The sequence below is a fragment of the Sneathiella aquimaris genome, from assembly GCF_026409565.1.
GTDB classification, from domain to species: Bacteria; Pseudomonadota; Alphaproteobacteria; order Sneathiellales; family Sneathiellaceae; genus Sneathiella; species Sneathiella aquimaris.
Genome location: NZ_CP112881.1, coordinates 171,104 through 228,634 on the forward strand (window position 1 = coordinate 171,104; position 57,531 = coordinate 228,634).

General features: G+C 48.0%; 54 protein-coding genes and 2 tRNA genes (1 of these 56 running past the window's edge). 28 read left to right on the forward strand and 28 right to left on the reverse strand.

Annotated elements, in window-relative coordinates; genetic code table 11:
- The 3 genes in view from OIR97_RS00870 to OIR97_RS00880 are tightly spaced (each overlapping or abutting the next) and all read left to right on the forward strand, a layout consistent with a single transcriptional unit that may run on beyond the window.
- Positions 1–268 carry the final stretch of a hypothetical protein gene (locus OIR97_RS00870; protein ID WP_169543860.1) on the forward strand. The gene continues 269 nt to the left of window position 1, outside the view, so 268 of the gene's 537 nt are visible here — the last part of the coding sequence; the start codon falls outside the window, past its left edge; its stop codon occupies positions 266–268.
- Positions 261–2,987, forward strand: a complete 2,727-nt coding sequence (locus OIR97_RS00875) for a hypothetical protein (RefSeq protein ID WP_169543861.1) — start codon at positions 261–263, stop codon at positions 2,985–2,987. Before OIR97_RS00870 ends, OIR97_RS00875 begins: the two co-directional genes overlap by 8 nt.
- Positions 2,987–6,067: a tyrosine-type recombinase/integrase gene (locus tag OIR97_RS00880; RefSeq protein ID WP_169543862.1), complete on the forward strand. Its 3,081-nt coding sequence runs from the start codon at positions 2,987–2,989 to the stop codon at positions 6,065–6,067. The genes OIR97_RS00875 and OIR97_RS00880 overlap by 1 nt, the downstream gene beginning before the upstream one ends.
- 145 nt (positions 6,068–6,212) lie before the next feature.
- On the opposite strand, the gene OIR97_RS00885 is transcribed toward OIR97_RS00880, so the two are convergent.
- Genes OIR97_RS00885 through OIR97_RS00895 form a run of 3 tightly spaced genes read right to left on the reverse strand, consistent with a single transcriptional unit; the run spans position 6,213 to position 8,001 of the window.
- Complete coding sequence (locus OIR97_RS00885) at positions 6,213–6,611, reverse strand: hypothetical protein (protein WP_169543863.1); 399 nt, start codon at positions 6,609–6,611, stop codon at positions 6,213–6,215.
- Between the two features lie 12 nt (positions 6,612–6,623).
- Entirely contained in the window at positions 6,624–7,781 is a 1,158-nt protein-coding gene (locus OIR97_RS00890; protein WP_169544365.1) for an Arm DNA-binding domain-containing protein, read from the reverse strand.
- A 10-nt stretch (positions 7,782–7,791) separates the two neighbouring features.
- The gene (locus OIR97_RS00895) at positions 7,792–8,001 is read right to left on the reverse strand and encodes a hypothetical protein (RefSeq protein WP_169543864.1); all 210 of its coding nucleotides are present in this window, start codon (positions 7,999–8,001) and stop codon (positions 7,792–7,794) included.
- Between the two features lie 166 nt (positions 8,002–8,167).
- Here OIR97_RS00895 and OIR97_RS00900 point away from each other — a divergent pair, with 166 nt between their 5' ends.
- Positions 8,168–8,401 carry a helix-turn-helix domain-containing protein gene (locus OIR97_RS00900; RefSeq protein WP_169543865.1) on the forward strand — a complete coding sequence of 78 codons (234 nt, stop codon included), beginning with the start codon at positions 8,168–8,170 and terminating at the stop codon, positions 8,399–8,401.
- Positions 8,402–8,604: 203 nt separating this feature from the next.
- On the opposite strand, the gene OIR97_RS00905 is transcribed toward OIR97_RS00900, so the two are convergent.
- A tRNA-Leu gene (locus tag OIR97_RS00905) sits at positions 8,605–8,691 on the reverse strand.
- Between the two features lie 175 nt (positions 8,692–8,866).
- Between OIR97_RS00905 and OIR97_RS00910 the strand changes: the two genes are divergently transcribed.
- The 9 genes from OIR97_RS00910 (at position 8,867) to OIR97_RS00950 (ending at position 21,046) form a co-directional block, all read left to right on the forward strand.
- On the forward strand, positions 8,867–9,817 hold the full coding sequence (locus OIR97_RS00910) for a complex I NDUFA9 subunit family protein (protein ID WP_169544366.1): 951 nt from the start codon (positions 8,867–8,869) through the stop codon (positions 9,815–9,817).
- Between the two features lie 417 nt (positions 9,818–10,234).
- A complete protein-coding gene (locus OIR97_RS00915; protein ID WP_169543866.1) occupies positions 10,235–11,668 on the forward strand; it encodes an NAD(P)-dependent oxidoreductase in 1,434 nt (477 codons plus the stop codon).
- 14 nt (positions 11,669–11,682) lie between these two features.
- Complete coding sequence (gene gltB, locus OIR97_RS00920) at positions 11,683–16,230, forward strand: glutamate synthase large subunit (protein WP_169543867.1); 4,548 nt, start codon at positions 11,683–11,685, stop codon at positions 16,228–16,230.
- Between the two features lie 205 nt (positions 16,231–16,435).
- Positions 16,436–16,705 (forward strand): hypothetical protein, encoded by a 270-nt coding sequence (locus OIR97_RS00925; RefSeq protein ID WP_169543868.1) that lies wholly within the window; start codon positions 16,436–16,438, stop codon positions 16,703–16,705.
- 76 nt (positions 16,706–16,781) lie between these two features.
- A complete protein-coding gene (fzlA, locus tag OIR97_RS00930) occupies positions 16,782–17,450 on the forward strand; it encodes an FtsZ-binding protein FzlA (protein WP_169543869.1) in 669 nt (222 codons plus the stop codon).
- Positions 17,451–17,482: 32 nt separating this feature from the next.
- Entirely contained in the window at positions 17,483–18,631 is a 1,149-nt protein-coding gene (queG, locus tag OIR97_RS00935) for a tRNA epoxyqueuosine(34) reductase QueG (RefSeq protein ID WP_169543870.1), read from the forward strand.
- On the forward strand, positions 18,615–19,103 hold the full coding sequence (locus OIR97_RS00940) for a class I SAM-dependent methyltransferase (protein ID WP_169543871.1): 489 nt from the start codon (positions 18,615–18,617) through the stop codon (positions 19,101–19,103). Before queG ends, OIR97_RS00940 begins: the two co-directional genes overlap by 17 nt.
- 123 nt (positions 19,104–19,226) lie before the next feature.
- Positions 19,227–19,853, forward strand: coding sequence for a hypothetical protein (locus OIR97_RS00945; protein WP_169543872.1), 627 nt, complete (start codon positions 19,227–19,229; stop codon positions 19,851–19,853).
- Positions 19,854–19,933: 80 nt separating this feature from the next.
- Positions 19,934–21,046 (forward strand): GGDEF domain-containing protein, encoded by a 1,113-nt coding sequence (locus tag OIR97_RS00950; protein WP_169543873.1) that lies wholly within the window; start codon positions 19,934–19,936, stop codon positions 21,044–21,046.
- Between the two features lie 11 nt (positions 21,047–21,057).
- Here OIR97_RS00950 and OIR97_RS00955 read toward each other — a convergent pair whose 3' ends face one another.
- Positions 21,058–21,912 carry a sterol desaturase family protein gene (locus OIR97_RS00955; protein ID WP_169543874.1) on the reverse strand — a complete coding sequence of 285 codons (855 nt, stop codon included), beginning with the start codon at positions 21,910–21,912 and terminating at the stop codon, positions 21,058–21,060.
- A 13-nt stretch (positions 21,913–21,925) separates the two neighbouring features.
- The gene (locus OIR97_RS00960) at positions 21,926–22,084 is read right to left on the reverse strand and encodes a hypothetical protein (RefSeq protein WP_169543875.1); all 159 of its coding nucleotides are present in this window, start codon (positions 22,082–22,084) and stop codon (positions 21,926–21,928) included.
- Between the two features lie 67 nt (positions 22,085–22,151).
- Here OIR97_RS00960 and OIR97_RS00965 point away from each other — a divergent pair, with 67 nt between their 5' ends.
- On the forward strand, positions 22,152–22,763 hold the full coding sequence (locus OIR97_RS00965; protein WP_169543876.1) for a TetR/AcrR family transcriptional regulator: 612 nt from the start codon (positions 22,152–22,154) through the stop codon (positions 22,761–22,763).
- 12 nt (positions 22,764–22,775) lie between these two features.
- Here OIR97_RS00965 and xth read toward each other — a convergent pair whose 3' ends face one another.
- The 9 genes from xth to OIR97_RS01010 form a co-directional block, all read right to left on the reverse strand.
- On the reverse strand, positions 22,776–23,573 hold the full coding sequence (xth, locus tag OIR97_RS00970; protein WP_169543877.1) for an exodeoxyribonuclease III: 798 nt from the start codon (positions 23,571–23,573) through the stop codon (positions 22,776–22,778).
- A gap of 26 nt (positions 23,574–23,599) precedes the next feature.
- Complete coding sequence (locus tag OIR97_RS00975) at positions 23,600–24,193, reverse strand: hypothetical protein (RefSeq protein WP_169543878.1); 594 nt, start codon at positions 24,191–24,193, stop codon at positions 23,600–23,602.
- A 77-nt stretch (positions 24,194–24,270) separates the two neighbouring features.
- Positions 24,271–24,888: a LolA family protein gene (locus OIR97_RS00980; RefSeq protein WP_169543879.1), complete on the reverse strand. Its 618-nt coding sequence runs from the start codon at positions 24,886–24,888 to the stop codon at positions 24,271–24,273.
- 85 nt (positions 24,889–24,973) lie between these two features.
- The gene (locus OIR97_RS00985; protein WP_169543880.1) at positions 24,974–27,373 is read right to left on the reverse strand and encodes a DNA translocase FtsK; all 2,400 of its coding nucleotides are present in this window, start codon (positions 27,371–27,373) and stop codon (positions 24,974–24,976) included.
- Positions 27,374–27,383: 10 nt separating this feature from the next.
- The gene (locus tag OIR97_RS00990; RefSeq protein WP_169543881.1) at positions 27,384–28,574 is read right to left on the reverse strand and encodes an aminotransferase class I/II-fold pyridoxal phosphate-dependent enzyme; all 1,191 of its coding nucleotides are present in this window, start codon (positions 28,572–28,574) and stop codon (positions 27,384–27,386) included.
- Between the two features lie 318 nt (positions 28,575–28,892).
- Positions 28,893–30,125: an ammonium transporter gene (locus tag OIR97_RS00995; RefSeq protein WP_169543882.1), complete on the reverse strand. Its 1,233-nt coding sequence runs from the start codon at positions 30,123–30,125 to the stop codon at positions 28,893–28,895.
- Positions 30,126–30,351: 226 nt separating this feature from the next.
- Positions 30,352–31,668 carry an ammonium transporter gene (locus tag OIR97_RS01000; RefSeq protein WP_219821622.1) on the reverse strand — a complete coding sequence of 439 codons (1,317 nt, stop codon included), beginning with the start codon at positions 31,666–31,668 and terminating at the stop codon, positions 30,352–30,354.
- Positions 31,669–31,678: 10 nt separating this feature from the next.
- A complete protein-coding gene (locus tag OIR97_RS01005) occupies positions 31,679–32,017 on the reverse strand; it encodes a P-II family nitrogen regulator (RefSeq protein WP_169543883.1) in 339 nt (112 codons plus the stop codon).
- 197 nt (positions 32,018–32,214) lie between these two features.
- Positions 32,215–33,582, reverse strand: coding sequence for an amidase (locus tag OIR97_RS01010; RefSeq protein WP_169543884.1), 1,368 nt, complete (start codon positions 33,580–33,582; stop codon positions 32,215–32,217).
- Between the two features lie 79 nt (positions 33,583–33,661).
- Between OIR97_RS01010 and OIR97_RS01015 the strand changes: the two genes are divergently transcribed.
- Complete coding sequence (locus OIR97_RS01015) at positions 33,662–34,882, forward strand: FAD-dependent monooxygenase (protein ID WP_169543885.1); 1,221 nt, start codon at positions 33,662–33,664, stop codon at positions 34,880–34,882.
- 3 nt (positions 34,883–34,885) lie between these two features.
- Here OIR97_RS01015 and OIR97_RS01020 read toward each other — a convergent pair whose 3' ends face one another.
- The 5 genes from OIR97_RS01020 to OIR97_RS01040 all read right to left on the reverse strand — a co-directional run bounded on the left by OIR97_RS01020 (position 34,886) and on the right by OIR97_RS01040 (position 37,637).
- Positions 34,886–35,269 carry a gamma-butyrobetaine hydroxylase-like domain-containing protein gene (locus OIR97_RS01020; protein WP_169543886.1) on the reverse strand — a complete coding sequence of 128 codons (384 nt, stop codon included), beginning with the start codon at positions 35,267–35,269 and terminating at the stop codon, positions 34,886–34,888.
- Between the two features lies 1 nt (position 35,270).
- Complete coding sequence (locus tag OIR97_RS01025; RefSeq protein ID WP_267177754.1) at positions 35,271–35,480, reverse strand: Trm112 family protein; 210 nt, start codon at positions 35,478–35,480, stop codon at positions 35,271–35,273.
- Positions 35,481–35,489: 9 nt separating this feature from the next.
- On the reverse strand, positions 35,490–36,149 hold the full coding sequence (locus OIR97_RS01030) for an LON peptidase substrate-binding domain-containing protein (protein ID WP_169543887.1): 660 nt from the start codon (positions 36,147–36,149) through the stop codon (positions 35,490–35,492).
- Entirely contained in the window at positions 36,146–37,054 is a 909-nt protein-coding gene (gene trxA / locus OIR97_RS01035; protein WP_169543888.1) for a thioredoxin, read from the reverse strand. The genes OIR97_RS01030 and trxA overlap by 4 nt, the downstream gene beginning before the upstream one ends.
- A gap of 76 nt (positions 37,055–37,130) precedes the next feature.
- The gene (locus OIR97_RS01040) at positions 37,131–37,637 is read right to left on the reverse strand and encodes a prolyl-tRNA synthetase associated domain-containing protein (RefSeq protein WP_169543889.1); all 507 of its coding nucleotides are present in this window, start codon (positions 37,635–37,637) and stop codon (positions 37,131–37,133) included.
- 157 nt (positions 37,638–37,794) lie between these two features.
- Between OIR97_RS01040 and OIR97_RS01045 the strand changes: the two genes are divergently transcribed.
- A tRNA-Gly gene (locus tag OIR97_RS01045) sits at positions 37,795–37,869 on the forward strand.
- Between the two features lie 126 nt (positions 37,870–37,995).
- On the opposite strand, the gene OIR97_RS01050 is transcribed toward OIR97_RS01045, so the two are convergent.
- The gene (locus OIR97_RS01050) at positions 37,996–38,859 is read right to left on the reverse strand and encodes a LysR family transcriptional regulator (RefSeq protein ID WP_169543890.1); all 864 of its coding nucleotides are present in this window, start codon (positions 38,857–38,859) and stop codon (positions 37,996–37,998) included.
- A gap of 105 nt (positions 38,860–38,964) precedes the next feature.
- On the opposite strand from OIR97_RS01050, the gene OIR97_RS01055 reads away from it, so the two are divergent.
- Both OIR97_RS01055 and OIR97_RS01060 read left to right on the forward strand, forming a co-directional pair.
- Entirely contained in the window at positions 38,965–39,330 is a 366-nt protein-coding gene (locus tag OIR97_RS01055) for a cupin domain-containing protein (RefSeq protein ID WP_169543891.1), read from the forward strand.
- A 147-nt stretch (positions 39,331–39,477) separates the two neighbouring features.
- Positions 39,478–39,906: a c-type cytochrome gene (locus OIR97_RS01060; RefSeq protein WP_267177755.1), complete on the forward strand. Its 429-nt coding sequence runs from the start codon at positions 39,478–39,480 to the stop codon at positions 39,904–39,906.
- Positions 39,907–39,952: 46 nt separating this feature from the next.
- Here OIR97_RS01060 and OIR97_RS01065 read toward each other — a convergent pair whose 3' ends face one another.
- A complete protein-coding gene (locus OIR97_RS01065) occupies positions 39,953–41,305 on the reverse strand; it encodes an HD-GYP domain-containing protein (protein WP_169544370.1) in 1,353 nt (450 codons plus the stop codon).
- A gap of 237 nt (positions 41,306–41,542) precedes the next feature.
- Here OIR97_RS01065 and OIR97_RS01070 point away from each other — a divergent pair, with 237 nt between their 5' ends.
- Positions 41,543–42,310: a TSUP family transporter gene (locus OIR97_RS01070; protein WP_169543892.1), complete on the forward strand. Its 768-nt coding sequence runs from the start codon at positions 41,543–41,545 to the stop codon at positions 42,308–42,310.
- Positions 42,311–42,432: 122 nt separating this feature from the next.
- Here the strand turns inward: OIR97_RS01070 and OIR97_RS01075 are convergent, their stop codons facing one another.
- Both OIR97_RS01075 and OIR97_RS01080 read right to left on the reverse strand, forming a co-directional pair.
- Positions 42,433–42,972 carry a hypothetical protein gene (locus OIR97_RS01075; RefSeq protein WP_169543893.1) on the reverse strand — a complete coding sequence of 180 codons (540 nt, stop codon included), beginning with the start codon at positions 42,970–42,972 and terminating at the stop codon, positions 42,433–42,435.
- A gap of 129 nt (positions 42,973–43,101) precedes the next feature.
- Positions 43,102–43,860 carry a hypothetical protein gene (locus OIR97_RS01080; RefSeq protein ID WP_169543894.1) on the reverse strand — a complete coding sequence of 253 codons (759 nt, stop codon included), beginning with the start codon at positions 43,858–43,860 and terminating at the stop codon, positions 43,102–43,104.
- Positions 43,861–44,059: 199 nt separating this feature from the next.
- Here OIR97_RS01080 and OIR97_RS01085 point away from each other — a divergent pair, with 199 nt between their 5' ends.
- The 3 genes from OIR97_RS01085 (at position 44,060) to OIR97_RS01095 (ending at position 45,927) form a co-directional block, all read left to right on the forward strand.
- Positions 44,060–44,668 carry a carboxymuconolactone decarboxylase family protein gene (locus OIR97_RS01085; RefSeq protein ID WP_169543895.1) on the forward strand — a complete coding sequence of 203 codons (609 nt, stop codon included), beginning with the start codon at positions 44,060–44,062 and terminating at the stop codon, positions 44,666–44,668.
- A 14-nt stretch (positions 44,669–44,682) separates the two neighbouring features.
- A complete protein-coding gene (locus OIR97_RS01090) occupies positions 44,683–45,618 on the forward strand; it encodes a LysR family transcriptional regulator (protein WP_169543896.1) in 936 nt (311 codons plus the stop codon).
- A gap of 102 nt (positions 45,619–45,720) precedes the next feature.
- Positions 45,721–45,927 carry a hypothetical protein gene (locus OIR97_RS01095; protein ID WP_169543897.1) on the forward strand — a complete coding sequence of 69 codons (207 nt, stop codon included), beginning with the start codon at positions 45,721–45,723 and terminating at the stop codon, positions 45,925–45,927.
- A 60-nt stretch (positions 45,928–45,987) separates the two neighbouring features.
- On the opposite strand, the gene OIR97_RS01100 is transcribed toward OIR97_RS01095, so the two are convergent.
- From OIR97_RS01100 to OIR97_RS01110, 3 genes are all read right to left on the reverse strand, one after another.
- Positions 45,988–46,635 (reverse strand): OmpW/AlkL family protein, encoded by a 648-nt coding sequence (locus OIR97_RS01100; RefSeq protein ID WP_219821623.1) that lies wholly within the window; start codon positions 46,633–46,635, stop codon positions 45,988–45,990.
- A gap of 109 nt (positions 46,636–46,744) precedes the next feature.
- Entirely contained in the window at positions 46,745–47,845 is a 1,101-nt protein-coding gene (locus OIR97_RS01105; RefSeq protein WP_169543898.1) for a DNA alkylation repair protein, read from the reverse strand.
- A gap of 14 nt (positions 47,846–47,859) precedes the next feature.
- Positions 47,860–49,032, reverse strand: a complete 1,173-nt coding sequence (locus OIR97_RS01110; RefSeq protein ID WP_169543899.1) for a M20 aminoacylase family protein — start codon at positions 49,030–49,032, stop codon at positions 47,860–47,862.
- Positions 49,033–49,259: 227 nt separating this feature from the next.
- On the opposite strand from OIR97_RS01110, the gene OIR97_RS01115 reads away from it, so the two are divergent.
- From OIR97_RS01115 to OIR97_RS01140, 6 genes are read left to right on the forward strand one after another with little or no spacing between them, the layout of a single operon-like run.
- Positions 49,260–49,430, forward strand: a complete 171-nt coding sequence (locus OIR97_RS01115) for a nitrate reductase (protein ID WP_169543900.1) — start codon at positions 49,260–49,262, stop codon at positions 49,428–49,430.
- 3 nt (positions 49,431–49,433) lie between these two features.
- Positions 49,434–49,994 (forward strand): ferredoxin-type protein NapF, encoded by a 561-nt coding sequence (napF, locus tag OIR97_RS01120; protein ID WP_169543901.1) that lies wholly within the window; start codon positions 49,434–49,436, stop codon positions 49,992–49,994.
- 2 nt (positions 49,995–49,996) lie between these two features.
- Positions 49,997–50,311, forward strand: coding sequence for a chaperone NapD (locus tag OIR97_RS01125; RefSeq protein ID WP_267177756.1), 315 nt, complete (start codon positions 49,997–49,999; stop codon positions 50,309–50,311).
- The gene (napA, locus tag OIR97_RS01130) at positions 50,308–52,812 is read left to right on the forward strand and encodes a nitrate reductase catalytic subunit NapA (RefSeq protein ID WP_267177757.1); all 2,505 of its coding nucleotides are present in this window, start codon (positions 50,308–50,310) and stop codon (positions 52,810–52,812) included. The genes OIR97_RS01125 and napA overlap by 4 nt, the downstream gene beginning before the upstream one ends.
- A gap of 2 nt (positions 52,813–52,814) precedes the next feature.
- Complete coding sequence (locus tag OIR97_RS01135) at positions 52,815–53,276, forward strand: nitrate reductase cytochrome c-type subunit (RefSeq protein ID WP_267177758.1); 462 nt, start codon at positions 52,815–52,817, stop codon at positions 53,274–53,276.
- A complete protein-coding gene (locus tag OIR97_RS01140) occupies positions 53,273–53,884 on the forward strand; it encodes a NapC/NirT family cytochrome c (RefSeq protein ID WP_267177759.1) in 612 nt (203 codons plus the stop codon). Before OIR97_RS01135 ends, OIR97_RS01140 begins: the two co-directional genes overlap by 4 nt.
- Positions 53,885–53,935: 51 nt before the next feature.
- Here the strand turns inward: OIR97_RS01140 and OIR97_RS01145 are convergent, their stop codons facing one another.
- Positions 53,936–57,184, reverse strand: a complete 3,249-nt coding sequence (locus OIR97_RS01145; protein ID WP_169543903.1) for a PAS domain-containing hybrid sensor histidine kinase/response regulator — start codon at positions 57,182–57,184, stop codon at positions 53,936–53,938.
- Positions 57,185–57,531 lie beyond the last annotated feature (347 nt).

The following is a 57,531-nucleotide window of genomic DNA, read 5'->3' on the forward strand; positions in this document are numbered from 1 at the left end:
TCCTGTTCTTATTCAAGAAAAAAAGGGAAAGCTTGCTGAAATCCGAAAACGGTTTGTCGTTGAATCAATTCAGCTTCCAACTTTCTTTCAAATTGCCCGCGAAATTACAACAGTGCCAAAATCTATAGAGCAATCGTTAGCGAGAAATGCTGAACAGTCCTCACACGGAGAATTGCCAATTGAGGAACTTGAAAAGCTAGGTTTGAAAACAGCCGAACAAAGAGCAATTTGGGCCAATATGGCGCGGGAGACGCTATACCGTGGATGAAACTAGAGCTCCAGGAGACAGCGCTTCAGAATTCCAAAAACTCTATCGGTTTGTTGCTACTCATCCCGAGGGAGGCAATGATAATGCAGATAAAGTTGCCCGTCTGATGTGGCAACTTAACGTACCCGCTGAGTTGAACGGATTTGGGTGGATCACTATGCAGCTTGCAGCCTGGATCGGATGTAAAACTGGTTATTTTGCTGGAGGTAAATTTTCTAGACAGATTGAACTTACAGAGAATAGACAACATAAGTGCAGCTTATTGCAGTTGGATGACGAAGGCATGGCATTTTTTAATGATCTTCGTTGGTGGATTAAATGGTACGCCTCTCATTTTGATCAAATTAATCACTACATGGGTTTGGCTTTTGCCGATGGACCAGGTGAGGCAAAAGATCCAACTTCGCTTATCAAGAATAGTAGTCGACATCCGCTGTATGTACTGTTGTTTTGTAAGTTGCACGACGAAAATTGGATAGATCTTTGTCTTCGATTGCTTGTTATGCACGCATATGCTTTACGGGAATGGGGATATTCCAAATTTCTTGAATATAACGGTGAGAACGAGTCTTCCGACATCCGCATTACAGTTGGCCTGCGCGCAAGAGAACTACGGACACTACATGACGAGGCTGCTGTGGCCTTTATAAATGATCTCACCACAGAAGAAATTTGGGGTAAAGATCTATCTTTACGTCGAAAAAATGCAAACAATTTTACAAACTGGCAGTTAGCAAAAGAGCCTATCCGGGTTGGTAATGATCTGGTAATTGAAGGGAATGCTGATAGTAAATCTCAGGTAATTGTAGGTTTGCTATCAAAATTGTTACGTTTTTTCGATTCTGTCGGAAAAGGAAAATCAGGCAAGTTTCGCAAAAAAGGAAAAATTAGAAGTAAATCAAAAAGCCGTTCTAAGGTTTTTCCTTGGGGACGAGGAGAAGTTGAAATCGACTCTCACCGGTTTATACGGGATCCGGGGCATGACGCAGATGATGCTACTCCACATGAAGATGGACGACTAATTATTGAAGAATTCTTGGTTGGTGCTGATGACGAAGAAATTGTAGATTCCGATTTGCCAATTGATGAGTTCCTTGGCCCAAATTCCTTAATTTTGGAAGGGACGAAGAGAGACAAGAAATCTCAATTTAAAATTATCAATCCCATTTCTGCGAAACAACGTCAAAAACATATAAGTATGAGTGCCCAGCATTTTGCTTGGCAGACCGAAATGTTGACTTTTACGCAAATAAAGTCTCTTCACACATATTGTAATGAATGCATCCAAAAACACTTGGATAAAGCTAGCTATCTACTCTCTAAGGTCGAGAAGTGGGAGCTCGAATGTGCCTTGCTCATTCAAGTCATACTTTGGACAGGTTCAAATTTGGAGAGAGCTTTAGGATTGAGGGTGACGTCGATTTCTGGGATTGAGATGGCACCGGATAGTTTCCGGCTTTTAATTAGGAACGACAATATTGATGATGAAATAATAGGGGAGTTTTTGTTATTCCCAATTACACCTGAATATAAATCTACACCCACTTATGATTCTGAAAACTGTAGGGAACGAGTTGCTCGACTTCATTTACCGGATATCGTTAGTCAGGCGAAATCTCTAAAAAAATTCCATCAAAAATTTGTGAAGAATAAAAAGAGTAATCTGATTTTCCAACCGGTGAATAAATCGGCTGAAAAATCCACAGAATTATATAGAAAAGAATTAAAGAAGTTTATTATAGAATTTCAGAAAATTGATTATTTCGCTGAAGGTATTACGCTCAATAGAATTGAAAATTTTATGTTTCGATACCTTGAGAGTGAAACAAAAGACGCAGCCTTAGCGTCCATAATTACTGCAAATCACTACAAATCTGCTTATGTACGCCTTTTTTATTCCACATATTCTATGGAATATATCCAAAAAACTTACGGCAAAGCGACGGGACCTATAAGAGAAGAATTGAAAATCAATTTCGATGCTGGGTATAACAGCGAGGTGACTGGGCAACATATAGGTGCTCGGTTTTGTTTGGAAAGGCAGCCAATTTGTTCAGCGATCATGCGCCTTAAAAATGATTTAGAAGAAGCGTCGCATTATAGGACTTTGGAAGAGTTTATTCATTTTCACAATTTGTACACGTTGTACACTGTTTTAATGTATGGGTTTTCTACAGGTGCGCGAGCTGTTAAGTCACCGGTTTTGCTTTTTCAAGAGTTTGATAGTAATGGCTTTTCTTCATATGCGGATAAAGATTCAGATCCGCCTTATCATGCACGATTGATCTGGGTTCCTGCTGTTGTTCTGGAACATTTGGAAAGTTATTCAAAGTACTTTCACCGAGTCAAAAGCTGGATGTTTCTGCAGGATCAAAAGATACCGGATGAGGTTTCGAGTTTTTTTCTAAAAAAGACGAGAAACAAAATTAAAGTAGATGAGGCAAAACCTAGTGTAATTGAGCGACATTTCTCTACATACCTGAGTGCTCCGGCTAACGCGCATCGACGTTTTCTGAGAACTAGTTTGATTGAAGTAGGCGTATTACCTGAATTGGTAGATGCCGTGATGGGGCACTGGGGAACTGGTGAAGAACCTTGGTCAAGATGGTCTTCTTTTTCTTATAAGAACTACGTGGCTACAATCGAGCCAGAAATTAACAAAATTCTCCAAGAATTTGGTTTCACAGCATTTAGTTTTTCAGACGGAAAGAAAATTTAGTGTCGCCAGTTGCCCAAAAAATAAAGGATCATCTAAAGCAAAGACTGGGTGATAATTCTTTCGATTTTTCAGTTTTAGAGAAATTGCACCTCATTTTGTTGGAGAGCAACACCAAGTTGACAAAGGTTCTGCTCCTCGAACAACGCCCTAAAAGTTCAAAAGCGTACGATTATACAAGTTTAATTTCAAAACTGTTGAAGTGTGGCGCAAACAAGTCAGAGCAATATGGACTACTGCGTGCCTTTTATTATTGGGTCGCATGTCTCAATGAAATTGAGGAGGATTGGTCCCTAAAGCTTCCGCCTGTTCCGTTCTTCGCTCCAGCCCAAAAGAGCCCATTTACCATGGAGAGTAGAAGTTATAACTCGTTTGTTGCGGGTATTCAATCTTCTCTAAATGACTCGATATTAGAAAATTCAACAGCCAATTCTGAATTAGATATTAGGGCGGAACTAGGACGGATAGTCTTATGCTCAATAATATCCGGACATCTTCACTCTATAGATGCAGTAAAAGCCTTTCTTAAATCTATTAGGTTGATGGAATCCTTTCAAAATGCGGTTTGGTTGGATTTAGAAGTTGAAACTAAGAGGCATGCCGAACCGGAACTAAGGCGGTTTTTTATTGATCCGCAAACAATGGCTTTGATTTTAGGGAGCAGGGCAGAGACACTAGATTTGGCCGAGGAGATGGGTGCTCTTAAAACTTCTTTTCCTAAACAGGTATTTGGGGTCGTGCAAAATTTCTTGAAAACGGCGGGAAATCCAGAGCTTAACAAAATACCTAATCTTTCGTATTTACTCAAAACCGTGAATCATCATTTGGCGTTAAGCACCTTTCATGGGTTTGCAGCATATGCTGCCAGAAATAGCAGTTGCCATTCTCTGAAGCGCTCTTGTTGGGCAAGGATAATGGGTTTTAGTTATGACTTTCCAAAAGAGAAGGTGGTCAAAAGCATTAGAATAGACTCAGACCCGGTTCTGCAAAATGTGCATGACATATTTTCTATTCAGATGTCTGCTGATCATTTAAAAATACGTCAATTAATTTTACACAAAAATATATCGAAAAAAGAAGCCAAAGAAACTCTGAATGCAATAAATATTGAATGTGAGGCGGCGCAAAATAAGGGGAATGCATATAAATTATTGTCGCAATGGGCATATGATCGTCGTTGGATGCATTCCAAACTAGAGCTTGCGACGTTGAGAGGATACGTCTCAAGTATGGGCAGTCGACTGATCGATTTCGCGTCAGAAGTTGATTTGTTGGGCCTTGATAAAGATGGTTTCGATATGCTCTACCGAGAAATATTGCAGGACGTTGATACAGCGAGCGCAAAGCAAAAAATTAGTCGGGGGTTACACAATTTTCACAATTTTTTAGTGGATGAATATGCGGCGGTCCCACTCCAAGGAAAAGGAACTTTTCAAGGCGGGTTAGCACTTGCTGCTGTAGACGCAAATATTCTTACTTTCGATGAATATCAAAAATGCCTGGCGGCTTTTGATAGTGATAGAGAGTTAATGTTGGAAGATCCTAAGTTAGTTTTAATTGTCAAATTGATTTTTATTATAGGGTTTCGTTGTGGTTTGCGGCGTAGTGAAGTTTTTAAACTCAGATTAGCTGATGTCCATTTAAGCACGAGAACGGAAATTTTGGTCAGGCCATGGTGGGGCAGGCAATTAAAGACGGTAGCATCAAATCGCAAAATCCCCGTTTATAAACTATTGGAACCGAATGAACTTGATCTTTTGGAGCGGTTTACGGCACAGCAAACAAGTGAGTGGGGGGCCGTATATAGCTTGATCCACGACAGCTCAGACCTTTTTCGGAACGGGGACTCTCCATTATTTGGTTACGTTTCAACTACAGGGTTGGTTTTATCGAGAGAAGTGCTGTTTGGTCATATCCATCGAGTAATGCGGTCCGTTACTGGCGATGAAAGTGTCAGATATCACCATTTACGACACAGCTTTGCAACATGGGGCATGTTGAGATTATCTTTAGCAGAACAGAATGAAATACCTGTTTTGTTTCCTAAGCAACCAATCACACAAAATGTACTCGAGAGGTCAAAAGAATTTCGATCAAATGTGCTTGGAACAGAGCAAACGTCTCGCAAGAGTTTCTATGCAATCGCCTCTATCCTGGGACATAGCGGGCCAGATATGTCACTACATCATTACATACATTGTATGGACATCTTGCAAAAGTTGGAAAAGCCACAGATTGATGTGTTGCTTGTTTGTAAGGCCGCCAAAGTATCAAAGTCTAGCATGTATAGAATGCGAGAAGCTCCTGAGAAAAACGACCTGATCGATAATGTGTTGATTAAAAGAGCAAAAAAGGAAGAGTTGATCACGTTACACAAAGAGCACAAAGGCAAAAGCCGGTCGGTGGATGTTTTAGGCGATAGGGACAGAGTACTCATTAGGTTAGCGGATTTTCTGCAAATATGGTCAAAGAACACAATGAGTTTTTCTGATTTATGTAACCGATTTGAGTATCCAGAGGTGCAAGCGATACGCTATCTAGAAAACGGGAAGCATTTACAAAAATATGGGACGAGATCTGTTTCGTATAAGGAAAATGAGGGTCGAAGCCTATCACCCATTGTTCGTCTGACAGGACAACAAAAACGACAATTAGACACAGGGTTTGATCGGATTTTTGAGTATGCCTCTAAAGATCAAGGTCGTTTCTTTGAATTATGCCGCAACTATTCTAAGTTGCGGTGGAAAACACAAAATGGATTTCATTTCGATATCGAAACAAATTTAGAGCTCGCTAAAACATTTGTCAGGTTTTGTGAATTTGTCTACGGACACGAGTGTAAATTGCAATATCAGGCATACAAAGGTTCTGATTTTGAAAAAATAAAGAAATGGCAAAAAATTATTGGTTTTACCGATGAAAGTTGGGGTATTTCGCTAGCGCGGCCTAACAAAGCTTCAAAGGCCATCAGCAAAACAGTAAATATACGACCAATAGATTGTTCGTATACGGCCTTATCAGAAGGCAGCGAAAATCCGGTAGCACGGATTTTGTTGCATTTAATGGCTATTTACTTGATTTAGAAGATAGTTGTTTGGCGGTAAAGGGGATGACGATTTTAAGGCCACCCCCTTATGTGTATAAGTAAAACTCAGCTAATGGATTTACTTCTTAATTGTCATATCTGATTAAATAACTCATCTATATGAACTCAGGATCCTCTACAGTTTAAGCAGTCCGCAAAATCGAAAGCCGCAAAACAAGTTTTTTGGATACGTTGTCAATGGTGTTGTTGTCACCTGCCAGCATGTATTCTAGGGGCGTCAATCCCTGAAACGTATCTGGACCTGTCTTGAGCCATGTAAGGCGTTGCGATGAGTTTGAAAAGCATTGTTTCAATAAAAAATTGATCGCAACAATGACCACGAGCCGCTTGTTAGCGTCGTCCTCAAGAATAGGAAATATTCCATGTTTCCAGAGTTGAAATGTATCAAATGATCTTAAGTTTGAAATATCGAAAGTTTCGTCATCACTCAGCTGCCAAATATAGGCCACTTCCAAAAATGACTCGATAAGATGTTGCTGTTCGAACTCTTTGTGTGTTTTGTTTAATGTTTGTTTTGTCATGGTAGTGCCTTTCTAGTTTTTAGCTTGGAGATATGTTTCAAATGCTGAACCATCTTGACGGGTCAGGTTTGGAACAAAACGGGAGTAGACGCGAAATAACATTTCGGTGGTGGAATGACCCATTTGACGGGCGATCCACTCTGGACTTTCACCTGCTGCTAACCATAAAGTGGCTGCGGTATGACGCGTTTGATATGGCCTCCTTTTCTTAAGGCTGAGGAGGCTGAGGAGGGGATACCAAACCTTTTTCGTCACATCATTATGGCGCAAAGGCTTTCCCGCTAGATTACAAAAAACATATTCCATCTTGCCAGTTGCGGAATACTGCCTTTTAAAGGCCTCAAATACGGGAGCAGACATGTCTACCTCCCGCCAGGAACCGTCAGTTTTGACGGGCCCCATTAAGCCGTCGACGATGGCCTCTCTAATGAGAATTTGACGTTTGTCAAAATCCACATACTTCCATTTAAGGCCATCGATTTCACCAGTTCGCAGGGCTGTAAAAAACCGAACGAGGTAATAGTTTTTGTAATCCTCTCGGACCGTATAGACAATTTGCCAAACTTCATCGAGTGTGAAGGGCTCAACATCCGTTCGAGGTACCTTTAAGGGTTTGATGTTCTTAAACGGAGTGTTGAATTCATATCGTTCAGCCGCTTCTGCAAGGATCATTCGAAGAGGCGTCATGATGTGGTTGATACGAGAAGGGGATAATTTATTCCCCTTCAGTCCTTTCTCCAAAGTGAGGTCCGCTCGAAACGTCAAAATGCTGGATTTTGTGATCTGATCAACGGAACAACTTCCAAAACTTGGAATTAAATATTTTTGAAGGGTGAGCTGCTGGCTTTTTCGATATGACTGCCGCCAGCTCGGTTCCATTTCTGCAAACCAAGTCTTTGCAAAGTCTGAGAAGAGGGGGAAAGTGCCCTCAGTTTCAACAAAGGACGTTGATCTGACGTCAGTAAGCTGCTCTGCTCTTCTTGAATTCGGAAAATAGCTTTTATAGTCAAATTGATCTAACAGGATCTCTGCATCAATACGGTCGGCAATAATTTGCAGTCGTTTTCGATGAGCGGGTGTATCTATTAATTTCGTGAACTCGCGGCATCGTTTTCCTCGGTATCTGAAATCGAGAAAAAGCTTTCCTGCTTTGGAATTTACACTACCCATAAGTAACTCCTTATTGAATGCCGGAAAGCAAAGCATGAATTGATGGTGCTTCTGCCATGTCTTTTTCGATCTTCTCCCAGATGTAGAGAATTTTTCGTCCTCCAAATGGCCGGATATAATGGACACCTTCCAAAAGAACGCTGTCTTTCAATCGTTCTCGAATAGTCCGGGGGTCGTATTTGATGAGTTCGGAGAGTTCGTCAGTTGTTAAGTAGGTCATTTTCTACTTCCTAATATCCATACTCATGGGGCTATTTACTTCTCCATGATATTTTATCACCACTAACGGTGTCATGAAATAATCACCGTTAGTGGTGATAAAATATCAATGGAGATGAATTTATGCTGTGCTAAGGTGATCGCCTCAACAAAGTTGGAATCAAGAAATGATTAGAATTCTTCTTAAAGAGCTGGTTGCTAGAAAAGAGTTTGCTGATAAACGGAAAATCCGATTGGATGATTTATCTTCTGCGACAGGGATCAGCAAAAACACGCTCTCGCGAATGCAAAGCCCGCAAGGATACAACACGAAGACAGAAAATCTTGATAAGCTATGTACTTACTTTGATTGTCGGATCGAAGATCTGCTTGAGTATATTCCAGAGAAGAAGCAAAAATAGTCAGGTGGCTGATTTGCAATCACAGCTTGAATAGAAGCAATGGCTGAGAAATGTGTTTGGCGGCGAAAGTTATAGCTGTGGTCAACTTTTGGTCAACTTTTGGTCAACATTTACATTTTGGAGCGAAAAAAGAGAGCAAAAAAATATGAAATCATTACCCTTAAAATGGATAATTTAGTATATATTTCAATATTTTAGGGGGGTGGTGCCCAGGAGAAGACTCGAACTTCCACTTCCATACAGAAACTAGCACCTGAAGCTAGCGCGTCTACCAATTCCGCCACCTGGGCAACTCTTAGAGGCCCTCTGATATAAAGTGCGGGGGCTTCTGTCAACACTCTTTTAAAAACTTTGATCATTTATGGACGTTTTATCTTGGCCTTGGCTATGGATAAGGGTAAAAACGGCACCAGAAATGAAAGCTATGCTATGGCGGGGGCCATAATCGTTGAGAGGATTAGCATCATGTCATCGCGTTTGATTACCATTTTTGGCGGTTCCGGTTTTATTGGACGACATTTGGTTGGGCGTTTGGCCGCAAAGGGATATCGGATTCGGCTGGCCGTGCGGGATACTGAAAAGGCCGCGCAGTTGATGACCCAGGGAAATGTTGGGCAGATCGTTGGTATGCAAACCAATATTCGCAACAAGGCATCCGTTGAACGGGCTGTGGCCGGTGCAGATATCGTGATCAATCTGGTGGGTTTGTTATACCAGTCCGGTGCACAGAATTTTAATGCAGTGCATTTGGATGGGGCCACATCCGTTGCGATCGCGGCCAAAGCGGCCGGCGCAAAACAGCTGATTCACATGTCCGCCTTAGGGGCCTCGCTGGAAAGCCCGTCCGCCTATGCGCGGACCAAAGCCGGAGCGGAGCGGGCAGTACAGCGCGAATATGAGGGCGCGACGATCCTGCGGCCATCTGTTGTCTTTGGCTCGGATGATGATTTTACTAACAAATTTGGACAATTGACGTCCCTGTTGCCGGTTTTGCCTCTGCTGGATGGCGGGGCCGCCAATATGCAGCCCTTATGGATTGAAGATCTGGCAGAAGCCATTGTTCGCATCGTTGAAACACCGGATGCGCAAGGCCGGGTTTATGAATTCGGCGGACCGGATGTAATGTCTTTGAAAGAGATTATCGATGCTATTCTTGCAGTAACGGGCCGGACCTGTTTTATCGCCCCGGTGCCTGAAGGCCTGATGGCGTTTAAGGCCTTTTTCCTTCAGATGATGCCCGGAAAGCCGTTCCTCACAGTGGATCAGGTGCGGTTGTTGAAAGCGGATAATGTGGTTTCAGGCAACTATCCTGGATTTGCAGAGTTGGGGATTGAGCCGGTTTCGCTGACATCAGTCTTGCCGGAATATATGACCCGCTATCAAAAGGGCGGCGGATATAGCGGGCTACACGCCTGATCCATAGGACCACGTGACAAGTTATAGGCCGCTCCTGAAAGGGAGGGGCCTTTTTTGTGTTTGTGCTGATTCTCTGATCAGGCTCGTCCTTTTCTTATTTAGGTCCGATATGGTACTATAATATTTTTGATTTGACGGTAAAAATCGCAGAAGATCACTTTTTGAGGTGATTGCAAATCAATAAAGGTCATATATGCTGACCTATATACTGTTTTTTGCTGGCCAACCCTGATCATTTAGAGTAAAAGAAACCTCCCATTTGGGTCAGGTCGCCCTTGATCTGATCTTGATGGCCGGTTTGAAGCCTCTCAAACATGAAGATGAGCGCTGTCACCTATCGGCCCGAACGGGATTAGGAACAAAATGTTAAATGTCAAAAGGTCCGGATATTACCGGGCTTGAGCTGGGGACGCCTAAATGTCTAAAAAAATGCTGAAATTTGTGTCTGTCGACAAACAGATGCCTGAAAAGCGCGGTGCGGATCTTCGTAAAGAGGACTTTCAGGAAATCTATGAAGAATTTGAGACGGACAAAGCAGTTGAGCAGGCCAGTCGGTGTTCTCAGTGTGGTATTCCTTTCTGTCAGGTCCATTGCCCGGTCCAAAACAACATCCCTGACTGGTTGAACCTGACGGCCAACGGCCGGTTGGAAGAAGCATACGAAATCAGCCAGGCGACCAACAACCTGCCTGAAATCTGCGGTCGAATCTGCCCGCAGGACCGGTTGTGTGAAGGCTCCTGCGTTATCGAAAAAGGATTTGAATCTGTCACGATTGGCGCTGTCGAAAAATACATTACCGACACAGCCTGGGAAAAGGGCTGGGTCAAGCCAAACGCCCCGGTTCGTGAATTAAGCCAGTCTGTGGGCGTAATTGGTGCAGGTCCCGGCGGTCTGGCAGCGGCCGATCAGCTTCGCAAGCGAGGATATCAGGTTCATGTCTATGACCGGTATGACCGGGTCGGCGGCTTGCTGGTTTATGGTATTCCAAGTTTCAAGCTTGAAAAAGATGTTGTTGAACGGCGCGCGCGGCTGCTTGCGGATGGCGGCGTGACCTTCCATCTGAATTTCAATATTGGAAAAGACGCGACTTTTGCAGAATTGCGTGACAGGCACGATGCGATCGTGATCGCAACCGGTGTTTATAAAGCACGGGATATTGCTCTTCCGGGAAGTGGTCTGAACGGAATTGTGCCGGCCCTTGACTATTTGACAGCGTCCAACCGAAAAGGGTTAGGCGATGAAGTTGCCGAGTTTGAAAATGGAACCCTGAATGCGGACGGCAAAAATGTTGTGGTCATCGGCGGCGGAGATACGGCCATGGACTGTGTACGCACAGCCATCCGCCAAGGGGCCAAATCTGTGAAATGCCTGTATCGCCGGGATCGCAAAAATATGCCGGGCTCCTTGCGGGAAACGACCAACGCGGAAGAAGAGGGCGTTGAGTTTGTCTGGTTGTCGGCGCCAAAGGCGTTTCTGGGCGATGATAACGTTACTGGCGTGAAAGCAATTGATATGCATTTGGGCATTGCAGATAGCACAGGCCGTCAGGTGCCTGTTGAAATCGAAGGCTCAGAACGGGATATTCCGTGCGATCTGGCCATTAAGGCACTGGGATTTGATCCTGAAGATATTCCGGCGTTGTTTGATGAACCTGCCTTGCAGGTCTCTCGCTGGGGAACAATTGATGCTGACCCAATTACAAAAATGACCAGCATGGAGGGTGTCTTTGCTGTGGGCGATATTGTACGCGGCGCGTCCTTGGTGGTTTGGGCCATTCGCGATGGACGCGATGCCGCCCTTTCCGTTGAAATGTATTTGAAAAAAGCAAATCAAACTGCGCTGGCTTCCTGAGTTAGGATACGAACATGACACATGAACAAAACATCACATCCGGCGAAGAATTTGTAAAATCCTGGACCGAAAACGCAGAACATCTTTCTAAAAATGGTTTGTATCTGCCAGCCGAAGAACATGACAACTGCGGCGTTGGGTTGGTTGCGGCGATTGACGGCAAGCCGACGCGTGCGGTTGTTGAAGCCGGTATCGATGCATTGAAAGCAGTTTGGCACCGCGGCGCGGTTGATGCGGACGGCAAAACCGGCGATGGCTGTGGTATCCATGTTCAGATCCCGCAGGACTTCTTTAAAGAGCATATTGCCAGAACCGGACATGAACCTTTGGACGGTAAGCTGGCCGTCGGCATGGTATTCTTGCCTCGCACGGATTTTGAGGCGCAGGAAACATGCCGGACAATCGTTGAAAGTGAAATCCTGAAATTTGGATATCATATCTATGGATGGCGTCAGGTCCCTGTAGATGCTTCGATTATTGGTGAAAAAGCGAACGCTACCCGCCCCGAAATCGAACAGATTATGATCGCCAATAACCGGGATCTGGATGATGACGTGTTTGAACGGGAATTATACATCATTCGGCGCCGGATCGAAAAAGCCGTTCTGAACGCGCATATCAGCGGGTTCTATATCTGCACGCTGTCTTGCCGTTCGATCATTTATAAAGGCATGTTCCTCGCCGAACAGCTGTCCAGTTTCTATCCGGATCTTCTGGACACCCGCTTTGTGTCCAATTTTGCGATTTATCATCAGCGGTATTCAACAAACACATTCCCGACCTGGCACCTGGCCCAGCCGTTCCGTGTTTTGGCCCATAACGGTGAGATCAATACCATTCGCGGTAACGTAAACTGGATGAAAAGCCATGAAATCCGCATGGCCCACAGCACGTTTGGTGATCATTCCAATGATGTAAAGCCGATTATTCAGGCTGGCAGTTCTGATAGTGCTGCACTGGATGCGGTGTTTGAAGTTCTGGTCCGCGCAGGTCGAAGCGCGCCGATGTCAAAAACCCTGCTTATTCCGGAAAGCTGGTCCAATAACAAAGCCATGCCAGAAAAGCACAAAGCGCTATATGCTTATTGCAACTCTGTGATGGAGCCCTGGGATGGACCGGCGGCGATTTGTGCGACGGATGGTCGTTGGGTTGTAGCGGGACTGGACAGAAATGGGCTTCGCCCCTTACGTTTTACCCTGACAACTGACAATCTGCTGATCGTCGGATCAGAAACAGGCATGGTTCCGGTCAACGAAATGAAGGTTATTCGCAAAGGCCGTGTTGGCCCCGGTGAAATGATCGGCGTTGATCTGAAAAAAGGAAAATTCTATTTCTCTCCTGAACTGAAAGACAAAATGGCGGCAGCGCAGCCATTTGATAAATGGATTGAGAATGTTGTCCATTTGGAAGAAACCCTGAAGGATGTGGAAGAGACCCGCAAGTTTGATCGCAAAGAATTGCGTCAGCGCCAGATGTGCGCCGGTTGGAGCCTAGAAGATCTGGAACTTATCCTGCAGCCAATGGCCGAAGACGGCAAAGAGGCAATTGGTTCCATGGGCGATGACACACCGCTTGCTGTCTTATCGAACCATTATCGTGGGCTGCACCATTATTTCCGTCAGCGGTTCAGTCAGGTCACGAACCCACCGATAGACAGCTTGCGTGAACGGGGTGTTATGACCCTGAAAACACGGCTTGGTAATCTGAACAATATTCTGGACGAAGATCGAAGTCAGGCTGAAATCATCTCTTTGGAATCGCCGATCCTGACAAACGGCGAATTTGAAGCCATGCAGAAATATATGGGGGACAGCTGTCATGTGATTGATAGCACGTTCGATCCTTCTGCGGGCGCTGATGCGTTATCATCGGCCATTCATCGGATCCGGGAGGAGGCGGAGAATGCCGTGCGCGGCGGTTGTGCCCATCTGATTCTCAGCGATTTGAATGTGGACAATGGCCATGCCCCTATTCCAAGCATTCTGGCAGCAGGTGGCGTTCACACCCATTTGGTAAATGAAGGCCTGCGGACCTTTACATCGATCAACATCAGAACAGCGGAATGTCTGGACGTGCAGTATTTTGCCGTGCTGGTTGGTGTCGGTGCCACGACCATCAATCCTTATCTGTTGCAGGACAGCATTATCGACCGTCATGAACGGGGATTGCTGGACGGGCTGGATGTGAAAACCTGTCTTGCCAATGCCAAGCAGGCGGTGGATCAGGGCTTGCTTAAAACCATGTCGAAAATGGGAATTTCCGTTCTCAGTTCTTATCGGGGTGGCTATAATTTTGAAGCTGTAGGCCTGTCACGGGCGCTGGTTGCCGAGTTTTTCCCCGGCATGCCATCGCGGATTTCCGGTATTGGCCTGCCCGGTATTCAGCACAAGGTTCTGGAACAGCATCAAAAAGCGTATCAGGAAGATGTCATTGCCCTGCCTGTTGGTGGGTTGTACCGGTATCGGGCAAAAGGCGAAGTTCATTCATTTGACGGTGAGTTGATCCATATCCTTCAGACTGCCGTGGAAAAAGACAGTTATTCCCTTTACAAAAAATATGTAGAGGGCATGAGCCGAATGGCCCCTGTTAATTTGCGCGATCTGTTGGATTTCAAGTCAGACCGGGCGCCGATTTCGATTGATGAAGTGGAAAGCATTACCGAAATCCGCAAACGTTTTGTTACCGGTGCGATGAGCCTTGGCGCGCTGTCCAAGGAAGCGCACGAGACGTTGGCGATTGCCATGAACCGAATTGGTGGTAAATCGGACAGCGGGGAAGGCGGCGAAGATGTCAGCCGGTTTACACCGCGTCCAAATGGCGACAATGCCAATTCTGCGATTAAGCAGATTGCTTCGGGCCGGTTTGGTGTGACTGCCGAATATCTGAACAATTGTGAAGAGATCGAAATTAAAGTTGCGCAAGGCGCGAAACCGGGGGAAGGCGGGCAGCTTCCAGGTTTTAAAGTGTCTGAAATGATCGCCAAGTTGCGGAACTCAACACCGGGCGTGACCTTGATTTCACCGCCACCGCATCACGACATCTATTCGATCGAGGATCTGGCTCAGCTGATCTATGATTTGAAACAGATCAACCCTGAAGCCCGTGTGTGTGTGAAACTGGTGGCGGAAGCCGGTATCGGAACGGTTGCGGCGGGTGTTGCCAAAGCGAAAGCAGACGTGATCATGATTTCTGGTAATTCCGGTGGTACCGGTGCCAGCCCGCAAACATCTGTCAAATATGCGGGTGTGCCGTGGGAAATGGGCCTGCCGGAAGTTAATCAGGTTTTGACGTTGAACAAGTTGCGCCATTCCGTCCTGCTGCGGGTTGATGGTGGTATGAAAACCGGCCGTGATATTGTGATCAGTGCCCTGATGGGCGGTGAAGAATATGGTCTGGGAACCGGTGCCCTTGTCGCGCTGGGTTGTATTCTTGTGCGTCAATGTCACTCAAACACCTGTCCTGTCGGGATTTGTACGCAGGATGAAGAACTGATCAAGAAATATGAAGGTACGGCTGACAAAGTGGTCAACCTTTTCAGTTTTCTGGCAGAAGAGGTTCGTGAGATTCTGGCTTCATTGGGATATCGCTCACTGGAAGAAATTGTTGGACGCAGTAACATGCTGACGCAGGTCAGTCGTGGGTCTGCGCATCTGGATGATCTTGATTTGAACCCGCTTCTGGCCGAAGCCGATGCGGGTAATAATCCTCGTGTCTGCACCAATACGGGTCCTGTTCCAGTGCCGGAAACACTGGATGCCCGGATGATCATGGATGCCGCCAGCGTGTTCAATAAAGGCGGTGAGAAACGCCAGCTTGCCTACAGCATTCGCAATACTCACCGGGCTATCGGTACAAAACTGTCGTCTCATATTGTTCGTACATTTGGTATGACAGGGTTGGAAGCGGGCCATATTACTGTTCGGCTTCGTGGCTCTGCCGGTCAGTCACTGGGTGCCTTTGCGGTTCAGGGGCTGAAACTGGAAGTTCTGGGAGATGCTAACGACTATTGCGGTAAGGGTTTGTCCGGTGGCACGATTATTGTGCGCCCGATGACATCAAGCCCCATCGTCTGGAACGAAAATACCATCGTTGGAAATACCGTTCTATATGGCGCGACATCCGGTTATCTGTTTGCAGCGGGTCAGGCCGGCGAGCGGTTTGCCGTTCGAAATTCAGGCGCGATTTCTGTGGTTGAAGGCTGTGGCACCAATGGCTGTGAATATATGACCGGCGGTAAAATTGTCATTCTGGGCAGTGTCGGCGGAAACTTCGGTGCTGGTATGACCGGCGGGATGGCGTATATTTATGATCCCAAGAAAACGCTGCCTCAGAATATCAACAACGAATCCGTTGTATATCAAAAGGTTGCCTCTTCCCATTGGGAAGGAGAATTGAAAACCTTGATCGAGCAGCATCATGAACAAACCAATTCACCTTTGGCCGAGAAATTATTGGCGCATTGGGAAATGGAACTGGATCATTTCTGGCAGATTTGCCCAAAAGAAATGATCAATAAGATCCCGTATCCGTTGAGTGATGCGGAAGAACAACAGACAGCCTGATCCAGACTGTTTTGATAAAAGCCGGTGATTTTTTCACCGGCTTTTTTTCTGGGTAATTTCTGCCTCTGCGGAAAAAGGCACCCTCCGCCCGTCAATTTTTTCCGGCCATCCGATCTCTGAAATCAGAAAAATGGCGGTTTACAAGGGTTCTGCTCTTGGCCCGGTCCTTGCTTGGGAGGGGTCATGTAAATATGGAGAGAGAAGCATGACTATTCCTGAAACCGTTTCCTTGGAAGCCAATACCGATACGACACATCAAGCCGATCCCATTATTGATCGTGAAGAAGTGATGTGGGCTGCGCGTAAACTGATTTTGGTTTATGGCGATCAGGCTCCTTTGGCCGCGGATAATGAAGTCCGCAAATTTGATGCTGTCGGAAAATTTCATGTGGCCACCATGTTTGAACGGGTCCGCGATGAATGTTCAGTGCTTTTGCAAAAAAGTGCCAAATTGCGGGCACGACGTCTGCACTGATCAAAAAATGACAAAAATTAGGATCTGGGGATAGGAAACGGTTCGTAATTTGTAAGGGGTAAGGTATGGTACAGCCATGCGTATACTCTATCATTTTTGGATTTCACCAGCTTGTCGAAAAGTCCGCCTTGCCCTCAATGAAAAAGGGCTGGCTTACGAGTTGATTGTTGAAAAAGACTGGGAGCGCCGGGATGAATTCCTCGCGCTTAACCCAGCCAGCGAAGTGCCCGTTTTGGAAGATGAGAATGGGGCCGTACTGGCGGATAGCCAGGCAATCCTCGAATATCTTGAGGAAACCTATCAGGATCGCCCCTTATTGCCCGAAGACAAAACGGAACGGGCTGAAGTGCGGCGCCTTGTTGGCTGGTTTGATCGCAAGTTTCAGCTGGAAGTCACGGATAATCTGGTGGAAGAGAAAATCCTGAAACGCCTTATGCGGACGGGAACCCCGAATACTGCTGCGATACGCGCCGGCCATCATAATATACACTACCATCTGGATTATATTTCATATCTGACGGAGCGGCGCAGCTGGCTTGCTGGTGAAGATTTCAGCCTTGCCGATATTGCAGCGGCGGCGCAGATCTCGGCGGTTGACTATCTTGGAGATGTCCCGTGGGAGCAGCATCCCAGTGCTAAAATCTGGTATTCACGGATAAAATCGCGACCGACATTCAGGCCTCTTTTGGCGGATAACCTCCCCGGAATGCCCGCCCCAAAACATTATGCTGACCTTGATTTCTAAATCGCATTTCTGGTGTTGTTTGGAGAGCCGTCATGATTGACGGAGCAGATAAAGCCCGCCTGATCGCTTATTCATTGGAACAGGGGTTTGATGAAGCACGGGTCTCTTCTGCTGATTTCGGCAAAAAACCGGGAGAATATCTTGATGCGTTTTTGCAGGCCGGCTATCACGGGGACATGGATTGGCTGGTCGCGAAACAAAAGTGGCGGCGTCATCCGCAATCCCTTTGGCCAGAGGCAAAATCGGCGTTGGTGCTTGGGTTAAATTATGCGCCGGCTTCTGATCCGCGGGCGCTGGCCGATCATCCGGACCGGGGGATCATATCTGTATATGCCCAAGGCAAAGATTATCATGACTTGATCAAAAAACGCCTTAAACGGATTGCCCGCTGGATCGTTCAGGAATTTGGGGCGGATGTAAAAGTGTTTGTTGATACCGCACCGGTCATGGAAAAACCCTTGGCAGCGTCAGCAGGACTTGGTTGGCAAGGCAAACATACCAACCTGCTCAGTCGTAATTTCGGATCCTGGCTGTTTCTGGGATGCATTCTCACCACGTTGGAAATAGCGCCGGATGACCCGACAACAGGCGATTGTGGTAGTTGTACGGCTTGTCTGGATGTCTGTCCAACGCAGGCTTTTGTCGGACCTTACAAGTTGGATGCGAGCAAATGCATTTCGTATCTGACAATTGAAACCCGGGCGCACATACCGCGCGACATCCGATCTGCCATGGGCAATCGCATCTATGGCTGTGATGACTGCCTGTCTGTTTGTCCATGGAACAAGTTTGCCAAACGATCCCGTGAAATGGCCTTTATGCCGCGTGCAGAATTAACCGCGCCCCGATTATCCGATCTGGCAGGCCTGGATGACACGGCGTTTCGCGAGATTTTTTCAGGCTCTCCTGTTAAACGGCTGGGGCGAAACCGGTTTATAAGAAATGTTCTGATTGCCCTTGGAAACCAGAAGGATCGATCCCAAGTGACACATGTGACGCCGTTGCTTGAGGATCCATCCCCGATCATTCGTGTGGCCGCCGTCTGGGCGCTTCACCAATTGGGGTCGGTTTCTGATTTTAATAAATTATACGATGCCTGCATGATCCGTGAAAGCGATCCGGATGTGATTGAGGAATGGCAAATTGCCAAGAAGGAACGATTAGATGAGCAGACTGGATAGCTTTATTCGTCGGGTAACTGCACAACGAGACTGTTTGAATAAAGCGGCCGATATGTTGGACGGCGTTGACGGACCGGTGCTCGAACTGGGATTGGGAAATGGCCGGACCTTTGATCATTTGCGGTCATTGTTTGATGAACAGGATATTTTTGTGTTCGACCGACATGTGAAAGCCCATCCAGATTGTATTCCCGATGAGGCCCATATGCTTTTGGGTGATTTTACGGAAACCTTGCCTTCCGCCTTGTCTCGATTGCCGGGAAAAGCAAAGCTTGCCCATTGTGATATCGGGTCTGGTGACAAATCTGCCAGCGTTTCACTGGCTGAAAAATTGGGTGCTGTCTTGCCGGATTTATTGGCAAAAGGGGCCTTGATTGTCAGTGATCAGCCTTTTGATGTCGCCTGCTGGTCAGCGATCGATCTTCCGGACACGGTGTCGCCGGGCCGTTACCATATTTACCGGCAGGATTAACCGGATCTGGCGTTTTTTGCCGGGCTAAACTATCAGATAATACACTTTTATGGCGCAAATCCGCCGTTTGTTACTGGCACTTAATTTGCATGAGTTTTCCCAAGAAACAAAAAGGAAAGCGTCATGATTAATCCCCTTAATTCCGCTCAGTCCGTTCACAATCGTTATCCAGAAGCGTCTACTTCGCCGAACAGTCTTGTAAAGACCGATCCTGCCAAAGGCAGTGATCCATCCGATCAGGTCACGCTGTCTGAACCTGCTCAAAAGGCGCAGAAGTTATTATCGGAATTTCCCCCTCTGATCCTGGATCCGGATGTTCATCTTAAAAATGCAGAGGGCGCCCTGAAAGACCTGTTGGCGAAATATAACATTCCGCCAAATACCAAGGTCTCAATTTCTTCTGATTCAAAGGGCCAGTTTACGGTTAGTGGAGACCACCCGCTGTTGGCCGAGGTCGAAACAGAGATCAATGAGGGAACGGCAAAAGAGCTAAGAAATTCACTGGTCGGAGCCCATAATGGCAGCATCATTCAGCGGATCGGGGCGGCCGTTGAAATGGCGATGCGGGGTGCGGATCAAAATCCGGGTATGACTGACACCTATTACAGCTGGGTGCGATCGGTCGCCAGCGAAGCTCAAGGGTTTGGATACGCGGTAAATTTTGATGAAGGCGTCATCACTGGATCGCTTGTCAATTCGCTGGGCGAAAGAATAGCCGGGGATGAGAGGCTGTCCCTTCCGATCGGGTAGAAATTGAAACAGGGCCTGTCGATTTTTAAGAAAATGTTTAGGGCTGGCGAGGATGATACAGGAAACTAATTGGTGGGTGTGTGACAGTGAGTGAAGGTATGAAGGCGGCGGAACAAACTCTGATCGATCAGATGGGCTTTTCTGAACGGGAGATTGCCAGAAGACTCCATTTGTTGAATTTTACGGAATTTGACGCCGAACGACTCAAGCTTGTGAAAGAGACTATGAGAAACGTCACCGATGATTTGGTGGAAGCGTTTTATTCTTTCCAGTTATCGGATCCGGAGATTGCTCAGGCAATCGGTGATATTGATACGCTGACACGCCTTAAAGGCTATATGAAGTCCTATATTCAAAGCTTGTTCACTGGCTGTTATGACGAAAAATATGTGAACACGCGGTTGCGGATTGGAAAGGTTCACAAACGACTGGACGTCCGACCCAAACTGTATATGAAGGCTCATGCCAAGTTACAAAGCCTGTTGGATCAGGAGATAGAAGAATCCTGCTTTGTTGAGGATGCAGTTCTCATCAAGCAGGCACTGCACAAGATCCTGTTATTCGACGCAGAACTCGTTTTTGATGCTTATGTTGAAGCTTATATGACCGAGATGCAGTCTGCGACCCGGGAAGTGGAAAAGTACGCGTCTCAGGTTGGAATCCGTGTCGACAGTATGTTTAACCGTCTGCACGAACGGTCTCAACGGGATCAGTTGACCGGACTTCATAACCGGAGATCCCTTTTTGATCTGTTAAGTTATGAATGCCGAGTTGCAGAGCGGCATAATCTAAGCTTTGTCCTGATTTACCTGGATTTGAACGGCTTTAAATCCGTCAATGACCTGCATGGACATCATGCGGGCGATGAAGTGTTGGTTCAGGTTGGGCAATCCCTGTTGGCAACGACGCGATCGGTGGATATTCCGTCGCGGTATGGTGGGGATGAGTTCTGTATTGTGTTCCCCAGAATTTCGCTAACAGAAATCGAAGCGATTATTAGCCGCCTGACCGAAGATTTTGATGAGAAATGCAAATATCCTGTCACTTTCAGCATGGGTATCGTACAGGTCGGCCCCAAAACCTTTGAGACCCCGGAAGAGCTTATTAAGATCGCTGATGGTTTGATGTATAAGGCAAAAGAGCGGGCTCACCGGGACGGTAAACATCATTGGGAGTTCGAAGGCAAGAGATGACGATTGCTCGCTTATGGTCCAGTGTCCATGCCTGGCGGGCCTGTTAGCGTCCGGATCTTTTTGAGCGCCGTTTTTGCCTTTCTCAGGTCTTTGAATAGTGCGATGAATTCATGCCCGTTAATGACAAAAGGATTGGCGCTCTTCAAAGGATCTGTAATCCCATAGATTACCTTATCATCTTCGCGCTGGTAGGTGCCAAAAAGCCGGTCCCAAATCATCAAAATGCCGCCATAATTTCTGTCGATATAGCGAGGGTTGGACCCATGATGTACCCGATGGTTCGACGGTGTGTTCAGCCAGCTATCCAAAAAGGGAAGTCGGCCAATTTTTTCGGTGTGGATCCAGTTCTGGTAGGTCACCACCGTGAAAAACGCAACCAGCGTTTCTGCAATCCCAAATCCGTAAATAATCATGGGCACAAGAAAAACCCATTCAAACAGCGCTTCGAACCATGAAAGGCGCAACGCCGTCGAAAAATTGAATTCAGGGGATGAATGATGGACCACATGAACCGCCCACAGGACCCGAACCCTGTGCTCTGCCCGGTGCATCCAGTAATAAAGAAAATCAGCGAACAGTATTGCAAGTGGCCAAAACCAGATCCCTTCCGGCATGCTTGCGATTGTAAATGGAGAAACAAGAGACAGACCGATCAGAAAAATAAGGCCCAGCCCTGCATATTCCAGCCCCACACCGATCAGATATATGGACCAGTTGGCAAAAGTTTCTTTCCAGCTTTGGCGCGCTTTGCGGGCGAAGTCGAAAAGCATTTCCAACAAAATTAGTCCAAGGAAACCAAATCCAATATAGACAAGCCAGTCAAAGGCGGTCTCATAGGCGGCAAAATTCTCTTCAATGGATTGCATTAGTGAACTCCAGTCAGAATTTTGGGATGAAATTTAAAAACCAAAGAAACCAGCCTGCATACAAGGCATCGGTCCAAGGACCAAAACCGGTGACCGCGACAAATATCAGGGGAAGTTTCCAGACACCGATCATGCCTAGAAATCCTAAATACCAATATTTTTTTAAAGCCATAATTGAACTCTTCTATTGAATGAACGTACGTTCAGTATATATACTAAACATAGGAAGGAACAAGATCATGGACAAAAAAAAGGCAGCGGCCCAAAGCCGGGCTGGAAAAGTAGAGAAGACCCGCTTGAAAATTGTTGAGGCGGCGGCGGCCTGCTTCATCGCGAAAGGATTTCACCAAAGCAGTATGCGGGACATTGCCACTCTGGCCGGGGTAAGTCTGGGCAATCTGTATAATCACTTTGAGAATAAAGCAGAATTGATCAATGGGCTTGCTGAACTGGAAGCGCAGGAAAATGCCGTGCTTTTACGCCTGTTGGAAGACACAGGATCACCAACGAGTACATTTCACACCTTTATTGAGCGGTATTTCACGATGGTCAGAGCGCCAGACAATGCAGCGCTCACCGCAGAGATTTTCTCGGAAGCCATGCGAAACGATGCCATTTACCAGATTTTTGATGAAAACAGGCAGTCCTTAATTCAGGCCCTGAACGGGTTGCTGATAGCTGGACAAAAAGCTGGGGACTTCAAGTCTGACCCATTGATACCGTCCCTGACTCCACTGATTCTGGACTTGATAGAAGCCAGTGCCTTGCGGATTGCCCTTGCAGGCGGAGAAGGGGCCAAGGCAGAAGGAAAACTGTTGCAGTCAGTGATTGACCTTTGGGTGAAAGCCTAGCAAGGCGGATCCTCAAAGAGGCAGCGCAAAATCAACAATGACCGGCGCGTGGTCAGATGGTTTTTCCCGATCGCGGGCTTCCAGATCAATCAACATATGTTGCAGCGTCTCTTTCAAGGCCGGTGTTACCCATACATGGTCGAGGCGTCGCCCTTTGTTGGTTTTTTTCCAATCTTTGGAGCGATAGCTCCACCAGCTGTATAAACGTTCCGATTCCGGAATAAAATGCCGCATGGCGTCAATCCAGTCATGGCTTTTCATGACTTCGTTCAGATGATCCACCTCAATTGGAGTGTGGCTAACGATTTTCAGGAGTTGCTTATGGCTCCATACATCGTTTTCGAGCGGGGCCACATTGAGGTCACCCACCAGAATGAGTTTGTTGCTTTCTGCTTTTTTGTCAGAAAACCAGGCCGTCATCTGTTTCATGAACGCTAGTTTATGGGCAAATTTGTCATTTAATTCCGGGTCCGGAACATCACCCCCTGCTGGAACATAAAAATTGTGTAATTCCGTACCATCCTTGAACTGGACCGCTACATGGCGTTTGTCATCCTTGTCACACCAGATGGGGCTTTCAAGTGTCTCAAACGGTAGTTTTGAGAAGATCGCGACACCATTGTAACTTTTTTGACCAGCAATTGCATAATGTTCAAACCCCTGTTTTGTAAACGCTTTCAGGGGGAACTCATTATCCGTCACCTTTGTTTCCTGAAGGCATATCACATCGGGATCGTGGGTTTGAATGAAATGGTCCACATGAGCAAGGCGGGCTCTTACTGAGTTGATATTCCAGGTAACAAGGCGCATATTATTTATTCCGGATACAAAACAAATTAAAAAAGATTAAAACTGCCGCCCGTTATGCCGATTGGCCAGCGTCCCAGTTCGAAAAGTTGGTATTTCAAGGCGAAGGGGTGGGTGTCTTCTTCACCGGCGGCCAGCACAAGTGCAGACTGGTGACAGGCCTGCAAGGCTGCGCCAATGGCTGCCCGGATCAGTTCTTCATCCTCAATGCCTGCTTCCTCCGCAAGATTTTCAACAGCGTGCTGAACTACAGGGGAGGCGGTTGCCGCGATATGGGACAGGGCCATCCCCAGATCTTCCTCCGTCATCAACTCCAGTGCCTGCGCCGTAAGTGAGGCCATCAGCTGTTCTTCGGCTTCCCACCATTCTGTATTCCAATCCGGGTTCGCCGCCGCATAGGCCGCTTCTTCCCAGTTTTCTACAGGAGCCACATAGGCATCTGGAAATCCAAGATTTTGAGTATAGTCTTCTGCTACTTTTCGGGTGTTTGATCCCAATTCCAGACCGACAGAGCGGAACCAGTTCACAGAGACAAGCAGCTTGGTAAATCGGGCAACGGATCGCAGGGTCGGATATTCTTCAATATCCAGTTCTTCTTCCTCAAATTCGTCGTCTTCATACATACGTTTATTTCACCTGACCAAAATTAGAGGACCGTTCTATCATGCTTCTTTGATGTCGCCCAGTAGGCAGTTCAGGGTTAATCATAGTCATAGTCAGAAAAGTTGAAGAGTTCAGGTTTGAGGGGAATACCCCATTCCATATTACTCAGTGAAACGCTGGTTGTGTTCCCTTGCGCGTCCGTCACCAGCCATTTTCTAAGCTTTAGTGGTCGGTCTTCGAACACAAGGGTTATGCCCCCTTCGTCTGGCTCGTTTGTATCAATGATATTCAGCCTGAGGGTTCCTCCGTCCTTCTCGACAGAGACAACCGTAACATTTCCGGAGAGCTTGGCGCCTTCATTTAGCAGGACACTTACCGGTGTCGACGATAAAGGAAGGCGGTTGGTTTCTTTAAGTTCTTTGTCATGCAGAATGAGCCAGGTTCCATCCGCGACGACAAGAATTTGCGCGGGCGGTTCATATTCAAAACGCATGCGTCCGGGGCGACGCATGTAAACGTCCCCTTCTGCAATCTGCCCGGCGGAGTTGACTTGTAAAAACCGCGCCTTCAATGTTGAAATGCCGTTCAGATAGTCCTCGACGCGGGCAACATCTTCTTTTTCACTGGTGGTCAGCGTAGCGGCCATGGCGGGCGTAACAACGAACGAAATTGTCGTAATCGCCATCAGGATAAAAAGATGTATCATTTTCTGCATTGGTCAGCCGCCTTTAATAATCGCGCGAGCCTTACACGTAATGTGCAGGTCCTGTATTTTCCAGAGATACCGCTGAAAGATCCTGTTAATTGATCCGGTCTTCGATGTCCCGTGCGAGAACATCCCTTTTTCCAACATGGTTGGCGGAACTGATCACACCCTCTTTTTCCATCTCGTCGATAATCCGTGCGGCCCGGTTATAGCCGATCTGCAAGTGACGCTGGACAAAACTTGTGGAGGCTTTTCTCTCCCGGCAGACCAGTTCAACGGCTTTGTCATAAAGCGCGTCAACTTCGGATCCACCGCCGCCGCCGCCGCTCATACCGTCAAATTCTGTTTCCTGCTCTTCGGTAACTTCTTCCATATAATTGGGCGAGCCCTGAGATTTGAGGAATTTGACAACTTCTTCGACTTCTTCATCAGAAACGAAGGGGCCGTGTACCCTTTGAACCCTGCCAGCGCCGGGCATATAAAGCATATCACCCTGTCCCAAGAGCTGTTCTGCACCCTGTTCACCCAAAACGGTCCGACTGTCGATTTTCGAGGTAACCTGAAAACTGATCCGGGTTGGGAAGTTGGCCTTGATGGTACCAGTAATAACGTCTACGGACGGGCGCTGGGTTGCCATAATCACATGAAGGCCTGCCGCCCGCGCCATTTGGGCTAGTCGCTGAACGGCGGCTTCAATATCTTTACCGGCCACCAGCATCAAATCGGCCATTTCGTCAACGATGATGACAATCATGGGCAGGGGTTCTGTATCCAGAACACGCTCTTCAAAAACAGGCTCGCCCGAGGTGGCGTCGAACCCGGTTTGTACGGTGCGTTTCAGCTCTTCCCCGCGTTTCTTGGCTTCGCGAATACGCTGATTATAACCATCCACATTCCGAACGCCGAGTTCCGCCATTTTCCGGTAACGGTTCTCCATCTCCTTGACAGCCCATTTTAGGGCCACCACGGCTTTGCCAGGTTCCGTGACAACCGGTGCCAGCAAATGCGGAATTCCGTCATACACGGATAACTCAAGCATTTTGGGGTCAATCATGATGAACCGGCATTCTTCAGGCGGGAGCCGGTATAGTAGGCTGAGAATCATAGTATTCACGGCCACCGATTTACCAGATCCTGTTGTACCTGCAATCAACAGATGGGGCATACGGGCCAAATCGGCGACCACTGGGTCACCGCCAATATCCTTACCAAGTGCCAACGTTAGTTTGGAGTTTGTGCTTTCATAAGTGGCGGTTGACAGAAGTTCCCGTAACAGAACAGTTTCCCGCCGCTGATTGGGAAGTTCGATCCCGATGGCATTGCGTCCCGGAATTACGGCGATACGGGTAGAGATGGCACTCATGGAACGGGCGATGTCATCGGCAAGACCAATCACCCGCGAACTTTTCAGACCGGGGGCCGGTTCCAGTTCATACAAGGTAACAACAGGCCCCGGACGTACCCGGCTGATCTCCCCCTTGATGCCATAGTCGTCCAGAACCCCTTCCAGAAGACGCGCATTATTTTGCAGCGCTTCTTCACTGATCGGTTTTGCCACCAGTTTGGTATCTGGCAACGATAAAAGGCTTAAGGGCGGCAATTGATAAATATCCGATGGTCCCAGATCAAGGGCCGCCTGTTTTTCAGCCGCGACCCGTTTTCCCGCTTTAACCTCGCTGCGCCGCGCATCAATCTTAGGCTCTGTCCCCCGATCAGCAGGATCTGCTTTCAATTCTTTCTTTTTCCGGCGGCGGGTTTTCTTCTCGGGTTTGGCGGTGCTTTCTTCCGGTGCTGATCCTAAAAGGATCGCATCTTCTTCATCAATCGTTTCCTCTTTGCCGCGCAGGCCTTTCAGATAGCCCCCAAAGGCCGCGGTTTTGCGACCCGCAAAAATGATGGATCTGCCCATACTGATCCATTCCTGCAAGGGAAGGGCAAATGCCAGAACCAGCAGGATCGCGGCGACCCCCGCCAGGACAATGCCCAGTGCAGATGTTGGAATAACAATGCCAACCTTTTGACCACCAACGATCAGCCCGTTGAAGATGACTTCACCAACAATTCCGCCATATCCCGCATTTAACGGCCAGCCTTCGCTGACAGGCAGGGCAGCTATCGCGCTTGCGGCGAAAGAAACGCCAAAAGGCAGCAGGGCAACATGCACCCACCCCCAGCGTAATCCTCGATGGGACGTGATCCGCCAGGACCAGGCAACAAGGCCGGCAATCAGTGCGATGGCGCCCAATCCAATGGTTTGCAGCATCAGGTCAGAAATATGAGCGCCCATTACGCCAAGCCAATTGGAGGCCGGGTTTTCTGTCGCATGATTAAAATTTGGATCCTCTGGAGAATAGGATACCAGCGTCAAGACCCCAAGAAGAGCGATAACAAATAAGGAGATGCCCAATAGCTCAATCGCACGGCGGTACAGGAAGTCTGTACTGCCGCTTGGAAGCAGGGAAATTGATTTTGATCCGGAGCCTTTAAAATTCATAACCTATATTCTATAAAACATTGACCATCCGGGATAAAGCTTCTTCCATCACTTCAGGGTCAAATACCAGCGCAATGCGGATATATTGCCGTCCCGGGTTGAACCCGGTGTGGTCGGTGACGCTTAGAAATTCCCCCGGAAGCACACGAATAGCGGCTTTCGTCCAAAGTTTTTTCGTGGCGTCCACGCCATCTCCCACATCGATCCATAAAAAGAAACCCCCAGGCGGCCGGTAAAAACCGAACCGGCCTTTTAAATGTTTCTCGGCAATATCGATATTCGTCTTATATCGTGTCCGATTTGAGGCGACATGTTCATCATCCGCCCAAAGAGCGGCCGAGGCGGCACAAACAGGCAGGGGGGACGCTGCGCCGGCAAAATTTCGCAAATTCAGCATGGCACGGGTGATTAACGGATCACCCACCATAAAACCAGACCGCAGTCCTGCAGCACTTGACCGTTTTGACAATGAATGAAAGGCAACCACATTGGACAACGAGCCGCCCTCTGACTTGAGGATTTCCAAAATTCCGGTTGGTGGGGACTGATCATATATCTCTGTATAACATTCATCCATAATCAGTACGAAATCATGCTTGCGCGACAATTCAAGCGCTTTGATGAGGTAATCCCGGTCTGCAATCGTGCCTTGTGGATTGGAGGGGCTGCACAGGAAAAAGGCGGTACAGCGGGACAGAACATCTTCAGACAGGCTGTCCAAATCCGGAAAGAAGTTGTTCTCCCGGTTGGCATGCAGCAAAACAGGGTCGGCTCCTGCCATAATTGCGGCTGCATAATAGACGTGGTAATAGGGGTTCGGAATGAGGATGCAGGGTTTTTCAGCGGCCGGGTCAGACCGGTCCGTTAAAACCTGCGCCAACATATACAACGCTTCTTTTGTACCATTGACCGGGGTGATATGCCTGTCCTGCTCGATCATACCGTCTGGTAGCGTAAAGCGGCGGTTCAACCAATTAACGATCGCGGTTCTTTGTTCAACTGTCCCATCACCAGGTGGATATTTGCCATATAAATGGTCATGCTCCTTGAGAACCCGTTTCATGAGTTCAGGGGGTTGATTCTGTGGCTCTCCGATTGTTAGTGAAATTGGTTTAATGTTCGATTGAGGGGCGAGCGGATCAAGAAGTTCACGAAGGGCGACGAAGGGGGATCCCCGTAATAAAGCCAGGTCCGGGTTCATAATATTTGCCTAAGAATGATGCAAAACTGCAATGAGTACAAAACAAAAACAAAATTAGTGAATTACGAGAAGAGAAACAAGCCCATTTCCCTCAGGGTCGATAGAATATTTCTCAGCAGCCGCCAAAAGGCGGTAAATATCCCAATGTTCCCTAAATGTTCTGAATTAGCATATACTACTATAGATGTAAGTTGTTGTTTGTCTTCGGGATTTGGTAACACAAAAGTGATAAAAATTAACTTGGTGAAGCACTGGCGAGTGGAAAGCATAAAATGTTGATTTTTATGCTTATCCAAACGCTATATGTTGATTTTGTGCTTACAATTTGAGGTCTTCTTCGGGATATGCCCCGATTTTGTGAATACTCAGGTCTGCCCCTTCAAATTCGGATTGTTCATCCAGACGGATGCCGACCGTTTTCTTAAGAAGGCCGTACACTACTAAACCGATTATTAAAGCGTAAAGACAACCGACCAACGACACGCCAATTTGAACCGGCAGGCTCACGCCGCCTAATCCACCAAGTGCTTGCAAGCCGAAAATACCAGCGGCGATCCCGCCCCAAAGACCGCAAAGGCCGTGAAGTGGCCAAACGCCCAGGACATCATCAAGGCGTAGTTTGTTCTGGCACCAGTTAAAGGCATAGACGAAAATACCACCAGCCACCGTTCCTGTGGCAAGGGCTCCGATGGGATGCATGATATCAGAACCTGCGCAAACGGCGACCAATCCGGCAAGGGCACCATTATGGACAAAACCCGGATCATTCCGGCCGACAACCAACGCACTCAGGATCCCGCCAATCATGGCCATCAGGGAATTGACCGCGACAAGACCGGAAACCCCGTCGATTGTCTGGGCACTCATAACGTTAAAACCGAACCAGCCAATGCATAATATCCATGAACCCAGCGCGAGAAACGGAATATTTGACGGCGGTATACCGATCAGCCGCCCATCTTTGCGATAGCGCCCCATGCGGGCCCCCAGAAAAATAACCGCGCCCAGTGCAATCCACCCCCCAACGGCGTGCACAACGATGGAGCCCGCAAAGTCGTGAAAAGGAACACCGAACCTATTTTCAATCATTTCCTGGATACCGAAGGCACCGCCCCAGATTATTCCTTCAAAGAAAGGGTAGGCCAGGGCGGTCAAAATCGCAGTGGCCGCCAGTTGGGGCCAAAATTTTGCCCGTTCGGCAATTCCGCCCGAGATAATCGCTGGAATAGCAGCGGCAAAGGTCAAAAGAAAGAAGAATTTGACCAGATCATAGCCATTGCCGGCAAAGCTGTATCCTTCGGCAGTTTCCGCGCCCGACAGTACGGAGGCGCTGACCAGAAAATCGACGCCATAAGCGACAGAATAGCCAATGAAGAAATAACAGACCGTTGAGACCGCAAAATCCACCAGAATTTTTACCAGTGCATTGACCTGATTTTTTCGCCTGACGGTGCCAACCTCTAAGAAGGCGAAGCCTGCATGCATGGCAAAAACCATGATGGCGCCCATCAGAATAAATAGAACGTCTGTTCCTGTGATATTTGAATCCATTCCCGCATTCCCAAGCTTGTTGTTCGTTTGGTGTGTGGGGAAGAGGTACTCAAGGAGCGTGCCAAATCAGCAAATGCCGGTTTTTGGGGCAGTTTGGGGAAGAGAGAGATAATGCAAACGATGCAATTGCCCACAATTTAATCAATTAGAGATCAAAAATAAGGCAATTGCATCTAGGGTGGGCAGGCGGCTCCCAATATACGCGCCTGCCCGATCAGGGTATTGTTTAGCTGGATGGACCAAATTCTGGATAGGCTTCCAGACCCAGTTCTGCTTTATCAAGACCGTTTGCTTCGTCTTCTTCAGAAACCCGAATACCAACGGTGTATTTCAGGGCTAGCCAGAAGATTGTGCTGGTCACGACGACAAACGCACCGATGGAGACAACGCCTGTGGCCTGTACGATAAAAGTCGCATCCGCATCGGAAATGGCAACCGCCAACGTTCCCCAGATACCGGCAACAAGGTGCGCCGAGATGGCACCAACAACATCGTCGATTTTCAACTTATCAAGAAGCGGAACCGCAACAACCACCAGAATACCACCAACAGCACCGATCAGAATGGCCATTCCCATGGACGGATCAGCAGGTTCTGCTGTGATAGAGACAAGACCGGCGATTGCACCGTTCAATGCCATGGTCAGGTCGACTTTCTTGTAGATCAACTGGGTTGCGACCATTGCGGCCAGAACACCACCGACGGCGGCCATGTTTGTATTGGCAAAAACGTTGGCCATTTCAATGACAGCTTCCGCAGAACCCAGGGCAAGAACAGAACCACCGTTAAAGCCGAACCAGCCGAGCCACAGGATAAATGTTCCCAATGTCGCAAGCGGAAGGTTGGCCCCTGGAATTGGCATGACACGGCCGTCTTTTCCGTATTTACCTTTTCGGGCACCCAGAATGATTGCACCCGTTAAAGCAGCCCAGCCACCAACAGAGTGAACCAGAGTAGAACCGGCATAGTCTGAGAAGCCCATGGCATCCAACCAGCCACCGCCCCAAACCCAGGAGCCTTGAATTGGATATATGATTGCTGTCAGTAGAACGACAAAAGCAAGGAAAGACCATAGTTTGACCCGTTCAGCAAGCGCGCCCGATACAATGGAAGCGGCTGTCGCAACGAATACCATCTGGAAGAACCAGTCCGAAGACGCAGAATAGCTGCCTTCATCAAAAGTACCAGCAAGCGCGGCCGCATCGTCTGGACCCCAGAACGGGCTGATAGAGCCAATGAACCCGGTGACATCAAGATACATCAGATTATAGCCGACCACATAAAAGGTCAGGCCTGAAACGGAATAAAGAGCGATATTTTTCAGACAAATGGTCGCTGTGTTCTTTTTGCGAACCAGACCGGCTTCGAGCATGGCAAAGCCCGCAGCCATCCACATGACCAAAGCACCGTTAATCAGGAAGGAAAAAGAATTGAGAATGTATGAGGTTTCACTGTCAACAGCCGCGAACGCGCTGGCTGGAAAGAGTGCGGCGAGTGCAGCACCAGCTGCCATAATCGCCAAAGATTGTTTACTGTTACGCATATTTCCTCTCCTAAAGCGCATCTGTGTCAGTTTCACCCGTACGGATGCGAACGACATTATTCAGGTCATAAACGAAGATTTTACCGTCACCGATTTGTCCGGTTCTGGCCGTTGTCTGTATGGTTTCGACTACCTGTTCAACCATGTCATCTTTGACAGCGAGTTCGATTTTAATCTTGGGAAGGAATGAAATTGCGTATTCTGCACCCCTGTAGATTTCTGTGTGCCCTTTTTGACGTCCGAAGCCTTTAACTTCGGTCGCGGTCAAACCGTCAATGCCGATAGCCGTCAGTGCATCGCGCACGTCGTCTAGCTTGAACGGTTTGATAATGGCCATGACGAGTTTCATTTTTCACCTCAATGCCTGTTTTCCAATAGGGATTTCCCCTGGCTCGTCCTCTTTACTTCAAGACCTGTGCCAGTTTCAAAAAGAAGGTAAAAAATTGTTTAATTTCAATTAGATAAAAAAAACCGCCGGAAAAATCCGACGGTTTTGCTTGAAAAATAGACAGTAAAATTGATTAATAAATAGTCAGTGTCTATAAATTAGGCATTTAGTTCAGCCAAACAATTTTCGGTGGCGTGGCTCAGTCTGAGAAGCTTGGCTTCCTGAAAGGGCGGGGCCATTAACATCAATCCAACGGGGAACCCGTTTGCTGATCCGCAAGGCAACGATGTTGCGCACAGGCCAAGTAAATTCCCCAACCGTGTCAGGCTGATCGACATCATCGCCGCTTTCAGATATTTCTCTTCATCCTCGTATAAAGGTTGAAGCAGGGGCGGTATGTCAGGCACCGTGGCGCCAACGACAAGGTCAAAGCCTGCGGTCTGGGCCTGATATTTTTTCTGATAGTCCGCCAAAGCCATATAAAATCCGACGATACCGGGCGCACTAAATGTATCCGCGGATAAAAACCGCCGGGCGATCGGTCCGAACATGCCGTCTGGATCCTGACGGATTTTATCAGCCCAGAGAACGTTCCCCTCTACATTGGCAGGGGACCCTGCTTTTGCTGAATGGTCCAGAACTTCCTGAAAAACGGGTACAGCCTGTTCGACAATCTCGGCCCCCGCTTTTTCCATCTGCTTTAAACCCTTTGCAATCTGGTTTTGGATATCCGGTTTTACCAGATCATCAAAAACCGTTGTCGCGCGCAGGATGCGGACCCCTTTCAACGAGGCCCCTTTCAGATCTGCTGCAGGCTTTCCTGATAAAATGGCACATAAAGCGTTTGCGTCGGCTACATTTTGGGTCAGTGGCCCAATTGTGTCCTGTGACGGCGAAAGTGGTACCGACCCTTCCAGAGAAATCAAACCATGTGTGGTCTTAAGACCCGTGATACCACACCAGGCCGACGGAATTCGCACAGAGCCCGCAGTGTCAGAGCCGATTCCCGCCGCGGCCAGGCCGTGAAAAACAGACAGCGCTGCCCCGGAGGAAGAGCCCCCGGGAACCCGTATATTGTCCGGGTCATGCGGGTTGGCCCCTGTGCCCGTCCAGGCATTATTCCCCAAGCCGGAGAACGCCACGTCAGGCATATTGGTTTTGCCAAGACAGATTAATCCGGCCCTTGTCGCGCGTTCCAGACATTCCGCATCTTGATCAGGTGTTCGTCCTTCAAGCAACTTGGCGCCCGCTTCGGTCGGAACACCGGCGGTATCAAACAGGTCTTTCCAGGAAATCGGAACCCCGTCCAACGGGCTGCGCCGTTGTTTGTTACGCGCGCGCGTCCGCGCAGCCTGCGCTTCACAAAGCGCCCGATCTTCGGTTAAACGGACATAAATTACACGGTCCGGATCTTTTTCTTTGATCCGATCCAGAAAATATTGCGTAAGATCAATAGGGTCGATCTCGCCCCGTTCTATTCTTTCACCCAATTGAAGGGCGGATAAGCTATGCCAATAATTTGTCATTGTGAGAGGTTAGCTATAATCTTAAAAGGGAGCAAGGGCAGGTCTGCCCAGCGAGGTACAAAAGGTTGGAAAAAGTATAATGACAGCGACAGAGGTAATTCAGGCGGACATTCTGGTAGTCGGAGGGGGCTTAAATGGTTTGCCCCTCGCTATCGCCTTATCTTCGGCGGGCCTTGAGGTTGTCGTTCTGGAGCGTGAAGATCCAGCGAATGTTGTAGAGGGTCACTTTGATGGCCGGGTGTCGGCGATCGCCCATGCGTCGCGTAATCTTTTTAAAAGCATTGGTGTTTGGGCGCATGTTCCCGAGGCAGAGCCCATGCTGGACATCCGCATTACAGATGGTCCGTCCAGGTTCTTTCTGCATTATGATCATAAACAATTAGGGGATGAGCCGTTCGGTCACATGGTGGAAAATCGCCATATGAGAATGGCCCTGCAGGCCCGCGCAGCCGAAATCGAAACCCTGACCCTTCTTGCCCCCGCGACTTATAGAACAATTGAAAGAGAGGCCGATGGTGTGACCGCTGAACTGGCGGATGGCCGGGTTGTCACGGCGCGGCTTGTGGTTGCCGCTGATGGTCGTCAGTCGCCCCTTCGCCAAATGGCGGGGATCAAGACGGTTGGCTGGTCCTATGACCAGAGCGGAATTGTGTGTACGGTCGCCCATGAATATCCCCATAACGGCGTTGCCCAGGAACGTTTTCTTAATCCCGGCCCATTTGCCATTTTGCCAATGAGCGGCAACCGTTCGTCACTCGTCTGGACAGAGCAGACCGATATGGCCGCCAAGATCATGCAGCTGGATGACACCGATTTTCAGGCCCAGATGGCCAGTCGCTTTGGTGATTTTCTAGGTAAGCTGGAGGTTGTTGGTCCGCGCTGGAGTTATCCGCTCGCCCTGCATCAGTCAGATACCTACATTTCTGAAAGGCTGGCGTTAATTGGTGATGCGGCGCATGGCATGCACCCGATTGCCGGGCAGGGATTGAATTTGGGATTGCGGGATGTTGCCGCCCTTGCCGAGGTGGTTGTCGATACGGCCCGTTTGGGTCAGGATATCGGTAGCCAGAATATGCTCAATCACTATCAGCGTTGGCGGCGCTTTGACAGTCTGGCCCTTTTGGCCATTACCGATGGATTGAACAAGCTGTTTGTGACCGATGTGCCCCCGGTCCGATTTGCAAGGGATCTGGGTCTCGCGGCGGTCAACAAAATGCCGCGCTTGAAAGGCTTTTTTATGGAACATGCCCGCGGGACAGTGGGTGAACTCCCAAGGTTGCTGGAGGGAAAACCGCTTTGACCTTTAAGGATCCCGACTGAGATCGTTTTTCGCAAGGTTGTTCAGATAGGCTTCCCACACCTCTTCCTGTGTGAGACCTAGTTTGTAAAGATAGCTCCAGGAAAAGAGGCCTGTGTCGTGAAGGTCATCAAATTTTAGCCGCACGGCATAATTGCCCACTGGCTCTAAAGACATGATCCCGACATGTCGTCGTCCGGCGATAATCTGTTTTTGCGACGGATTATGGCCCTGAACTTCAGCAGATGGACTTTCCACCCTTAACAATTCGGCTGGAAATTGAAAATTATGACCATCGGCAAAACTGATGGTCAGGATTTTTTCTTCTTTTTTTAAACGGACTTCGGTCGGTTTTGGACGGCCGGCCTGATCATACAGATCTGCTGTCATCCTATTTCTCATCCAATGTACGGGCTTCTTCGACAAGCATGATCGGGATGCCGTTTCGAATAGGAAAGGCGAGGCCCGCTTTTTTGCTGATCAGCTCTGCCTTGTCGCGATCAAATTCCAGCGTCGTTTTGGTGACAGGGCAGACAAGGATTTCCAGAAGTTTGGGATCAACAGCCGACTGATCAGGGGCAGTATCAATTGAATTGGTCACGGTTTTTTCCTATTGCACGGTTCTGTTCGGGCTGCTTTGCTGCATCATCATTGTCAAAAGGCTGATCAGAAGTTCAGCTCTGGCAATAACATTTTCAGCTTCCAGCAAGGCTTGTTTTTCTGCGGGAGAAAATGGGCAAATCATGGACAGGGAATTGACAAGATTGTCATCTGCCAGGTTGTTCAGCGCTTCCCAGTCTTCTTCCTCATTTTCGAATTCCAGAAAATGCTTCAGCACACTTTGCAGGGCTTCGCGGTCAACAGATCGTTCGGTCGCCGAAATAAGGTCATGTTGAAACGGGCTGTAATCTGCCTGTACTTGCCGATATTTGGTGAGGCGGTCCAGTTCGTCTTCCATTCTGAACCGGCAGATGCCTTCTACGGTGATGTGAATTGTTCCATTTTGCTGTTCAGAAAATTCACAGATTTTACCCGCGCAGCCGATGGTATAGAGGTCTGGTTCATGAGAGACATCCTCCGGATCTTTTGGCTGTATGATGCCAATAACACGGTGGGTTTCCATGGCATCACGCACCATATCCAGATACCGCGGTTCAAAAATATTAAGCGGTAATTGGCCCGTTGTCAGCAAAAGGGCACCTGTCAGCGGAAAAACCGGCAGAATTGTCGGTAATTCGTCCAGACCTGATGTGGTGCCCTGATCGCTCATGAGAATAACAGGGACGAAAGGCCACGACGGAGGTCTTTGGTGGTGTCGTGCATGGGGCCCAGAACTTCAAAAAGATTAAGTAATTCCTGGCGGGCAATGGCATCGTTCCATTCTTTGTCGCGACGGATGATTTCCAGAAGCTGCTGTCCGCCCTCTTCATAAGCCTGTGCGCCGATTTGCGCGCGTGCCAGTTCAAGCCGGGCATCCAGATTGTCCGGATCTGTTGAAACCTTATCCAGCAAAGCCGCAAGATCCCCTGTATTTGCCGTATTTTCAGCCAGCTTCAGGCTGGCCAGTGCCTTTGAAACGGCAGGATTGGTTTTGTCTTCATCTGACAGTGTTTCTAGCAGGTTCTGGGCGGCTTCCGTTTCGCCCATCATGATATAGATCCGGGACAAATGGGCCTTCGCATCGACATTGTCGGGCTCGATTTCAAGAATCTGGGCGAAGGCGGCAAGCGCAACTTCTATATTATCAGCTTCCAATGCCTCAAGACCGGTTTCCATCGCTTCGTCAACAGGGGAAGGGCCAATGGCTTCGCCAGCATTTTTCTCGATAAACTTTTTGATTTCGCTTTCCGGAACCGCACCCATGAACCCGTCAACAGGCTGCCCGTTTTTGAACGCAAAAACAGCCGGAATGGATTGAACGCGCAAGGCTTGGGCAATTTGCGGGTTTTTATCGATATCGATTTTCACAAGCGAAACAGCGCCGCCAGCGGACTGGACGATTTTTTCAAGAACAGGACCAAGCTGTTTGCAGGGGCCACACCAAGGGGCCCACAAATCTACAAGTACCAAGCGGTCTTTACTGGCTTCCACAACATCTGTGTTGAAGCTTTGCGTGTCCCCGTCGGTGACCCAATTTCCTGCATTGCCTGCAGCACTGTCTATTAAGGTTTCCATACCGTCACTATACCAATTCTGTTCGTTCTTTCCAATTTCCGCCGAGTATATCCTGTCTGCCTGCCTCGTCCAGCCTTTAAGAAGGGATATCTGCGGATGGATCTATTATCCTGTAATCCTGCCCACATGACTCTATGAACTGTAAAAGGTCCTTAGAAGAAATTTGCGTTGTTTTGTCATTAATCAAGGGGTGAAAGTTCAAATAGTCTTCTTTCATCATGGCTTCATCCAACAAAACGAACACCTTTTTGTCCATATCATTGATCAAGGAGAAGGGTGTAACAGAGCCCGGTTCAACGCCGAGCGTGTCAATCAGAAGGTCAGCTTTTCCAAAACTCAGGTTTTTTGCACCGATCTTTTTGCGCAAAGATTTAAGATCAACCGGGGTTTCTTCCAGACAGACCAGAAGATAAAGATCTCCTGTTTTATCCTTGAGGAACAGATTTTTGCTGTGCCCGCCTTCCAGCTCCCGCGAGACGGCCTGTGCTTCCTCGACCGTGAAGACCGGTTCGTGCTGATGGGTTTTGAATTTGATTCCCAGTTTTTCGAGATAAGAAAAGAGTTCGTCAGGAGTCGCCGCCATAAATCCGTATTCCTCTGCTTGATTATTAGCCGATAAGATAGCCGAATGCGTTGATCCCTGCCACGTGGAAAAATAAAATGAACTTTTTTTAAAAACACGCTTGCATTCGCATTCAAGATAACTATTATCCCGCCTCGCAGCGCAAGTTGCACCGGATGCGGGCGTAGCTCAGGGGTAGAGCATAACCTTGCCAAGGTTAGGGTCGTGAGTTCGAATCTCATCGCCCGCTCCAAATATCAAAAGGCCCGGCCATTTCGATGGCTGGGCCTTTTTGATTCTAGCCTTTTTTCCGGCTTTACCCGCGGGCAGACCTGCTGAACTGAAGTCTTGCCATCAAAACGCGGACGCCTCTTTTTGATTATGCCGCTTTCTGGGGTGCGAACCCTCTTTTTATATATTCGGCCAGATGCCGGGCAAGGTCTTGTTGTTTGCCATTTGAAACGGCCAGCGTGACGAAAAATTCCGGTAGCGCCGGAAAACGGTCGCCGCCTTGAAAATGGTTCAGGCTGTCGGGCACCAACTGTTTTAAATAAACGCCGACTGCCAGATCCATTCGGATCATCGCCTGAACCGCATCAATATTGTTGCTTTCATATACCCGTTTCCAAGGTCGCCCCGCCCGGTCAAGGGCATCTGTTGTCGGTTTGCGGAATACACAATCTGTACTCGCAATCGATAAAGGTAATGGCGTGGTTTCAAGAAGCCGGCTGCCTTTTGCTGAAATCCAGACCAGTTGATCAGAATAGAGGGTTTCACCGGAAATGTCGGCCTGCACCTCTTCCATGAGCGTCAAGTCCAGAACACCGTCGTTAAACTGGCGTTTGAGCTCAAGGGTGGGGGCACAGACCAAATTGATATCGATATCGGGAAACGCCTCGGCGAAATGCCTCAATATGAGAGGCAACTGTCCATTGACCAAATCCAGCGGGATGCCCAATGACAACCGGCCCGCAAATTCCGGTTCTGTCATTTCCTGCCAAATCTGATCGTTCAGATTAAGCAGTGTTTGCGACCGGGAAAAGAGTTTTTCACCCTCCTGAGTGAGGGTCATGCCGGTTTTTGAGCGGAAAAGTAACCTGCATCCCAATTGTTCCTCAAGCTTGCGGACCTGTTGACTGACGGCCCCTTGTGTCAAGTTCAGTAAACCGCTGGTTTTTGTCATGCTGCCGGATGTCGCAACGGTTCTGAAGGTTCGGAGGAGCTGTAGATCAATCGTGCGCATAATTTGTCATTAGGTTTGTTAATGTTAAGTATTATATATATTAGCTTTGTTTATGATGATGTATTTTATACGCTTTGGCAATTCAAAAATAAGGAGAGATTTGTTGTGAAAAGCGTGAATTTAATGGAAAAATTTGGTCAGGTTAGCGGTTATTGGCGCCCGCATCTAGTCGCGGAAGCGAACGGTCAGCATGTCCGGTTGGCAAAGCTAAAAAACGAATTTGTCTGGCATTCTCATGAGCAGGAAGATGAATTGTTTATTGTCATCAAGGGCACACTGACGGTTCATTTCCGGGATCGGGACGAGATCGTCAAAGAAGGGGAACTTCTGGTCATTCCTAAAGGGGTTGAGCATATGCCCGAGGCACAGGATGAAGTGCTGCTTGTGAATATTACGAAAGCGGAAACCACGCATACCGGTAACACGCAATCGGATATGACGGTAAAGATTGACGAGATGCCGCGCCTTTAATCATACACTCAATATGCGACTGGACGGATAAGGGGCAAGCGCGTCTTATCCGCTGTCGCTTAAAGGATTTTCACTGATCGTTGATAAGATCTTGACCTTCCCCCTGCTGGAAGGACTAACGTTGCTTCATTGATTTTGGAGGATTCTGTGAAAAAGGTTATTGTTGTTGGAGTGCTAGGGGCGATTGTCGCCGCTTTGGCGGCCTATTATTTCTATTCGGACGAAAAAATGCCTGCCGCTAGCGGCGGAAGGGGCCCCGCGATTGTAGAAGTCACGCTTCCCGATCACTTTACCCCGGGCGCGATGGCGGGCAAAACGCTGTACGATAAAAACTGTGTGAGCTGCCATGGGACAAATGCGGCGGGACAGGATGATGTTGCGCCCCCTCTCATTCACAAGATTTATGAGCCTGGTCATCATGGCGATGGTGCTTTTTTTCGAGCGGTTGCCCAAGGGGTCCGGGCCCATCATTGGTCATTTGGCAACATGCCGGCGATAGAGGGGCTTAACCAAACAGAAGTTGCCCTGATCATCCAGTATGTTCGAGAAATCCAACAGGCATCAGGGATCCGCTAGGGACTGATTTCCGGATCGGGGTTTGAAAGCAGCGAACAGCGGCGGTCTATTTCAGCGCGAGATCTGAAACTACCGTTTGCAAGGCATCAAAAACCACCGGGTCAATTGACGTGCCGCATTCGCCGCGCATGATTTCCAGTGTTTTTTCCACCGGAACGGCACCGCGATAGGGGCGCGCGGCAGTAATGGCGTCAAAAATATCCGCGGCCGTTATGATCCGGGTATCCATATGGATTTCCTCGGCACACAGACCGTAAGGATAGCCCGTTCCGTCCAGTTTTTCATGATGGGCGCCTGCCATTTTTGCCATCGTTGTGAAGGGAGACAGATGAGAGAGAATCTCTTCTGTAAACTTGGAGTGCTTTCTGATCTCTGCCCATTCGTGGTCGTCCAGTTTTCCCGGTTTGTCCAGAATGTCATTGCTGACCCCCAGTTTGCCAATATCGTGTAATAATGCGGCACGGCGCAAGTATGACAGGTGGTTTTTTTCATAGCCGAAATGCTTTGCAATGGATTCGGTGTACAGGGCAACGCGGCTGCTATGGTCAAAAGTGAAGGAGCTTTTCGTATCGACAATCATACCAAAGGCGGCTGTGATATCGTCCAGCCGCTCTTCACTGACCCGCATGGCCATTGATGCAGGCTCCAGCTTCATGATCTGCTGTTGCAGGTCGTCACTATTCAGGTGTTGCCAGAACTCATCATCGTTCGCAATGTCGTCAAACAGGGCAACCAGGTTCGGATCAAACCACGAGCCGCTTCTGCGGGTAACCTGCTCAAGGCTGGCATCCTGACCACTTGAGATAAAAAAGACATCCGCAACCTGGGCAAGAAGGGCAATCTGAGAATTAACGGGGATCTCATGCCCGGATTTCCTATAAGGTTTTCCCTCGCCGTTCCAATGTTCGTCCAGATAACGGATGCCGTCGGCAATTGCTTCGTTAAATCCCAGACGAATAGCGATGTCTGCACCCCGCTCGCAGCGGGTTTCAATCAGCTCAACCGCATAATTGCTTCCATTTTTACCAACATCAATCAGGCGTTTTAAACGGGAAAGAAAGCTTTCCCCCACACCTACATGGTTGATGATAAATTTGCTGACTTCCCTGAAATCGGTGTTATCGACAAGCTTAAATTCATGTTTGAAGTCCCGCTCGTCACAGCCATATAGTTCATACAGGCGGGCTGCATTACTGCTACACCCAGCATCTTTTAATAATAATGTGTAATAAAGATCCCATTGCTGCTGCTGGTCGAGGCCCAGTTTTTTACCCAAATGCATACCAATGTAACAACACCGAATACTATGTCCGGCGGGTTGACCTTCTGTCATATCAAGCGCGTAACTTAAGGCACCGATAACCTCTGAAAGGAACAGCTTGCCATCGATTGAGGGCATTTTTTCGCTGGCGCTGGCGTTTATTGACGTGACTACATTCATTTACTATACCCTCGAAGCAGCGGTGCCTGATTTTAGAGAATGCCACTGAAAAACCGGCAGATCTGCAAGCGTTACCCTACAATTTTGAGCATTTTCACAAACTGATCCTAATATTCGCTTAACGGAAATCGAATATTTGGACCGGGCCCTAATCTGTCCGGCAGTCTTCCTTGTTTTCACGTGACTGGACAATCAATGACTTTTTTCCTGTTACTGGTTTCAGGCCTTTTCCTGGCAATCTGGGCGGTGAATATCGCGGGCGCATTTTTTCTGGCGCTGCCGGTATTGGAATTTCTGTTACCGCTGGTCGGTTATGCCCAGTTGATGGCGCTTTTCAAGGTTGGATCCCTAGGCTGGGGAATCAGTGGTGGTTATGCGACCCGCAAACAGGTGAACTGGCAGCAAATCAGGCATGTTGCTCCCGCCCTGTTAACAGGAAGTATTGCAGGGGTTTTCCTGATCAATCAGATCACACGGGATGTTATTCCTTTTGTTGTTGTTGGCGCGATCTTCTTTATTGAGTTGATTATTCCCGCTGTCAGTCGTTTTGATCTGCCAAAAAACCGAACCCTTTTGATAGTGGCGGCGTTTTTGATTGGCATTTACGGAAGCAGTATCAGCGCGGGTTTCGGGTTGCTGACCCTGGCGTTATTCCGTCTTGCTTATCCGGGCGGCGATTCAATTGCGCAGGCCAGCATACAGGCAAGGGTGTGTGAATTTTTGTGTGTTATCGTTACTGTTTTTGTTCATTTGTTATATGGAAACATCTTGTACTTTTATGCCGTTGCCCTGTTTTCCGGTACGCTAATTGGCGGCCTTATTGGGGGTAAACTGCTTGTTCGATTGACATCTGTTCCGGCAAAAACACAGCGTTTCTTTCTCTATGGCGTCTACGGGTTTGCCCTCGTTACGACATTTCAGCAGCCTCTTTCAAAAATCCTGGCCGGTTTCCTGAATTTATAAAAATTACTTTATTTTCAGTGGCATAAATACGTAATTACCGACGTTATTACTAAAAATATTCGATAATTTTCTGCGAATTCTGGGTAAACACGCGACGGGTTAGTCTGATACTTCCCGATGGATTACCTGCCACGGACGGCCTGTAAATCATCCAGATAATAGCGCTTGCCATTGCATGAATTCTGGAAGTCCGCCGATAAACTGTTAAATTCGGAAACATCATTATCATAGGCTTTTTGCAACGTGGTATAATCCTCCAGCTTCTTATTATACTGTGCAACATAGTCATTGTTTTTTCGCACCATTTCATTGCGCGTTTCAAAATTTTCCTTATCGTCAATTTTCGTGTTGGGGTTTTCACGGAAATAGGTTTCGATGCGTTTTATTTCCGTATCCAACGCGGCGAGTTCTTCGCGGTACGTTTCGAAAATTGCATTTCGTTTTTCGATATAGCCGGACAGCATTGCCATATTCTCTTCGACAGAAATGCAATTCTTCAATTGATCCATGGTCAGGAAGTAAGACGGATAGGTTTTTCCTTCATCCGGCACCGGAATAGCAGCTTTTGCGTTAAAGGTGCTGTCTTGTGTTTGTGCGGTTGCAAGGCCAGGAAAACACATTACAGAGCCGGCCAGCATCAAAATACGGGAGAATTTGTTCATGGAGCCTGTCCTTTTTTATGAAAAACCAATGGTAGAGAAGTTGCATCTGATTGCAAATCCGGAATTACAATGAGCCACAAAAAAGGCGACCCCATGGCCGCCTTTCGATTTTTTGAATTCTGCGTCTGTTTAGGCCGCTCTTTGTTTCCGTCGCCATCCGAGGAAGCCAAGGACGGCCATGCCAGCCCCATATAATGGCAATGCTGCCGGAAGAGGGACTGCAGATACAACAACATTAATGCCGGCGGTCGATAGAAGTTCTCCGTTCGCGCTCAGCACATCCATTTGAATGCGATACAGACCAGCGATCAGCGGATCAATGACCGTGAACCACTGATACTGCCAGGAATTCTGAACCACATTATTGTTGGCAATCAGATTTGCATAGCCTGGTGCGTCACCACTGGCAACCTCGACCCCTTGACCGTTTAGGGTTGAGTTATCGCCAAATGAATGGTCCATTCCCAGTAAAGCCACGGGGCCCATAATGGGATCAAAGCTTGTAAAGGACTGACCCGCAGAGGGATCATGATCCAGCCGGAGTTGATAGGTGAAGTCCTGAACTTTCGCTCCGCTGGTGCCCGCGACATCAGTGTTTATTGACCATTCAAAACTCCATAATGGCCGTCCTGATCCCGGTGCGGATTCGCCCGCATTGAAATTATAGGTATCGACACCGTCATAGTTAAAGATGTTGGCCGGTACTGGAAAACGCTGTTTTGCACGCAGGCCTACTTCGATATTATTGGTCGTACCAACTGTAAAACCCCCGTTGGCATTGCCTGAGCCGAAGATAACATCCGGATTAACATTTGCGGCAGATGCCGCCCCCGATATTAAAAATGCTGCCGTGACGCCGAGCAAAGCGTTCAAAATTGTTTTTTTCATTTATTCCCCCTTATGGTTGCAGATACGCCCCTGAAGTTATACGAGCCCGTATGAATTGTTAATAAATTATTAATCATGAATATGACACCAATGCAAACCAAAAAAGACCTAGTTCTGAAGTCCTACCTCTTGTGAAATTTATTGATCTTCATCAGGGGCGATAGCATGATGAGAAACCAATTTTCCGGGAGAGTAATCGATGGTCTGGATTGATGTTGTTTCGTATGAAAATGCCAAGGGGCGGCTGAAAAAGCTGTATGATCGGGTAAAGGGGCCCGACAATAATGTCGACAATATTATGATGGTTCATTCCCTTCGGCCCCACACGATGGAGGGCCATATGGCCCTGTATAAATATGTGCTGCATCATACAAACAATACGGTTCCGAAATGGTTTTTGGAGACTTTGGGCGTTTGGGTAAGCTCATTGAATAATTGTACTTATTGTGTTGAACATCATTATGCAGGATTGGCACGATTGTTAAACAACCCGGAAAAATCGGAAGCGATCCGGTCTGCCATTGAAGCGCGGGATCTTGAAAAAGCCCCCTTATCGGAAAAAGAGAAGCTAGCCATGCACTATGCGCGGATCCTGACGGATGAGCCGTCATCGCTGGCACAATCTCATATTGAAACGCTTAAACAAGCGGGATATTCAGACGGAGAAATTCTGGAAATCAATCAGGTGACAGCCTATTTTTCTTACGCCAATCGAACCGTCTTGGGGCTTGGTTGTTCGACCGATGGCGACATTCTGGGCTTGTCTCCAAATAACAATCAAGACCCCGAAGACTGGTCTCATACCTAGAAAAGAGCGCAATTTTGACAGATAATCTGGCGGCGATTCGCATCTTTATAGAAATCGTGAAGCGGGGTAGTTTCTCGGATGCCGCGCGTCATATGAACATGGCGGCCTCGTCTGTGACCCGCCAGATCAATGCCCTTGAGGAAGCCTTGAATGCCCGATTGCTGAACAGAACCACCCGCCAGGTCAGTCTGACGGAAGCCGGACAGATTTATTATACCCGTGCTGTCAATGCGGTTGCAGAAATTGATGATATGGGCCGGGCCATTTCCGAATTGGATGCTCAACCGCGCGGTGCATTAAAGGTGACGGCGCCGCTTACATTTGGCCGGGGCTATATTGTTCCCAGGCTAGAGACATTTTTCGAGCAATATCCCGATATCTCGCTGGAATTGATATTGAGCGATCAGGTGCTGGATCTGGTTCAGGATGGGTTTGATGCCGCCGTACGAATGGCCATCCGGTTGCCCGATTCCACCTTTCATGCGCGAAAACTGCACCGGGTGACCCGTGTGATTTGTGCCAGTCCGAGTTATCTTGAAAAGCATGGAACACCAGAGACACCAGATGATCTGAAGAACCATCAATGTCTTGCCATCAATTTTAAAACAGCCAACGAGTTATGGCGATCAGTGGCATCAAGCTGGCAATTTGATACCGCAGTCGGGCCTGTTGATATTCCGGTTTCCAGTAAATTTCAGACGAATAGTGGGGAGACAGTGCTGGAGGCGGGGATATGTGGTCTGGGTATTGTGGTGTTACCCCTCTGGCAGGTTTTCGAGCATATTAAAGCGGGTAGGCTTGTTCGTCTGTTTGATTCAGAAGGTCTTAAATTTAATTCGTTGGAATATAATACCTTTCTGGTTTACCCATCGAGCCGCTATCTCCCCCCGAAAGTTCGGGCTTTCTCTGATTATCTCGCACAGTGCCTCAAGCATGACTTTGGCGAATGATTATTATTGCAAAAAACGCAATAGTGTTGATCAAGATTGTAAATTAATATTGATTGTGTAAATAGTTATATGTTGTTCATAACCTCAAGAATGGAGAATGTTATGGACAGAAACTCATATCCAGCGCGGCCGTCCGCGTCTTTTTTTCCGGAACGTAAACTAATTGGATGGCGTGAAGACGGCGAGAAACCTGCGGTGAAAAAAGCGCCCGAGACGGCGTCTTCGTCCATTATTCGCAGATTTACCCGGATATTTACGCCAAAAGCACCGGTTTTGAGCAAACAGGAATGTGCGACAGGGCGTTGTTAGAACGCGGCAGGCAGTCATCAGCATGGAATGAGGAGAGGGTGTAACCCTCTCCCGATGGATTTAGAAACGGTAACCGAACCCGATACCAACGATCCATGGATCAATGTCAACATCACGGGCGTTGATGCTACCGTTATTCACAGTCACGCTGGTTTCCAAAAAGAGTTTTTTGACGTCAAAATTGAACGACCAGCGATCATCGATTTTATAGTCAAACCCTGCTTGTAACGCGTACCCGAAATTATCTTCGTAGTCGACACTGGTCACCGCCGGGTCGTTTCCTTTATCTTCGTTCAGGAAAAAGGTGTAATTCAAGCCCGCTCCAATATAAGGGCTAAATGCTTTTTTTGGCATAAAGTGATATTGCACAGTCAGGGTCGGTGGTAACAGCCAGACATCGCCAAGATCCACATTTCGGCCAAGCGACGTGTTTGACACACTGACATCATGGGGCGTTGTCGCAAGAATAAGTTCCGCCGCAATATTTTCGGTAAAGAAGTAAGTAAAATCGATTTCCGGTACAACTGAATTATCAATGCTTGCGCTTCCGCCAATTGCATCTGTTGTGCCGCCTTCATCAGGAACAACAGCCAGTCCCCTAACGCGAACCAGGATATCACCCGCATCTTTGGCAAGCACCGGTGTGGCACCCCCCAGCGTGGCCAAGGCAAGCAGGGCGGACAGTGAAAAAGCGGTCATTTTCTTCATGAGTAGCTCCAATTAACAAATATGACCGGTTCATACCGTGGGGGAGCTCTCTATAGATTGATTGAGATCAAACGAGATGCAAATTGCGGGAGGCTTTCTGTGCGAGGGATCACGAACCCAACATGAATTCCTTTGTGTCCAGAATCTGGCCATTTGCAAGGAGGGAGATCCTGTGAAGTCCGGGATGGTGCTTGCGGGTTGTGTAGTCAACAAACCGGTATGATTTGGTAACCTGTATTTCAGCCGTTTCAGGCCGTCCTTCGCTCAATCGAAAAACCTTCCGGCTATGCTTTCCTGTGGCTTTCATAAAATCAATTGCATAATCAAGACGAAGGTTTTCCGGTATCGGACTGTCCAGCGTAGCGTGAACATTGAAAGTTAAAGACTGGCCCCGCTCGATACGATCCGACGACAGAACTAATGAAACTGCCTTGACCTTAACCGGTCCTGCTCCAAAAAGAGCAAGCGCTCGCCGGTCTCCCTGCTTGAGCAGATTTCTCAAACCCTGTTTGAGAATCCAGTTTGTATGAGGATGCTGGTCGATCCATTTTTCAGCAAAATTCAAAACCTGATCGGGGTTATCTTTTGCGATGTCGTTCAAGTTGTTCGCGACACTTTTGCGGACAAATAAACTGCCGTCCTGCAGCAGGGCTTCCAAAATCGGGAAAATCAGGGATGGGTCTTCTTTAAAGGAAGGCAAGGCCGTTGCCCAAGGCAGTCGCGGGCGACACCCCTCACTCGCGAACCGTCTTACATTGGCATTCTCATCCGTGGTCAGGGATAACATCCAGTTCATTACAGTGGGGGTGTCTTTTATAATGAACGGTCGGATGGCAAATTCCGAAGAGGTGCCCAAGGCTGTAAGTGCCTTCAAGGCATCCAGTGAGATGTCCGGCCGGGACAACCCAGTCCGGCACAAATAATCAGGTACAAACATACAGAGCATGTCGGAATATTGAAAATCTGGCAGGCTTATTTTGGGGAGCAATTTTTTTAAAAGGGCTGCATTCGTTTCAAGCGGACCCGGAAGAAAGTGAACAAGCGCGTCCGTCAACCTGTTCATCCGTTGTTTTAAGGTAAAATCGTTCCAGTCGGCTTGATAAACAAAGTTCAGGAATTCTTCGGTTGAAAGCGGGGTTTCGTCAGCAAGAGCCCCCGCAATATGGGCTACAAATTCATCGGTGTAACAAAGTCGAAGTTCTGCGGCCATCTTCCGTATATCCTTTAGATGCGTGGCAATTCTGTTTCGACAAGTTTGGCCCAAAGGCTGGCACCCAGACCCAGAATACCGTCATTGAAGTCGTATTGTGGATGATGGACGGCAAACTGATGATCCTTATCCTGAGAGCCCAAAAAGATGTAGGCGCCCGGGCAGGCTTCCAGCATAAAGGAGAAATCTTCACTTCCCATACGCACCGGGGCCTGAGTGTTTACATTCTCCGGACCGACCAATTCACTGGCAATGCGGGTAATAATATCGGTTTGTGCGTCATGATTGACGGTGCAGGGAAAGATGCGTTTATAGTCCAAATCAATCTCAACACCGAAGGTCGCGGCCACCCCGTCGCAGATTTCGGCCATTCGTTTTTCCACATAATCCCGCATTTCAGGCGTGGTTGTTCGAATGGAGGCCGTCAGTTCTGCATCATGCGGGATTACATTCTGGGCAGTGCCGGCATGAAACTCAGTGATGCTGATAACCACATTGTCGATCGGGCTTACATTACGGGAGACAATGGTTTGAACGGCGTTATAAAGTTGAACTCCGACCTTTATGGGATCGATTGAGCGTTGTGGATGAGCGGCGTGGCCGCCTTTCGCTTTAATATGGATCCGGGCCACATCGGCTGACGCCATCAATGATCCCTTTTTAATATGAAAGGTTCCAAAAGGCCCGTCGGGCATGTTATGCAGCCCGTAAACAGCATCGCAGGGGAAGCGTTCAAATAATCCATCTTTTACCATGGCGTCTCCGCCTCCCAGTCCTTCTTCGGCGGGCTGAAAGATAAAATTCACGGTCCCGTCAAAATTTCTGGTTTCACAAAGGTATTTTGCCGCGCCCAGCAAAATTGCTGTATGCCCATCATGTCCGCAGGCATGCATTTTACCATCATGAACTGACTGATGCGGCACACCTGTTAGTTCCTGCATGGGCAAGGCGTCCATATCAGCACGAATTCCTATCGTTTTTGTGCTGTTTCCCTGACCTTTCAAAACACCGACGACACCGGTTTGGCCAATCCCTTCATGTACCTCCATTCCCCAGTCGCGCAGTTTTTCAGCGACAATCTGTGCTGTGCGAATTTCTTCAAAACCCAATTCAGGATGTTTATGAATGTCTCGGCGCCAGGTTTGCATGTCGTTCTGAAGGTCAGCGATACGATTATAAACGGGCATAGTGATGTGGACTCCAACTGATTTTTTTGAGGATTGAAACCGGATTTTGTTTCAACTGTTTTTATCAAAACAGTTAACCGGAAAACGAGTTTGATATCTAGTGAATTTTTGATCGTACATTAGATGAAATTTATGTACGCTTTGCTTTCATGTTGATAATGATTTGAATCAATGCTGAACTTAATGGGTTCGATCATTCTGTCCCAAATGCTAGTGAGGTATAGGATATGCAATTAACAGACGTACAAGAAAATGACCGGCCAAAACGGTTTGAGTTCCTGTTGTTTCTCTTCCTGACTTTTATCTTGATACCGGCGCTGACAATCGGAATAGTCGGTGCTTATGGTTTTGCTATCTGGATTTTTCAGATCCTGTATACAGGGCCTCCTGCGGGATAAATCATGGAAAACCGGCAATCCATAGCCTCTGTCAGTCGGCGTGCCTTTTTAACGGGGGGTGCTAAAGCATCGCAGCGGGCGAAGCAGCGCGAGGTGAGGGCGTATTTACCCTGGAGTACACCAGAGAGAATATTGGCTGCCTGCGATCAATGCGAGAGGTGTCTGTCCGCGTGTCCCGAAGGGATAATTCAAAAAACTGCGCAAGGCTATCCAACCGTAAATTTTGAAAAGGGTGAATGTACATTTTGTGAAAGCTGTAAGGAAGCGTGCCCGCAGCCGGTTTTTTATACTGACCCAGAGGAGATCGGGGAGCGGCCACTCGTTTGGACCCTCAAGGCTGAGATCAGCGATGCCTGCCTCGCCAAAAATGACATTCAATGCCAAAGTTGCCAGGACCATTGCGATCCACGGGCGATCCGATTTCAATATCAGCGCAATGCGATCGCCGAACCCGTTATTCAGATTGCCGATTGCACAGGGTGCGGCGCTTGCGTCTCGGTGTGTCCGGCCAATTGCATTTCCATCGAGGAGCCTGTTCAGGATCCGGCCGATTTAAGGACATAAACATGGAAGAAGAAATTTTTGTATCAAGCCTCGTGGCCCAAGTGAACGCCGAGAAACTTTCTGAAATACGAACGGCAATCGAGGCCATGCCTTACGCGGAAGTCCCTTTATTCGAAGAGAGCGGGAAACTGGTCATCTTGCTGGATGCACCCTCGTTAAGGGACCTGGTCGCCATTACAGATCAAATTCAGGATCTGCCCGATGTGTATTCGGTATTTCCTGTGTACCAGCATGACGAAAAGTCAGCTCATTCTGACAATAGTGAAGAAAAATTAGAGACCAATATTCAAATACCGGTCGTGGAGGGACGGATATGAAATTATCCAGACGTGATTATATTAAAGCAAATGCTGTCGCTGTTGCCGCAGGTGTTGCAGGAATTTCTACTGAAGGCGCTGCCGCCAACCTGGTTACGGACCGGGAAAAAACAGACCTGAAATGGTCAAAGGCCGCCTGTCGTTTTTGTGGGACCGGCTGTAGTGTCATGGTTGGCACAAAAGAAGGCAAAGTCGTTGCAACACATGGTGATGTGAAGGCCGAGGTGAACCGGGGTCTGAACTGTGTAAAAGGCTATTTCCTGTCCAAAATTATGTATGGCAAGGATCGGCTGAATACACCGCTTTTGCGCATGACGGATGGGAAATACGATAAGAACGGCGAGTTTACGCCGGTTTCCTGGGATACCGCACTGGATATTATGGCCGAAAAATTTAAGGCAGCCATTAAAGAAAATGGTCCAACCTCAATTGGTATGTTTGGCTCTGGCCAATGGACTATTTGGGAAGGTTATGCGGCTTCTAAACTCATGAAGGCGGGATTTGGATCAAACAATATTGAACCAAATGCACGTCATTGCATGGCGTCCGCCGTGGGTGGCTTTATGCGGACCTTTGGTATTGATGAGCCAATGGGCTGCTATGACGATATCGAAGCAACAGATGCTTTTGTCCTTTGGGGCTCCAACATGGCAGAGATGCATCCGATCCTCTGGACACGGGTTACGGATCGCCGCTTGAGCGCGCCAAAAACCAAGGTCGCGGTTTTATCAACATTTGAGCATCGCTGCTTTGACCTGGCCGATATTCCGATGGTGTTTGAGCCACAGACTGATCTGGCCATTCTCAATTTTATTGCCAATTACATTATTCAAAACGATAAAGTGAATTGGGATTTTGTGAACAAGCATGTCAATTTCCGAAAAGGAAATGATGATATCGGATACGGTCTGCGTCCAGAGCATCCGCTTGAGAAAAAAGCGAAGAATGCGAATAAGGCCGGTGGTTCTACAGAAATGAACTTTGAAGAATTCAAAGCGTTTGTGGCCGATTATGATGTTGAGAAAGTGTCCAAACTATCTGGTGTTTCCGAGGAAAAACTGATCGAGCTTGCAGAATTATATGCGGACCCCGATCGTAAGGTTGTTTCTTTCTGGACCATGGGTTTCAATCAGCATACCCGCGGTGTTTGGGCCAACAACCTGATCTACAATATCCATTTGCTGGTTGGTAAAATTTCAACACCCGGTAATTCACCTTTTTCATTGACCGGACAGCCTTCTGCTTGCGGAACAGCCCGTGAAGTGGGAACCTTCTCTCATCGTTTGCCGGCTGACCTGGTGGTGAAAAATCCGAAACACCGGGCGATTGCTGAAAAAATCTGGAAGATCCCGGCCGGCATCATTCCGCCGAAACCCGGGTTCCATGCGGCCCTTCAAAATCGTAAATTGAAGGATGGCAAAATCAATGCCTATTGGGTGCAGTGTAATAATAATATGCAGGCAGCAGCCAACCTGAACGAGGAAACGTTCCCTGGCTATCGTAATCCAAAAGCGTTCATTGTCGTGTCAGATCCGTATCCGACCGTGACAGCGGGCGCCGCCGACCTGATCTTGCCCACTGCAATGTGGGTTGAGAAAGAAGGCGCTTACGGTAATGCGGAGCGGCGTACCCAGTTCTGGCATCAGCTGGTTTCTGCACCCGAAGGTGCTAAATCAGACCTTTGGCAACTTGTTGAATTTTCCAAACGCTTTACGACAGACGAAGTCTGGCCGAAAGAAGTTCTGGATGCGAATCCGGACTATAAAGGGAAAAGTCTGTATGACGTTCTGTATCGGAACGGCAATGTTGAAAAATACCCTTTGACCGAAACCCATCCAGAATATGACAATGACGAATCCAATCATTTTGGATTTTACATTCAAAAAGGCCTGTTCGAAGAATATGCGGAATTTGGTCGCGGTCACGGCCATGATCTTGCTCCGTTTGAAGCCTATCACGAAGCACGCGGTCTGAGGTGGCCTGTGGTGGATGGTAAGGAAACCAAATGGCGTTATCGTGAAGGGTCTGATCCATACGTGAAAAAAGGTGCCGGGTTCGAGTTTTACGGTAAACCGGATGGCCGGGCGATCATTTTTGCCCTGCCGTATGAGCCCCCTGCAGAAAGCCCGGACGAAGAATTTGATCTTTGGCTGTCAACGGGCCGTGTTCTGGAGCACTGGCATTCTGGTTCCATGACCCAGCGGGTTCCTGAACTGTATAAAGCCTTTCCGGACGCCGTTGTTTTCATGCATCCAAAAGATGCGGAAAAACGCAAATTGCGGCGTGGACAGGAAATCAAGGTTGTATCCCGCAGGGGCGAGATCATCAGCCGGGTCGAAACCCGCGGCCGTAACAAGCCGCCTGAAGGGCTGATTTATGTGCCTTGGTTTGATGCAAGTCAGTTGATTAACAAAGTAACGCTGGACGCCACTGATCCGATTTCAAAACAAACGGATTATAAAAAATGTGCTGTTAAAGTCGTTCCAACGGGGAGGGCATGATCATGAAAAGCTTAATGAAATTCGGGTTGGTCCTGGCAGGTCTGGCAATCATATCTGTTCCGGTTCTGGCGGAGGATATGGTGACCCTGCGTAAAGGGATCGCGATTGAAAAAGAAGCGGGCGCCCCCGTTATGCCAAAGGTGGAAAACAAGGATGTGAAACGGGTTCGGAACTACCCGGAACAGCCTCCCACCATTCCTCACCATGTGCGGGATTATGAAGTGACCAAGAACGCCAACAAGTGTCTTTCCTGTCATGCGCGTACCAGGACAGGCGAGTCACAGGCGCCAATGGTCAGTGTGACACACTTCATGGATCGGGATAATCAGGTTCTGGCCACTGTTTCCCCGCGCCGTTATTTCTGCAACCAGTGCCATGTGGTGCAGGAAGATGTGAAGCCTTTGATCGAGAACACGTTTACGGATGTTGAAGATGTTTTGAAAACCGGAAAGGATAAACAATGACCGGTTTGATAAAGAAAGGCTGGAAACTGATCCGGGATGTCTGGATCAGTGCCAGTCGGCCAGCGAAGCACTTGTCCATCGGCTTTCTTGCCCTTGGTGGCTTTATTGCAGGCGTTCTTTTCTGGGGTGGGTTTAACACAGCGCTGGAATTGACCAACACCGAGACATTCTGTGTCAGTTGCCATGAAATGGAAAACAATGTTTTTGCAGAGTTGAAAACGACCATCCATTACACCAACCGTTCAGGCGTGCGGGCGACCTGTCCTGATTGTCATGTTCCGCATAACTGGACGGATAAAATTGCCCGCAAGATGCAGGCCTCTAAAGAGGTTTGGGGCAAGTTGTTTGGTACGATCAATACGCGCGAAAAATTCCTTGATAACCGGCGACGGCTTGCGGGTCATGAATGGGAGCGGCTAAAAGCAAATAATTCGCTGGAATGCCGAAACTGCCATAGCCCGGAAGGAATGGATATTACGGCGCAAAGCAAACGCGCGGCAGAGGCGCATCAGACGTTTCTGTTCACCGGAGAGAAGACCTGTATCGATTGTCATAAAGGCATCGCCCATGAACTTCCCGATATGACCGGTGTCAAAGGCTGGGAATAAATGACCTCATACAAATGCAGGAAAAGCGGCCTCAGAAATGGGGCCGCTTTTTTATTTCTTGCCCAACCATTGTATAGAACTTTCGAGTGTTTCCTCAAATTCAGGCATTAAGGATTGAACAGACGCCAAGTCGTGCGAATTGTCCTGAATATAGGCGGCCTGTTCTGCAAGGCGTAACGCATATAAAGCGCCCGCAGATCCCTTGATCGCATGAGATGCTTCTAGAATGATATGGTTCTGGGCCGCATCCGTGGCCTGCCGAAGGCGTTGGAAATCTTCACGAAACGATACCGGGGCAACGTCCAGCATGGGCCGGATGGCCTCTTCGCCCAAGATAGATTTCAGTTCATCAAATTGTGCGTCGTCACCGATCGGCATTGCCCTGCCAACAAAAGGTGTAACAGTACCATCGCCGTTTGAGAGCGCCTCAATTGTTTCAGACTGATTTGCCGGGACCAGTTCTACCGGTGTCTTGGTATCCGGGAAATATTGACCCAGCATACGTTGTATCTGTTCTTCGGTGAACGGCTTGGTCAGGACGTCAACCATTCCGGCGTTGGCGAAGCGTTCCTTGTTTTCTTTAAATGCATCGGCCGTCAGACCAATGATCGGGATTGATTTGCCCCGAGGATCTGATTTTATTTCCTGAGTGGCAGCGACGCCATCCAGTTCGGGCATGTGGATGTCCATGAAGATTAATTCAGGCGAAATTTCAAGGGCCTTTTCGACCGCAACACGACCATTTTCAGCAACCGTGACCGAGCAGCCGAGCTTTTCAAGGAAGGATTTGGCGATCGTCACATTGATCAAGTTATCTTCCGCCAAAAGAACAGATATGCCGGTGCGATGCGCAATAAAAACTTCGGGGTCCTGAGAGGTGGTGGCGGCATTTTCTGCGAAGATGAGGGGCAGGGTAACGGTAAATTCTGTTCCTACATTTTGCTCGCTTTTTACGGAGATCTTACCCTGCATCAATTCAATCAGTTTATTCACGATTGAAAGCCCCAGACCAGTGCCCCCAAATTTACGGGTGATGGTGTTATCTTCCTGAGTGAAGGGATCGAATATATCATCCAGTCGATCAGCGGAAATTCCATTTCCTGTGTCGGTCACCCTTAGGATAATCTGGCTACCTTCTTTGCTTTCCTTTGTTTCAACGTCAATATCAACATGGCCTGTCTGTGTGAATTTAATGGCATTACTGACAAGGTTTGCAATAATTTGACGCAGCCGTACCGGATCACCCAGAATATCGCCTTCCAGTTCGGGAAGTGTTCCAACATTAAGGCCGAGGCTCTTTGATCGGGCCAATTCCTTAAAGGGTGTGAGGGTTGTTGTCAGAAGTTCCTGAAGGTTAAAGGGAGTTTCTTCGAGTTCGACCGCGCCCGCTTCAATTTTGCTCATATCCAGAACATCGTTCAAAATGGCAAGAAGGATATTACAGGAATTGGTAACCGCTTTTAAGTGGCTTTTCTGTGTTTGATCCAGATCGGTTGATGCCAGCAATTCCGCCATCCCCATAATGCCGTTGAGCGGGGTTCTGATTTCATGGCTCATGGTGGACAGGAACAAAGACTTCGCTTCATTGGACCGTTCTGCATCAATCCGGGCTTTCACCAGATTAAGCCGGTCCATGCGGTGGTCAGTGACATCGTTGATTACGCAGATAAAGCCGGAAAATACACCATGCATATCGGTCATCTGGTTGCCGGCGACCTCGCCCCACATTTCTTCACCAGACTTTTTGAAATAAAGAAGCTCTTCTTTAAAGGATTGTCGGTTGGCTAGGGCCTCGCTGATGCGCTTTGACGCGTCTTGATTAATGTCTTTATGATACAGAATGTCTCGAGGGCGGCGATTTAAAAATTCATCGCGGCTAAAGCCGGTCAAGGTTGTCAGGGCATCGTTGACCCATTCGGTCAAGCCTTCGGTATTCAAAATGATGACACCGTGCAGGGATTGGCTGGCAACCGTTGAAAGCCGCGACAGCTCAGCCGTTCTTTTTTCCACCCTTAGCTCAAGGGTTTCTTTCATTTCGGTCAGTTGATGAACAGTCTTTCTTACATCATCACTGCTTGTTTGCAAGGCTGTTGCGAGCTCGTCATATTCACGGATCGGGCTTCTTGGAAATATACGATTTTCCCTGGTGACACCCATGGTTTTACCCACATCGCGGCTTGCTGTTGCCAATCGCTGTATTGGGTTAATAAGCAACTCACTGAGGAAATAACAAACGCATAGGGCTGCAAGTAACAGAAGTGCCAGTGCAATCAGGGTTTGGGTGCGAAGAGTATCAAGGATTTGGATGATCGGTTTTGCCGTATGCGTAACCAGGACTTCTGATATTCCCAGATCGGCCGCGACAGGAATATTCATGAAATACTCGGCATTTTCCCAGCGTTGCAGGGAAGGCATATCGCCGGAAGGCTTCCATACCATCAGTGGTCCGTTCACCTGCGCAAAATCACCAATACCGCCATATTGCTTGACCCAGCCAATCTGGACCCGTCGTGAGGGCTCTTCGTAGGTTATGGAGATACCCAATCCATCAAGTTGAAAACGGTTTCGCGCATACTCCTCCGCTTTGTAAATTGCTTCAACCTCGCTTTTATCGATATAGGATCGAACAATCGCAATCTCTTCAACAACAGCGTTTGCATAGGTTTTCATTGTTTTTATAAGATTTTCTTCCTGTAGGTCTTGAACCCGATAATTGTTAAAAATGATCGGGACGCCGCCAGCCAGAATTGTGGTGAGCATCAAAATACTTGCCACAAGCTGCTTTGCAGAAATTTTTTGCTGTGTCTTACCTTCCCTTTGTCTCCAGGCCAGAAATAGATCGACGAGAAGAGGCCCGATCAAAGCATTGAAAACGCCATTGATCATTTGTTTCAGGGCAATCAGGAAGACAGAGGAATCTCCTAAGCCCATGATGGTTGAATAAAACAGGATAACCAAAGGGACGCCTAACAGGATCCAGTACAGAAAATCTGAATATACATAGACTTTGATTTTGTGCCTGAGTAACCCAACAAACAGGATTTCTATTGTAAAAATGATAGCGGCATAAGGATGACCCCAGATGATCCAGGTATAACTTCCGGCAGCGGCGGCAACGGCAAGGGCCGGTCCCAATCCAAGTGTTGCTAGGGCCACAAACGCAAAAACGCTGCCAAAAATGATGCTAACAGAGAAAAAGAGGTCAACATTGAAGTAATTACCAGCAACACCTAATGCACCGAGTAACATGGTGTAAAAAAATATCCGCCAGAAATGTGGCAAGGGTTGCGGGAAAGGCATTATTAAAGCTCCACCAAAGCGGCATATATCCGGGTCGCGACATATTTCTCCTTCTATAATATTAGCCAGATCTTCTTAAAATTGAGTTACCGTCAGGTTGTGGATTGGGTGGCGCGAGGTGTAGGTAGCCCGGTCCGCCGTGGATCAGTCGAAAAGCACCAAACGTTTGTTTTGTAACTTATTGTTTTTATGTTGAAATTTTGCCTTGCGATAAAGCTGTAGCGGGAATAAACAGGCTATAAGGCCAGTTTTAAATGCAGATCATCGTCGATACATCTTTATCGACATCCGTTTCAAAGAGTTTAATTCGTCTCATTTCACCAAAAAGTGACCTGAATATTGGATGA

What these genes read in the sequence shown, in the direction of transcription:
- OIR97_RS00885 (WP_169543863.1), bottom strand. Translation starts at nt 6,611, where the DNA reads ATGACAAAACAAACATTAAACAAAACACACAAAGAGTTCGAACAGCAA.
- OIR97_RS00890 (WP_169544365.1), bottom strand. Translation starts at nt 7,781, where the DNA reads ATGGGTAGTGTAAATTCCAAAGCAGGAAAGCTTTTTCTCGATTTCAGA.
- OIR97_RS00895 (WP_169543864.1), bottom strand. Translation starts at nt 8,001, where the DNA reads ATGACCTACTTAACAACTGACGAACTCTCCGAACTCATCAAATACGAC.
- OIR97_RS00900 (WP_169543865.1), top strand. Translation starts at nt 8,168, where the DNA reads ATGATTAGAATTCTTCTTAAAGAGCTGGTTGCTAGAAAAGAGTTTGCT.
- OIR97_RS00910 (WP_169544366.1), top strand. Translation starts at nt 8,867, where the DNA reads ATGTCATCGCGTTTGATTACCATTTTTGGCGGTTCCGGTTTTATTGGA.
- OIR97_RS00915 (WP_169543866.1), top strand. Translation starts at nt 10,235, where the DNA reads ATGTCTAAAAAAATGCTGAAATTTGTGTCTGTCGACAAACAGATGCCT.
- gltB (WP_169543867.1), top strand. Translation starts at nt 11,683, where the DNA reads ATGACACATGAACAAAACATCACATCCGGCGAAGAATTTGTAAAATCC.
- OIR97_RS00925 (WP_169543868.1), top strand. Translation starts at nt 16,436, where the DNA reads ATGACTATTCCTGAAACCGTTTCCTTGGAAGCCAATACCGATACGACA.
- fzlA (WP_169543869.1), top strand. Translation starts at nt 16,782, where the DNA reads ATGCGTATACTCTATCATTTTTGGATTTCACCAGCTTGTCGAAAAGTC.
- queG (WP_169543870.1), top strand. Translation starts at nt 17,483, where the DNA reads ATGATTGACGGAGCAGATAAAGCCCGCCTGATCGCTTATTCATTGGAA.
- OIR97_RS00940 (WP_169543871.1), top strand. Translation starts at nt 18,615, where the DNA reads ATGAGCAGACTGGATAGCTTTATTCGTCGGGTAACTGCACAACGAGAC.
- OIR97_RS00945 (WP_169543872.1), top strand. Translation starts at nt 19,227, where the DNA reads ATGATTAATCCCCTTAATTCCGCTCAGTCCGTTCACAATCGTTATCCA.
- OIR97_RS00955 (WP_169543874.1), bottom strand. Translation starts at nt 21,912, where the DNA reads ATGCAATCCATTGAAGAGAATTTTGCCGCCTATGAGACCGCCTTTGAC.
- OIR97_RS00960 (WP_169543875.1), bottom strand. Translation starts at nt 22,084, where the DNA reads ATGGCTTTAAAAAAATATTGGTATTTAGGATTTCTAGGCATGATCGGT.
- OIR97_RS00965 (WP_169543876.1), top strand. Translation starts at nt 22,152, where the DNA reads ATGGACAAAAAAAAGGCAGCGGCCCAAAGCCGGGCTGGAAAAGTAGAG.
- xth (WP_169543877.1), bottom strand. Translation starts at nt 23,573, where the DNA reads ATGCGCCTTGTTACCTGGAATATCAACTCAGTAAGAGCCCGCCTTGCT.
- OIR97_RS00975 (WP_169543878.1), bottom strand. Translation starts at nt 24,193, where the DNA reads ATGTATGAAGACGACGAATTTGAGGAAGAAGAACTGGATATTGAAGAA.
- OIR97_RS00980 (WP_169543879.1), bottom strand. Translation starts at nt 24,888, where the DNA reads ATGCAGAAAATGATACATCTTTTTATCCTGATGGCGATTACGACAATT.
- OIR97_RS00985 (WP_169543880.1), bottom strand. Translation starts at nt 27,373, where the DNA reads ATGAATTTTAAAGGCTCCGGATCAAAATCAATTTCCCTGCTTCCAAGC.
- OIR97_RS00990 (WP_169543881.1), bottom strand. Translation starts at nt 28,574, where the DNA reads ATGAACCCGGACCTGGCTTTATTACGGGGATCCCCCTTCGTCGCCCTT.
- OIR97_RS00995 (WP_169543882.1), bottom strand. Translation starts at nt 30,125, where the DNA reads ATGGATTCAAATATCACAGGAACAGACGTTCTATTTATTCTGATGGGC.
- OIR97_RS01000 (WP_219821622.1), bottom strand. Translation starts at nt 31,668, where the DNA reads ATGCGTAACAGTAAACAATCTTTGGCGATTATGGCAGCTGGTGCTGCA.
- OIR97_RS01005 (WP_169543883.1), bottom strand. Translation starts at nt 32,017, where the DNA reads ATGAAACTCGTCATGGCCATTATCAAACCGTTCAAGCTAGACGACGTG.
- OIR97_RS01010 (WP_169543884.1), bottom strand. Translation starts at nt 33,582, where the DNA reads ATGACAAATTATTGGCATAGCTTATCCGCCCTTCAATTGGGTGAAAGA.
- OIR97_RS01015 (WP_169543885.1), top strand. Translation starts at nt 33,662, where the DNA reads ATGACAGCGACAGAGGTAATTCAGGCGGACATTCTGGTAGTCGGAGGG.
- OIR97_RS01020 (WP_169543886.1), bottom strand. Translation starts at nt 35,269, where the DNA reads ATGACAGCAGATCTGTATGATCAGGCCGGCCGTCCAAAACCGACCGAA.
- OIR97_RS01030 (WP_169543887.1), bottom strand. Translation starts at nt 36,149, where the DNA reads ATGAGCGATCAGGGCACCACATCAGGTCTGGACGAATTACCGACAATT.
- trxA (WP_169543888.1), bottom strand. Translation starts at nt 37,054, where the DNA reads ATGGAAACCTTAATAGACAGTGCTGCAGGCAATGCAGGAAATTGGGTC.
- OIR97_RS01040 (WP_169543889.1), bottom strand. Translation starts at nt 37,637, where the DNA reads ATGGCGGCGACTCCTGACGAACTCTTTTCTTATCTCGAAAAACTGGGA.
- OIR97_RS01050 (WP_169543890.1), bottom strand. Translation starts at nt 38,859, where the DNA reads ATGCGCACGATTGATCTACAGCTCCTCCGAACCTTCAGAACCGTTGCG.
- OIR97_RS01065 (WP_169544370.1), bottom strand. Translation starts at nt 41,305, where the DNA reads ATGCCCTCAATCGATGGCAAGCTGTTCCTTTCAGAGGTTATCGGTGCC.
- OIR97_RS01070 (WP_169543892.1), top strand. Translation starts at nt 41,543, where the DNA reads ATGACTTTTTTCCTGTTACTGGTTTCAGGCCTTTTCCTGGCAATCTGG.
- OIR97_RS01075 (WP_169543893.1), bottom strand. Translation starts at nt 42,972, where the DNA reads ATGAACAAATTCTCCCGTATTTTGATGCTGGCCGGCTCTGTAATGTGT.
- OIR97_RS01080 (WP_169543894.1), bottom strand. Translation starts at nt 43,860, where the DNA reads ATGAAAAAAACAATTTTGAACGCTTTGCTCGGCGTCACGGCAGCATTT.
- OIR97_RS01085 (WP_169543895.1), top strand. Translation starts at nt 44,060, where the DNA reads ATGGTCTGGATTGATGTTGTTTCGTATGAAAATGCCAAGGGGCGGCTG.
- OIR97_RS01095 (WP_169543897.1), top strand. Translation starts at nt 45,721, where the DNA reads ATGGACAGAAACTCATATCCAGCGCGGCCGTCCGCGTCTTTTTTTCCG.
- OIR97_RS01100 (WP_219821623.1), bottom strand. Translation starts at nt 46,635, where the DNA reads ATGAAGAAAATGACCGCTTTTTCACTGTCCGCCCTGCTTGCCTTGGCC.
- OIR97_RS01105 (WP_169543898.1), bottom strand. Translation starts at nt 47,845, where the DNA reads ATGGCCGCAGAACTTCGACTTTGTTACACCGATGAATTTGTAGCCCAT.
- OIR97_RS01110 (WP_169543899.1), bottom strand. Translation starts at nt 49,032, where the DNA reads ATGCCCGTTTATAATCGTATCGCTGACCTTCAGAACGACATGCAAACC.
- OIR97_RS01115 (WP_169543900.1), top strand. Translation starts at nt 49,260, where the DNA reads ATGCAATTAACAGACGTACAAGAAAATGACCGGCCAAAACGGTTTGAG.
- napF (WP_169543901.1), top strand. Translation starts at nt 49,434, where the DNA reads ATGGAAAACCGGCAATCCATAGCCTCTGTCAGTCGGCGTGCCTTTTTA.
- OIR97_RS01125 (WP_267177756.1), top strand. Translation starts at nt 49,997, where the DNA reads ATGGAAGAAGAAATTTTTGTATCAAGCCTCGTGGCCCAAGTGAACGCC.
- napA (WP_267177757.1), top strand. Translation starts at nt 50,308, where the DNA reads ATGAAATTATCCAGACGTGATTATATTAAAGCAAATGCTGTCGCTGTT.
- OIR97_RS01135 (WP_267177758.1), top strand. Translation starts at nt 52,815, where the DNA reads ATGAAAAGCTTAATGAAATTCGGGTTGGTCCTGGCAGGTCTGGCAATC.
- OIR97_RS01140 (WP_267177759.1), top strand. Translation starts at nt 53,273, where the DNA reads ATGACCGGTTTGATAAAGAAAGGCTGGAAACTGATCCGGGATGTCTGG.
- OIR97_RS01145 (WP_169543903.1), bottom strand. Translation starts at nt 57,184, where the DNA reads ATGCCTTTCCCGCAACCCTTGCCACATTTCTGGCGGATATTTTTTTAC.